The sequence below is a fragment of the Pectobacterium carotovorum genome, assembly GCF_900129615.1.
GTDB classification, from domain to species: Bacteria; Pseudomonadota; Gammaproteobacteria; order Enterobacterales; family Enterobacteriaceae; genus Pectobacterium; species Pectobacterium carotovorum.
On record NZ_FQWI01000012.1, the window covers coordinates 57,210 to 113,306 of the forward strand.

Annotated in this window: 42 protein-coding genes, 1 tRNA gene and 4 pseudogenes (1 of these 47 cut by a window edge); 40 read left to right on the forward strand and 7 right to left on the reverse strand. The window is 51.9% G+C overall.

Annotated features, from left to right (window positions below; translation table 11 throughout):
* Nucleotides 1-294, reverse strand: the 5' end (the start) of a protein-coding gene (pepD, locus tag BUB06_RS19365; protein WP_039475431.1) for a beta-Ala-His dipeptidase. It extends 1,167 nt beyond the left edge of the window; only the first 294 of its 1,461 coding nucleotides appear in the window; the start codon lies at nucleotides 292-294; its stop codon lies off the left edge, out of view.
* 331 nt (nucleotides 295-625) lie between these two features.
* Here pepD and gpt point away from each other — a divergent pair, with 331 nt between their 5' ends.
* Nucleotides 626-1,084, forward strand: a complete 459-nt coding sequence (gpt, locus tag BUB06_RS19370; RefSeq protein WP_010282559.1) for a xanthine phosphoribosyltransferase — start codon at nucleotides 626-628, stop codon at nucleotides 1,082-1,084.
* Between the two features lie 241 nt (nucleotides 1,085-1,325).
* Nucleotides 1,326-2,573: an esterase FrsA gene (gene frsA, locus BUB06_RS19375; RefSeq protein WP_039475426.1), complete on the forward strand. Its 1,248-nt coding sequence runs from the start codon at nucleotides 1,326-1,328 to the stop codon at nucleotides 2,571-2,573.
* Nucleotides 2,574-2,653: 80 nt separating this feature from the next.
* On the opposite strand, the gene BUB06_RS19380 is transcribed toward frsA, so the two are convergent.
* Nucleotides 2,654-2,989, reverse strand: coding sequence for a 5-carboxymethyl-2-hydroxymuconate Delta-isomerase (locus tag BUB06_RS19380; RefSeq protein WP_039475423.1), 336 nt, complete (start codon nucleotides 2,987-2,989; stop codon nucleotides 2,654-2,656).
* Between the two features lie 182 nt (nucleotides 2,990-3,171).
* On the opposite strand from BUB06_RS19380, the gene crl reads away from it, so the two are divergent.
* From crl to proA, 3 genes are all read left to right on the forward strand, one after another.
* The gene (gene crl / locus BUB06_RS19385; RefSeq protein ID WP_029368810.1) at nucleotides 3,172-3,546 is read left to right on the forward strand and encodes a sigma factor-binding protein Crl; all 375 of its coding nucleotides are present in this window, start codon (nucleotides 3,172-3,174) and stop codon (nucleotides 3,544-3,546) included.
* 123 nt (nucleotides 3,547-3,669) lie between these two features.
* Nucleotides 3,670-4,773, forward strand: a complete 1,104-nt coding sequence (gene proB, locus BUB06_RS19390; protein WP_005975751.1) for a glutamate 5-kinase — start codon at nucleotides 3,670-3,672, stop codon at nucleotides 4,771-4,773.
* A gap of 10 nt (nucleotides 4,774-4,783) precedes the next feature.
* Nucleotides 4,784-6,037 carry a glutamate-5-semialdehyde dehydrogenase gene (gene proA, locus BUB06_RS19395; RefSeq protein ID WP_039475419.1) on the forward strand — a complete coding sequence of 418 codons (1,254 nt, stop codon included), beginning with the start codon at nucleotides 4,784-4,786 and terminating at the stop codon, nucleotides 6,035-6,037.
* A 304-nt stretch (nucleotides 6,038-6,341) separates the two neighbouring features.
* Here the strand turns inward: proA and BUB06_RS19400 are convergent, their stop codons facing one another.
* On the reverse strand, nucleotides 6,342-6,761 hold the full coding sequence (locus BUB06_RS19400) for a hypothetical protein (RefSeq protein ID WP_010306020.1): 420 nt from the start codon (nucleotides 6,759-6,761) through the stop codon (nucleotides 6,342-6,344).
* 539 nt (nucleotides 6,762-7,300) lie between these two features.
* Between BUB06_RS19400 and BUB06_RS19405 the strand changes: the two genes are divergently transcribed.
* The 4 genes and pseudogenes from BUB06_RS19405 (at nucleotide 7,301) to BUB06_RS22315 (ending at nucleotide 11,103) form a co-directional block, all read left to right on the forward strand.
* A tRNA-Thr gene (locus BUB06_RS19405) sits at nucleotides 7,301-7,376 on the forward strand.
* A 177-nt stretch (nucleotides 7,377-7,553) separates the two neighbouring features.
* Nucleotides 7,554-8,424: pseudogene (locus BUB06_RS19410) on the forward strand (tyrosine-type recombinase/integrase); the annotation flags it as partial.
* A gap of 353 nt (nucleotides 8,425-8,777) precedes the next feature.
* On the forward strand, nucleotides 8,778-10,370 hold the full coding sequence (locus tag BUB06_RS22310) for an SIR2 family protein (RefSeq protein ID WP_072013038.1): 1,593 nt from the start codon (nucleotides 8,778-8,780) through the stop codon (nucleotides 10,368-10,370).
* A gap of 4 nt (nucleotides 10,371-10,374) precedes the next feature.
* A complete protein-coding gene (locus tag BUB06_RS22315; RefSeq protein ID WP_039475416.1) occupies nucleotides 10,375-11,103 on the forward strand; it encodes a hypothetical protein in 729 nt (242 codons plus the stop codon).
* 201 nt (nucleotides 11,104-11,304) lie between these two features.
* Here BUB06_RS22315 and BUB06_RS19425 read toward each other — a convergent pair whose 3' ends face one another.
* Nucleotides 11,305-12,210, reverse strand: a complete 906-nt coding sequence (locus BUB06_RS19425) for a LysR family transcriptional regulator (RefSeq protein ID WP_010303178.1) — start codon at nucleotides 12,208-12,210, stop codon at nucleotides 11,305-11,307.
* A gap of 236 nt (nucleotides 12,211-12,446) precedes the next feature.
* Here BUB06_RS19425 and BUB06_RS19430 point away from each other — a divergent pair, with 236 nt between their 5' ends.
* The 26 genes from BUB06_RS19430 to BUB06_RS19555 all read left to right on the forward strand — a co-directional run bounded on the left by BUB06_RS19430 (nucleotide 12,447) and on the right by BUB06_RS19555 (nucleotide 50,290).
* Nucleotides 12,447-13,643 (forward strand): MFS transporter, encoded by a 1,197-nt coding sequence (locus BUB06_RS19430; protein ID WP_039475413.1) that lies wholly within the window; start codon nucleotides 12,447-12,449, stop codon nucleotides 13,641-13,643.
* 13 nt (nucleotides 13,644-13,656) lie between these two features.
* The gene (locus BUB06_RS19435; RefSeq protein WP_010303176.1) at nucleotides 13,657-14,685 is read left to right on the forward strand and encodes an alpha/beta hydrolase; all 1,029 of its coding nucleotides are present in this window, start codon (nucleotides 13,657-13,659) and stop codon (nucleotides 14,683-14,685) included.
* A 936-nt stretch (nucleotides 14,686-15,621) separates the two neighbouring features.
* Entirely contained in the window at nucleotides 15,622-16,125 is a 504-nt protein-coding gene (gene tssB, locus BUB06_RS19440) for a type VI secretion system contractile sheath small subunit (protein WP_010282535.1), read from the forward strand.
* A gap of 22 nt (nucleotides 16,126-16,147) precedes the next feature.
* Nucleotides 16,148-17,626: a type VI secretion system contractile sheath large subunit gene (tssC, locus tag BUB06_RS19445; protein WP_010303163.1), complete on the forward strand. Its 1,479-nt coding sequence runs from the start codon at nucleotides 16,148-16,150 to the stop codon at nucleotides 17,624-17,626.
* Nucleotides 17,627-17,631: 5 nt separating this feature from the next.
* Nucleotides 17,632-18,063, forward strand: a complete 432-nt coding sequence (tssE, locus tag BUB06_RS19450; RefSeq protein ID WP_010303156.1) for a type VI secretion system baseplate subunit TssE — start codon at nucleotides 17,632-17,634, stop codon at nucleotides 18,061-18,063.
* Nucleotides 18,064-18,065: 2 nt separating this feature from the next.
* Nucleotides 18,066-19,832 (forward strand): type VI secretion system baseplate subunit TssF, encoded by a 1,767-nt coding sequence (tssF, locus tag BUB06_RS19455; protein ID WP_039475410.1) that lies wholly within the window; start codon nucleotides 18,066-18,068, stop codon nucleotides 19,830-19,832.
* Nucleotides 19,796-20,794: a type VI secretion system baseplate subunit TssG gene (gene tssG / locus BUB06_RS19460; protein ID WP_010303151.1), complete on the forward strand. Its 999-nt coding sequence runs from the start codon at nucleotides 19,796-19,798 to the stop codon at nucleotides 20,792-20,794. The genes tssF and tssG overlap by 37 nt, the downstream gene beginning before the upstream one ends.
* Nucleotides 20,795-20,796: 2 nt before the next feature.
* The gene (tagH, locus tag BUB06_RS19465) at nucleotides 20,797-22,017 is read left to right on the forward strand and encodes a type VI secretion system-associated FHA domain protein TagH (protein WP_039475408.1); all 1,221 of its coding nucleotides are present in this window, start codon (nucleotides 20,797-20,799) and stop codon (nucleotides 22,015-22,017) included.
* On the forward strand, nucleotides 22,017-22,538 hold the full coding sequence (gene tssJ / locus BUB06_RS19470; protein ID WP_039475406.1) for a type VI secretion system lipoprotein TssJ: 522 nt from the start codon (nucleotides 22,017-22,019) through the stop codon (nucleotides 22,536-22,538). Before tagH ends, tssJ begins: the two co-directional genes overlap by 1 nt.
* A 2-nt stretch (nucleotides 22,539-22,540) precedes the next feature.
* Nucleotides 22,541-23,878, forward strand: a complete 1,338-nt coding sequence (tssK, locus tag BUB06_RS19475; protein ID WP_010303141.1) for a type VI secretion system baseplate subunit TssK — start codon at nucleotides 22,541-22,543, stop codon at nucleotides 23,876-23,878.
* 15 nt (nucleotides 23,879-23,893) lie between these two features.
* Nucleotides 23,894-24,670, forward strand: coding sequence for a type IVB secretion system protein IcmH/DotU (gene icmH / locus BUB06_RS19480; protein ID WP_010303138.1), 777 nt, complete (start codon nucleotides 23,894-23,896; stop codon nucleotides 24,668-24,670).
* A 13-nt stretch (nucleotides 24,671-24,683) separates the two neighbouring features.
* Nucleotides 24,684-27,281, forward strand: a complete 2,598-nt coding sequence (gene tssH / locus BUB06_RS19485) for a type VI secretion system ATPase TssH (protein ID WP_039475404.1) — start codon at nucleotides 24,684-24,686, stop codon at nucleotides 27,279-27,281.
* 2 nt (nucleotides 27,282-27,283) lie between these two features.
* Nucleotides 27,284-28,822, forward strand: a complete 1,539-nt coding sequence (locus tag BUB06_RS19490) for a sigma-54 interaction domain-containing protein (protein WP_039475401.1) — start codon at nucleotides 27,284-27,286, stop codon at nucleotides 28,820-28,822.
* Nucleotides 28,822-29,382 (forward strand): type VI secretion system-associated protein VasI, encoded by a 561-nt coding sequence (gene vasI, locus BUB06_RS19495; RefSeq protein WP_039475398.1) that lies wholly within the window; start codon nucleotides 28,822-28,824, stop codon nucleotides 29,380-29,382. The genes BUB06_RS19490 and vasI overlap by 1 nt, the downstream gene beginning before the upstream one ends.
* Before the next feature lie 11 nt (nucleotides 29,383-29,393).
* On the forward strand, nucleotides 29,394-30,818 hold the full coding sequence (gene tssA, locus BUB06_RS19500; protein WP_039475393.1) for a type VI secretion system protein TssA: 1,425 nt from the start codon (nucleotides 29,394-29,396) through the stop codon (nucleotides 30,816-30,818).
* Nucleotides 30,819-30,842: 24 nt separating this feature from the next.
* A complete protein-coding gene (gene tssM, locus BUB06_RS19505; RefSeq protein WP_039475391.1) occupies nucleotides 30,843-34,340 on the forward strand; it encodes a type VI secretion system membrane subunit TssM in 3,498 nt (1,165 codons plus the stop codon).
* 48 nt (nucleotides 34,341-34,388) lie between these two features.
* Complete coding sequence (locus BUB06_RS19510) at nucleotides 34,389-35,825, forward strand: VasL domain-containing protein (protein ID WP_039475388.1); 1,437 nt, start codon at nucleotides 34,389-34,391, stop codon at nucleotides 35,823-35,825.
* Nucleotides 35,826-35,853: 28 nt separating this feature from the next.
* Nucleotides 35,854-37,209 (forward strand): tetratricopeptide repeat protein, encoded by a 1,356-nt coding sequence (locus BUB06_RS19515; protein ID WP_039475385.1) that lies wholly within the window; start codon nucleotides 35,854-35,856, stop codon nucleotides 37,207-37,209.
* 623 nt (nucleotides 37,210-37,832) lie between these two features.
* On the forward strand, nucleotides 37,833-38,351 hold the full coding sequence (locus BUB06_RS19520) for an Hcp family type VI secretion system effector (protein WP_039475383.1): 519 nt from the start codon (nucleotides 37,833-37,835) through the stop codon (nucleotides 38,349-38,351).
* A 196-nt stretch (nucleotides 38,352-38,547) separates the two neighbouring features.
* On the forward strand, nucleotides 38,548-40,584 hold the full coding sequence (locus tag BUB06_RS19525) for a type VI secretion system Vgr family protein (RefSeq protein ID WP_039475380.1): 2,037 nt from the start codon (nucleotides 38,548-38,550) through the stop codon (nucleotides 40,582-40,584).
* 9 nt (nucleotides 40,585-40,593) lie between these two features.
* Complete coding sequence (locus tag BUB06_RS19530) at nucleotides 40,594-41,964, forward strand: PAAR domain-containing protein (RefSeq protein WP_039475379.1); 1,371 nt, start codon at nucleotides 40,594-40,596, stop codon at nucleotides 41,962-41,964.
* Nucleotides 41,965-42,044: 80 nt separating this feature from the next.
* Nucleotides 42,045-42,743 carry an ankyrin repeat domain-containing protein gene (locus BUB06_RS19535; RefSeq protein WP_039475376.1) on the forward strand — a complete coding sequence of 233 codons (699 nt, stop codon included), beginning with the start codon at nucleotides 42,045-42,047 and terminating at the stop codon, nucleotides 42,741-42,743.
* A gap of 158 nt (nucleotides 42,744-42,901) precedes the next feature.
* Nucleotides 42,902-43,858 carry a DUF4123 domain-containing protein gene (locus tag BUB06_RS19540; protein WP_039475372.1) on the forward strand — a complete coding sequence of 319 codons (957 nt, stop codon included), beginning with the start codon at nucleotides 42,902-42,904 and terminating at the stop codon, nucleotides 43,856-43,858.
* Nucleotides 43,855-44,772, forward strand: a complete 918-nt coding sequence (locus BUB06_RS19545) for a DUF4123 domain-containing protein (protein WP_039475369.1) — start codon at nucleotides 43,855-43,857, stop codon at nucleotides 44,770-44,772. The genes BUB06_RS19540 and BUB06_RS19545 overlap by 4 nt, the downstream gene beginning before the upstream one ends.
* Before the next feature lie 20 nt (nucleotides 44,773-44,792).
* Entirely contained in the window at nucleotides 44,793-49,910 is a 5,118-nt protein-coding gene (locus BUB06_RS19550) for an RHS repeat-associated core domain-containing protein (protein ID WP_039475366.1), read from the forward strand.
* An 8-nt stretch (nucleotides 49,911-49,918) separates the two neighbouring features.
* Nucleotides 49,919-50,290 (forward strand): hypothetical protein, encoded by a 372-nt coding sequence (locus BUB06_RS19555; protein ID WP_039475363.1) that lies wholly within the window; start codon nucleotides 49,919-49,921, stop codon nucleotides 50,288-50,290.
* 60 nt (nucleotides 50,291-50,350) lie between these two features.
* Here BUB06_RS19555 and BUB06_RS19560 read toward each other — a convergent pair whose 3' ends face one another.
* Nucleotides 50,351-50,647 carry a SymE family type I addiction module toxin gene (locus BUB06_RS19560; protein WP_048329372.1) on the reverse strand — a complete coding sequence of 99 codons (297 nt, stop codon included), beginning with the start codon at nucleotides 50,645-50,647 and terminating at the stop codon, nucleotides 50,351-50,353.
* Here BUB06_RS19560 and BUB06_RS22320 point away from each other — a divergent pair.
* A pseudogene (locus BUB06_RS22320) lies at nucleotides 50,597-52,348 on the forward strand (RHS repeat domain-containing protein); the annotation flags it as partial. The gene BUB06_RS19560 and the pseudogene BUB06_RS22320 sit on opposite strands and share 51 nt — an antisense overlap.
* Before the next feature lie 2 nt (nucleotides 52,349-52,350).
* Entirely contained in the window at nucleotides 52,351-52,680 is a 330-nt protein-coding gene (locus BUB06_RS19575; protein ID WP_039475359.1) for a hypothetical protein, read from the forward strand.
* Between the two features lie 67 nt (nucleotides 52,681-52,747).
* Here BUB06_RS19575 and BUB06_RS19580 read toward each other — a convergent pair whose 3' ends face one another.
* Complete coding sequence (locus tag BUB06_RS19580; protein WP_080726806.1) at nucleotides 52,748-52,924, reverse strand: SymE family type I addiction module toxin; 177 nt, start codon at nucleotides 52,922-52,924, stop codon at nucleotides 52,748-52,750.
* 834 nt (nucleotides 52,925-53,758) lie between these two features.
* On the opposite strand from BUB06_RS19580, the gene BUB06_RS22325 reads away from it, so the two are divergent.
* On the forward strand, nucleotides 53,759-54,055 hold the full coding sequence (locus tag BUB06_RS22325) for a hypothetical protein (RefSeq protein WP_236689882.1): 297 nt from the start codon (nucleotides 53,759-53,761) through the stop codon (nucleotides 54,053-54,055).
* Between the two features lie 74 nt (nucleotides 54,056-54,129).
* On the opposite strand, the pseudogene BUB06_RS19590 reads toward BUB06_RS22325, so the two are convergent.
* Nucleotides 54,130-54,258, reverse strand: a pseudogene (locus BUB06_RS19590) (SymE family type I addiction module toxin); the annotation flags it as partial.
* Nucleotides 54,259-54,313: 55 nt separating this feature from the next.
* On the opposite strand from BUB06_RS19590, the gene BUB06_RS19595 reads away from it, so the two are divergent.
* A complete protein-coding gene (locus BUB06_RS19595; protein ID WP_039475357.1) occupies nucleotides 54,314-54,679 on the forward strand; it encodes a hypothetical protein in 366 nt (121 codons plus the stop codon).
* 778 nt (nucleotides 54,680-55,457) lie between these two features.
* A pseudogene (locus BUB06_RS19600) lies at nucleotides 55,458-56,009 on the forward strand (L-tyrosine/L-tryptophan isonitrile synthase family protein); the annotation flags it as partial.
* Nucleotides 56,010-56,097 lie beyond the last annotated feature (88 nt).

Here is a 56,097-nt window from a genome sequence, read left to right on the forward strand (position 1 = left end):
AGGTTGGATCGGATCGGTGGTGAAATCGTGTACGGTGTCGTTGTTTTTCTGCGGCACCATGTCCAGATGCGCTTGCAACACGACAGGTTTGCGATTTTCCATGCCTGCGGTTGCCGCTTTGCGCAGCAGAATATTGCCGACCTGATCGCGCTCGGTATAGATGCCTTTCTCTTTAGCCCATTCCAGAATGTGCGCTGCCAGCGCTTCTTCATGATAAGAAGGGTGCGGGATGGAACAGATCTTGGCGAAAATATCCCACAGAGGCTGGGGGGAAAGTTGAGATAATTCAGACACTATTTGAGTCTCCTTTTTAGCCACCTATCTTCGCACTCTGGCGTGCAGGCGCTACAGGTTAAAAATCAATCGCGGTTAGCCACGGAACATGGCGCGTCAACGCAGAATATCATTTTCCATCAAAGCAGGGGAATTGCCGTCGGCTCTGTCTTATTTTTCCTGCTGCAATATGAACCAACGGGCTCGGCAGGGCGCTGGTTGACAGGAAAAACTCGATTCTCGCGTTGAGAAAAACTGGTTTTTATGTTGTTGGCTATCTATAATCTCGCGCAACCTTTTTCCCCCCTCAGACTCAACTTAAGCCGTTTTTTATTCGGCTGGGATATATTTTATGAGCGAAAAGTACGTCGTAACCTGGGATATGTTGCAAATTCATGCCCGCAAACTGGCACAGCGTTTACTGCCTGCCGATCAATGGAAAGGCATCATTGCCGTTAGCCGCGGTGGTCTGGTTCCAAGCGCACTGCTGGCGCGTGAGCTGGGCATTCGTCACGTTGATACCGTTTGCATCTCCAGTTATGACCACGACAACCAACGCGAAATGAAAGTGCTGAAGCGTGCCGAGGGAGATGGCGAAGGGTTTATCGTGATTGACGATCTGGTTGACACGGGCGGTACGGCGAAAGCGATTCGTGATATGTACCCGAAAGCGCATTTTGTGACCATTTTTGCGAAACCTGCTGGTAAACCGCTGGTTGACGACTACGTGATCGATATCCCGCAGGACACCTGGATTGAACAGCCGTGGGATATGGGCGTGGTGTTTGTTCCGCCTTTGTCTGGCCGTTAATCGTCAGAGCGAATATTCGTTTCCATCAATGCCCGGTTTAGCCGGGCATTGTTGTTTTTGACGATTATTGTTGATGATTATTGCTTCTTATCTCTCGTCATTTCTAGCGCAGGCTTTGATCCGATCGTGTGTTTCTGCCGTTGATGTTTGTCTTCCCTAGCCTGAGTTCGTTACACTTTAACGGGTGACGAAGAAGTCGTCTGATGTCCGCTAACAGCGGTTTACATTAACGGAGGCTGCTGTGGCGCAAGCTAACCTGTCTGAAACGCTATTCAAACCATCCTTTAAACATCCAGAAACCTCGACGTTGGTCAGACGTACGCGGAATAGTCAGGATGTGCAGGGGCTGCATTCTACGCTGGAAGGGGAGAAGACCCGCAGTTGGTATCGGATGATTAACCGACTGATGTGGATTTGGCGTGGTGTCGACCCGTGGGAAATCGAAGATGTGCTGTCACGCATTGCTGCCAGTAAGGCCGACAGAAGCAACGAGCAACTGCTCGATACGGTGATCGGCTACCGAGGCGGCAACTGGATTTATGAATGGGCGAAGCAGGGCGCGGACTGGCAGCAGCGGGCGCTCGAGAGTGAAGAGGATGCGCAAACCGGGCAACGCTGGTTGAATGCTGCCAACCTCTACAGCATTGCTGCCTATCCGCATATTAAAGGCGATGAGCTGGCGGAACAGGCGCAAACGCTGGCAAACCGCGCCTATGAAGAGGCCGCCAAGTACCTGCCTTACGAACTCAAAGAACTGACCTTCCCGATTACGGGCGGCGGTACGCTGACCGGTTTTCTGCATATGCCAGCGCAGGCGAAAGCGCCTTTCCCAACGGTGCTTATGTGCGGCAGTCTGGAAATGTTGCAGAGCGATTATCATCGCCTGTTTCAGGACTATTTTGCGCCAGCGGGCATGGCAATGCTGACGATTGATGTTCCCTCTGTTGGATTTTCTTCCCGTTGGAAGCTGACTCAGGATTCCAGCTTCCTGCATCAGCAGGTTTTGCGAGCGCTGCCGGATGTCCCGTGGGTCGATCACACCCGCGTTGTCGCGTTTGGCTTCCGCTTTGGGGCCAATATCGCCGTTCGGCTGGCGTATCTGGAATCGCAGCGTTTGCGCGGTGTGGCCTGCCTTGGCCCGGTAGTTCACCATCTGTTAAGCGATCAGAATCGCCAACAGCAGGTGCCGGATATGTTTATGGATGTGCTGGCGAGCCGGCTGGGTATGCCGTTCTCGACGGATGCCTCGCTGAAAACCGAGCTGGGGCGCTATTCGCTGAAAACGCAGGGGCTGCTAGGACGCCGCTGCCCGACGCCGATGCTGGCAGGCTACTGGGATAACGATCCGCTCTGCCCGAAAGAAGAGGCGAGCCTGATTGTGAATTCATCCGCACAAGGGAAACTGCTGCCGGTTAATTTCTCGCCGGTGTACCAGAATTTCCACCGCGCACTACAGCAAATCAGCGGATGGTTGCAGGATAAAGTGTAGAAGAGCAGGTGTAACGCACGGTCTGTGCAGGCGAATCTTCGCTACACGGACCGCTGTTCCTGCCAGATAATCGCCGTCGATCACAGGATCTTTTTGGCGTAGCAAAGCCTATCCATGTCAATCACTTCAACTGTAACCGACAGATTCTTCAATCCAAGTGCTTCGATCTTCTGAAGTACCCGATTGGAGAGACTGCTTTTCTGCTCTCCCGTCCGCCCTGAAAGCACCTTGATTGCTACATGAATGAAACTGGCTCGTTCGCCACCGGTCGTATAGTTATCGTAAGCAAGGGATCTGACTTTGATGTCACTGCCGTCACTGGCAAACAAGCCAGATTCGAGTGCACCGCGATAGATCGCAGGGAGCAGGGCATTTACATCAATGTTTGACGAATGTTCGGCGATACAATGTGGCATAAGGTTTCACTTCTCAATTAACGGAAACGAAGAGACCAGAGTATTGAATACTCCGTGTCGGGCGGCAATGCTTTTTCAGGAAAGTCTGTGCGAACAAGAGGGAGAGACGTGAGTTGTCATGCAGGTAGTTGATAAATTGCCATTCTCTGCTAAAAAGAAGGTTCAACCAGAGGAGATCGTAAATGATATTACCGAGTGGACACCCCAAAAGCCGACTCATGAAAAATTTTACGTCGTTGGGGCCTTATATCCGTGAAGCGCAGTGCGAGGATACCGCGTTCTTCTTTGATTGCCTGGCGGTTTGCGTCAACATCAAGCCCGCGCCAGAACTACGGGAGTTTTGGGGCTGGTGGCTGAATTTGGAAGATACCGGCAAAGGCTTTACCTATGAATATCACTACGGTCTGTTTGATAAAAAGGGCAACTGGCGTGAGGAAAAAATCAAGGACAAAGCCGTGATGGAGCAGGTGGAAAATGCCAAACAGGCTTTCCATGTTCGATTGGAGAAGCAAATTAACGCGCTGGAACCCGCCTGTACCCTCGTCGCCCGACCGTGATACTTCCCTGACGATCCCCGATTTATTCGCAGGTTTTCGCGTTGTGCCTGTTGGCATAACGCGTCTGTCCTGCTACAACGTTTTCCTTATTCTTATTTTTTGACATCCAACGGCAGAAAAATTATGAGCGGCAGCCAGACTTTGGTTGTGAAACTGGGCACAAGCGTGCTAACCGGCGGTTCGCGCCGTCTTAACCGCGCCCACATTGTTGAACTGGTGCGCCAGTGCGCGCAGCAACATGCGGCAGGGCATCGGATTGTTATTGTCACCTCAGGGGCGATTGCCGCCGGGCGTGAACATTTGGGTTACCCCGAACTCCCGGCCACGATTGCGACCAAACAACTGCTGGCCGCCGTGGGCCAAAGCCGTCTGATTCAACTGTGGGAGCAGCTTTTTTCCATCTACGGTATCCACGTGGGGCAGATGCTGCTGACGCGCGCGGATATGGAAGATCGTGAGCGCTTCCTCAACGCGCGCGACACCATGCGGGCGCTACTGGATAACAACATCGTTCCGGTGATTAATGAAAATGATGCGGTTGCGACCGCTGAGATCAAGGTCGGCGACAACGACAACCTGTCTGCGCTGGCGGCGATTCTGGCCGATGCGGATAAGCTGCTGCTGCTGACCGATCAGGCTGGGCTGTTTACCGCCGATCCGCGTAATAATCCCGATGCGGAGCTGATCCGTGAAGTCACTGGCATCAACGATGCGCTGCGCAGCATTGCGGGTGATAGCGTGTCTGGCCTCGGAACGGGCGGCATGTCGACCAAATTGCAGGCTGCCGATGTGGCCTGCCGTGCGGGTATCGACGTGGTGATTGCCGCAGGCAGCAAACCGGGCGTGATTGGCGATGTGATTGCGGATATTTCTGTCGGAACGCGTTTTCATGCACTGGATGCGCCGCTGGAAAGCCGCAAACACTGGATTTTCGGTGCACCGCCGGCGGGGGAAATCACCGTTGATGACGGCGCGCTCTCTGCGATCCTCGAACGCGGCAGTTCGCTGCTCCCTAAAGGTATCCGCACCGTAGAAGGGAACTTCTCTCGTGGTGAAGTGATCCGCGTGCGTAGTCTGGCGGGCCGCGATGTGGCGCATGCGGTGACGCGCTATAACAGCGATGCGCTGCGTATGATTGCCGGACACCATTCTCAACAGATTGCCGATATTCTTGGCTACGAATACGGTCCGGTGGCTATCCATCGCGACGATATGATTATCAATTAAGGAGTTCGCGATGCTTGAACAAATGGGTAAAGCGGCAAAAGCGGCCTCTTATCAGTTGGCGGTCTTGAGCACGGCTCAGAAAGATCGTGCGCTGCTGACGATTGCGGATTTGCTGGAAGCTGAGAGCGCGACGATTCTCGCGGCTAACGCGCTGGATTTAGCCGATGCGCGCCAAAATGGCATGAGTGAGGCGTTGCAGGATCGCCTGCTCTTAACGCAGGAACGACTGAATGCGATCGCCAGCGATGTGCGTCAGGTCTGTCGCCTGACCGATCCGGTAGGGCAGGTGATTGACGGCAGCATGTTGGATAACGGGCTTAAGCTGGAGCGTCGTCGTGTGCCGCTCGGCGTGGTCGGGGTGATTTATGAAGCGCGCCCGAACGTCACCATTGATGTGGCGTCCCTGTGCCTGAAAACCGGTAACGCGGTGATTCTGCGCGGTGGCAAAGAGACGTACCGCACCAACGCGGCGACGGTAAAAGTGATTCAGCAGGCGCTATCGCAATGCGGCCTGCCTGCTGCTGCGGTGCAGGCGATTGAAAGCCCGGATCGTGAACTGGTCAATCAACTGCTTAAGCTGGATCGCTACGTGGATATGCTGATTCCGCGCGGTGGTGCAGGTCTGCATAAGCTGTGTCGTGAACAATCGACGATTCCGGTCATCACTGGGGGGATTGGCGTTTGTCACATCTATGCTGACGACAGTATTGATTTCGACAAAGCGTTGACGGTCATTGAAAGCGCCAAAGTGCAGCGCCCTAGCGCCTGTAACAGCCTGGAAACGCTGCTGGTCAATCAACGTATTGCCGCTCGTTTCTTGCCAGCGCTGAGCAAAAAAATGGCGGCGGCAGGCGTTACGCTCCACGCTAGCCCTTCAGCGATGCCTTATCTGACCGATGGCCCGGCAAGCGTCGTTGCCGTGGAAGAAGCCAACTATAACGATGAATGGCTCTCTAACGACCTGAACGTCACGCTGGTGGACGATCTGGATGCAGCGGTTTCCCATATTCGCGAACATGGTACACAGCACTCTGATGCGATTCTGACGCGCTCCTTGAGCAATGCGGAACGCTTCGTGCGTGAAGTGGATTCCTCTGCGGTGTATGTCAATGCCAGTACGCGCTTCACCGACGGCGGCCAGTTCGGTCTGGGCGCGGAAGTGGCGGTCAGCACCCAGAAACTGCATGCGCGCGGTCCAATGGGGTTGGAAGCGCTGACCACCTATAAGTGGATTGGTTATGGCGACGATCTGATTCGCGCCTAATCGCTTAATAGCTGCGTATATCAAAGCGATATGCGCAGCATTATTTTTACTCCATTTTTTACTTCAGTATTTTTTCTAAATAAGAAATATTATTCCAACTGTAATTCTTTGTTGTGTTGTATTTTTTAATTTAAAATTTTATACAGTAATAAAAAACAATAAATTCACTGCATCAGAAAAATATCCTCCAATAGCAACAGGCTATGCTTTGTGTGATATTTCACAAATACATAGCCTGTCTTGCTACCGGAGGATAAAGGGTAATTGTTACTTATCCTCTATTACAATAACGTGTTATTTCATATTAACGCTGGTGCTTCTCTGCGGCATTGTGGATTGAGTCGGCGGTTTCGCGAGCATTTTTCTCCGCACGGCTGTTAAAATTATCTGCTTTAGATTTGACGTCAGCCCAGCCTTTTTCAGCGTCTTTTCTGGCTTCGGATTCTCTGGATTTCACATCAGCTTTGACTTTATCTGCCTTTTCTCTGGCTTCTGGTTCCCTTGATTTGAGATCCGCTTTGAAGTCATTCGCTTTTTCCCGCGCCTGAGCGTCGTGCTCATGCGCCTTGGTTCGCGCCTCTGACGCTTTTTCTCTCGCTTCAGCGCGATCGTGATTGAAGGCCGATTCCGCTGAAGTTCGGGCAGAGTCCAGATCATTTGCTGCCGCCATGCCAATGTAACTGGTTCCCAGAATTAAGCCTAAAAACAGTGGTTTCATATTCATGGTCTATTTCCTCTTACAGCGCTTAATGACTGACTATGCTAACAATAACCTTGCCGTCGACAACGTATTATTGAAAGCTTCACGTTAAGACCGCCTCCTTGTCGTCCTGGTCATTCAAGTAGAGCAAAATAGAAAATAAAAAGAATAGGGAATTATCCTAAACCGTACACTTGGGTTTTGTTATGTATTGCATTTATATCAGAAAGGTAAAAAGATATTTTTATTGTAAATATCACCTTCTATAAAACAGAATATTTACCTTAAAGATAGATGGCGTTTTCCTCTCATGAGGAACACTATTTCTGGTACTTCATGCGAAGAAGATGGTGGGCTAGGGGACGTGGCGTACAGCGCGTCCGTTAAGCCGAAAAGCTATAGCGTATGGTGTTATTAGTACGGAAAATTATCAGAACTGCCTTATCAACATAAGGGTGATGATAAAATCGGCAGACGATCGCCAAACGCTTGACTTGATGTACCATTATCACTAATTTGTCACCCCGTACTTCACGTCTGGCTCTCGCCACGACGATCCCAAAGCCGATATAGCTCAGTTGGTAGAGCAGCGCATTCGTAATGCGAAGGTCGTAGGTTCGACTCCTATTATCGGCACCATTTCAACCTCCTCAAATGTCCATGCCCATCTATAAAGACTCTGTTTTATAAAGATTTTATTCCTCTTTCAGTCTGTGTTAGCCCATGACCTTCCAGTAAAATCCGGTACTGAATGTGTATAGGATTATGTATATGTTTCTGTTCGGTCTTGGATTCCTATACATATGCCACTCAACGATATGTAGGTTCGCAGCACGAAGCACGAAGCACGAAGCACGAAGCACGAAGCACGAAGAAAAGCTCTATACACTCGGTGACGGTTTAGGCCTGTCTTTACTCATTGAACCAAGCGGCAGCAAAAGCTGGCGTTTCCGCTATCGTTTTGGCGATAAGCCTAAGATGATATCTTTCGGCTCTTATCCACTGGTGAGTCTGGCTGAAGCACGTAAAAAGCGTGATAAAACTCGTAAGAAGGTATTAGACGGTATTAATCCAAGCGAGCATCGCAAAGCACAAAAACTGAACCTGATGTCTGAATCAGATAATACCTTTGAAATAATCGTGCGCGAGTAGTACACCATGAAAAGTGCGCGTTGTTCTGAGGTATTATCGCTATGCAATCGCAACGGGAAGGACGGAGATCAACCCTGCGGCTGACTTGACCAGTGTACTTACCACGCACAAAGCACAGCATTATCCTTTCCTTAAAGCTGACGAAATCCCAGCGTTTATTCAGGCGGTTGAATCCTATACCGGTAGCTTATTGGTGCAAGTCGCGGCCAAACTGCTGATGTTGACCAGAGTGAGAACGATAGAACTCCGTGCGGCGGAGTGGTCAGAATTTGATCTCGAACACGCAATTTGGAAAATCCCCGCAGAAAGAATGAAAAAGCGACGTTCTCATCTTGTCCCCTTGTCCATACAAGCGCTATCTTTGTTAAGTCAGTTACAAATCATCAGCGGCAATTATAAATACGTTTTTCCCGGTCGAAACGATCCCAACAAGCCTATGAGCGAGGGAAGCATCAATCGTATGATAAAGCATATCGGTTATGAGGGATGGCTAACGGGACATGGTTTCAGACATACCATGTCTACTCTATTTAACAATTTCGAGATATGATGAAATTTTATATTAATTAAAAATCGGAAGCATATAAGGAAGTATATTTTGGCTAATGAATATATAGAGAAAAAGTTATCTAATAAAAAAAGAACTGTAAAAGATCTTGCAGATTATATTAAAAAAAATCTGGAAGGATACCTAATTATAGTCTTTTCCTTGGAGCTGGAGCATCTGTTACATCAGGTATAAGCACAGCTGTTGAATTAGTTAATGAATGGAGAAGGGAAATATTTGAGAGGTTATCAAATGAGACTCTTTCTACAGATGAGAGTATTAAAAAATGGCTTTCTGAGAATGAAAGAGATTGGTATGATCCAACAAATGAATATTCTTCTTTGTTTGAAAAAAAGTTGGATCTCCCCTCCCAAAGAAGGCGTTTTGTTGAAGAACAAGTAGATAGGAAATTACCATCGATTGGTTATGCATATTTAGTAGAGCTATTTGATTGCCATTGTTTTGATACAGTCTTTACAACTAATTTTGATGATTTGATTAATGAGGCTTTTTATCAATTTTCGGGGGAGAGGCCACTATTATGTGCACATGATTCATCTGTGAAGGGCATATCTATTACGTCCTCAAGGCCAAAGATAATAAAATTACATGGGGATTATTTGTTTGATAATATAAAGAGTTCATTAAATGAAACTGAATCATTAGAATCAAATACAAAAGAGAAATTAATTGAGTTTACAAAAGAGTATGGATTGATTTTTGTTGGCTACGCTGGTAATGATAAATCAATTATGGATGTGATAAATTCTCTTTTGAAACAAGATGATTACTTAAAAAATGGTGTGTATTGGTGTCAGCGTAAATCCGATGAGATTTCACCCGACTTGTTTAATTTTTTGTCAAAAAATAAAGTATACTGGGTGGAGATTGATGGTTTTGATGAATTGATGGCTGAGTTGTTTTATGAGATAACTAAAAATGAATCATTGTCACTAGGAACTGTTCAAAAATCGACAAAGAGAGATAGGATAATAAATGGATTTATTGATGATAAATATAATTTGTCTAAAAGTGAAATGATTTCTTTGGAGTTGAAGAAATTAAAAAAATATTCTTTAACCCAAGATATATCATCACTAATAAATGAACTTTCGGATAATGAAAGTCGTGAGAAATCTGATGATGACAAAATCCCTGAGGTGGAATTTAAAAATTTGCTTCATATTGATAATTTAATAAAAAATAAAAACTATGAACAAGCAGAGAAAGATATTGAAGGCTTTTTGGAAGGAGATAAAAATTTAAGTATAAAAACAAAATATATTCATAGGCTAATCAATATTTACAATGATTCAGGCGATATAGATAAAGCTGTTCTGCAAAGTGAAAAATTATTAAAAATAGATCCGTATAATATAAATTACTCTCTTGTTAAATCTGGGTTAATTAAAGGTAATTATGAGAAGGTTGTTTTTTTAAAATCTCTATTAAAAGACTTTAATTATAGCGTCTCTTTAAAAAATGAATTAAGTCTAATCGCGTTAGCTTACTTAGGTGAAAAAAAATCTGATAAAAATTTTGTTGATTTTAAGGATGTGGAATGTTGGCTTGATGAGAGTCTATCTATTGACCCTAGTTTAGATAACCCTGCTTGGAATATAAAACAAAGTTTTTATGTTAGCAAATATGAAGGATATTTAGAAACCAAAGAAAGGGATGATAAAATAGAAGAATTACATGAAAGAATGTCAAAGGTTCATCCTGAACATCTTCGGTTTTTAGATCTGCAGTCTCGTTATTTTATGATAAAAGGAAAAATTGAGGATATTGAGGAGCATATAGATAAACTTAATGATATATATAAAAGGAAATCTAAGAAAAACAGGAGTTATTTGTTAAGAGAGATGTCTTATCTCCACTATTCTCTTTTTGGTAATGAGGACAGAGATAAAAGTATTTTTTTTGTTGGATAATTTTATGTCTAATTATTATGATAATAATAATTTGGAAGTAATATCTCCGCTTCTTATATGTAAAGCTGGTTATGCTCTTTCATATGATAAAAATGTAGATGATGCATTTAAATACGCCTTAGAGGCTTCCGAGGCAAAGTGGGGGACTGATGATGCTGAGAAAATTTACGATATATTATCTATTAATGATAAAAATCTTGATTTTTTAGAGGGGTTTGTAAGAAATCTTTCCAATGATTATCCAGAACCAAAGAGAATGAGACTGCTTAGTGATATTTTCCTTCTGAAGGGGAATTTTACGGAATCTCTTGATTATCTAAATAAATCACTATCTGAGGGATTAGATTATGGTACATATATGGTTTTTAAAACCTTTATAGGTCTTTGTCAGGAAAATTATGATAGTGTGATTACAGATGTTGATAATAATATGAGCTATTTGAAGTCTATTAGCGATAAGAATGCTCTTGTCGTAAATAGAGAGTTTGCCAAGAAAAAACTAGGAAAAAAATTAAAGGAAACTGATTTAAGGAGTATTATTGCATACGAACACGCTAAAGATAATGCATCTATGTGTGCGTATTTTATTCTCGGTGATGACTTTAATGCTAATAAGATACTTAAGAGGAAAATAGAAAGTGATTATAAAAATTTTTATACATACTCACGTTGGCCTATCATTCCTAGAACAGCGTTGGAATTATATGTTAGAGAGATTGATAAGGTAGCTTAAGGGTTAATTATACTCTCTTACTATAATATATTTTTGAACAATAATTCTGTTTGCTTTATGTAGGGCTTTCCATGTAGTTACATGGAAAGCTAAGACCGAACTAACACTAATAATGCAAGGGCGATTCGGGGGGGTTATGGTATTTAAAAGTATCCTCTGAAGTTGTATTGCAGCACGAATCTGGATATTACAAGCCAACCTCTACCCCCCATACCCCGAACCACTTTCCCGTAATGCATCCACCACCAGCGAGAATGCCGGGGAGGGCTGTTTTCTGCTGGGATAGTAAAGGTAGTAGCCTGAAAATGGGGCGCACCACGGTTCCAGCACTCTAATCAGGCGTCCTTCCTCAATATGAGGTGAGAATTCTTCTTCCGGCAAGAAGGCAATGCCGAAGCCTGCCAGCGCGGCTTCAACAATATGCTCGGAAGTGTTAAAGGTGAGCTGGCCGTCAACGCGCACGTTTAGGTCACCGCCATCCTGATCGAAATCCCAGACATACAGCCCGCCGGACGTGACCATGCGTTGGTTAATGCACTGATGCTGAGTGAGCTCGTGCGGCGTGTTCGGAATGGGGTGTTTGGCGAAGTAATCGGGTGATGCTACAGCCGCCATCCGCAACGGCTGACCAATCGGTACCGCAATCATGTCTTTATCTATGGCCTCGCCAAGGCGAACGCCGGCATCGAATCGGTCGGCCACGATATTACGAAAACCGTGGTTCGCATCGAATTCCAGTTTGATATCGGGATACTCGCGCAGTAGCGGGAGCAACTTGGGCAACAGCGTAGTGCGTAAAACGTTGGGCCCGCAGGTGATTCGCACTGTGCCAGCGGGTTTGTCGCGGAATTCTGTCAGGTTATCCAGCTCGGCTTCTATCTCATCAAAACGGTTACCAATCGCCTGTAGCAGCCTTTCCCCAGCGGCGGTGGGAGAAACGCTCCGCGTGGTTCGGGTGAGCAGGCGAATCTGCATGCGGTTTTCCAGACCAGTGATGGCCTGGCTGAGGGCAGGTTGTGTCACGCCAAGTTGAGCGGCTGCACGGGTAAAGCTGCCTTCGCGTGCGACGGTAACAAATGAGAGTAGATCATTGAAATTGCGCTTCATTACATCCACCCAGTCTTGATTTATAAATTCTACTTATAAGCCTATTAAGCTTTCATTAGCTAGTCAGAATACGCTACGCGTGTAGAATTTTCATCAACCAATCGCGCTGGCGAATAATGCATTCTCCACCCGCGCGGCTCCATTCATTCTCACTATTTTCGTTTTTATTCCCATGAATAAAGACACGCCCTCGGCTTGCCTAAATTCAGCCAGCCGACGGAAAGAGGTAAAGCGTTATGACCACATTCGTCAATGAGACATCGGCTAAACAGCCCGCCGCATACTGGAACGGGGTTCTGGCAATGACGCTGTGCGCGTTTGCTCTGGTGGCATCGGAGTTTATGCCTGTCAGTCTGCTCACGCCCGTTTCACAGGATTTAGGCGTTAGTGAAGGTCTGGCAGGGCAGGGAATTGCGATTTCAGGGGCGCTGGCCGTGCTGACCAGCCTGTCGATCGCGCGCGTTGCCAGCAATCTTAATCGCAAGGCTCTGCTACTGGGATTGACGCTGTTAATGGCGATCTCCGGCGCGATCATCGCGCTGGCACCCAACTACATGATCTACATGGCTGGTCGTGCGCTGATTGGGATCGCCATTGGGGGATTTTGGTCAATGTCGGCGGCGAGCGCGATTCGTCTGGTTCCTGCGCATCAGGTGCCGCGCGCGCTGGCTATTTTTAACGGCGGCAATGCGCTGGCGACGGTGGTGGCAGCACCACTGGGTAGCTATCTCGGCGCGACAATTGGGTGGCGCGGCGCGTTCTTTTGTCTGGTGCCCGTGGCGCTAATCGCCTTTATCTGGCAATGGATCAGTTTGCCTCCAATGCCAGCCGACCGTGATACCCGCCGTGTTGGCAGCGTTTTTCGTCTGTTCCGCAATCCACTCATCACTGTTGGCATGGCAGCCTGCGGCCTCTTTTTTATGGGCCAGTTCGCGCTCTTTACCTACTTACGTCCGTTCCTTGAAACGGTCACTCATGCCAGCGTTTCTACGCTGTCGCTCGCGCTGCTCACCATTGGTGTCGCGGGGTTTATCGGTACGCTGCTGATTGGTTTTTTCCTACGTCATGGTTTTTACCAGACGCTCATCGCTATTCCGCTGTTGATGACGATGATTGCCGTAGCGCTGATGGCATTCGGTCATCGTACCGAGATGGTGATACTGCTGCTTGGCATCTGGGGTTTGGTTGCTACTGCGGCACCGGTCGGTTGGTGGACATGGGTTGCCAGAACGCTGCCTAACGACGCCGAAGCGGGCGGCGGTCTGATGGTTGCCGTGGTGCAATTGTCCATTGCGCTGGGCTCCACCCTCGGTGGGCTTGCGTTTGACCACAGCGGTTACCAAAGCACTTTCACTATTAGCGGCATGTTGTTGGTGATGGCCGCCACCTTGACTTTATTGACGTCACGTAAAGATATCCACCCAACCCACTGAGGATGATTCTCCAATGAGAAAGTTAACCATGCTATTAGGGCTGTTAATCAGCTCGTTTGCGGCAATAGGCGCTGATATGTCTAACGGTGCCGATAATTTCTATAAGAGCGATAAGGTTACCCAGCAAAAGGTGACTTTTAAAAACCAATATCAGATGAATGTCACTGGTAATTTGTTTATACCGAAAGGCATAAATCAGAACGCCAAAAACCCAGCGATTGTCGTCGGTCATCCTATGGGGGCGGTGAAAGAACAGAGCTCAAATCTGTACGCGCAGAAGCTGGCAGAGCAAGGCTTTGTGACGCTGGCGATCGATCTCTCTTTTTGGGGTGAAAGTGAAGGCAAACCGGGTCATCTGATTGCGCCGGAAATCTATTCCGACGACTTTAGCGCTGCCGTGGATTATCTGAGTACGCAGCGGTACGTTGATGCTGAGAAAATTGGCGTATTGGGCATCTGTGGCAGCGGCAGCTTCGTTATCAGCGCGGCTAAAATTGATCCACGCATGAAGGCGATTGCCACGGTTAGCATGTATGACATGGGATCTGCTGCCCGAAATGGCCTGAATCACACTTTCACCCTTGAACAACGTAAAGCGTTGATTAAATCCGCAGCGGAACAACGTCTTGTCGAGTTTAAGGGCGGTGAGATTGCCTATATTCCAGGCACTGTCAACAAGCTTGATGAATCAACGCCTGCAATCCAGCGTGAATTCTTCGATTTTTACCGTACAGAGCGTGGTGGTTATACGCCACAGGGCGAGAAAGAAGCGCTGACGACCAAACCGATGCTGAGCAGCATCGGTAAGTTCATGAACTTCTATCCGTTCAACGATATCGAAACGATTTCACCTCGCCCGATGCTGTTTATCACCGGTGACCAGGCGCATTCGAAGGAATTTAGCGAAGATGCGTACAAACGTGCCGGGCAGCCTAAAGAGCTGTACATCGTTCCAAACGCCGGCCACGTGGATCTCTACGATCGTACCGATCTGATTCCATTTGCTAAGCTGACATCGTTCTTCAAAGATAACCTGAAGTAATGAAAAGAAGGGCGTCCTGTCAGGGCGCCCTTATTCCACGATATTGCGGATAATCCGCTTCACGATATCTTTTGATGGCTTAATGCCTTTTCCCTCATTTTTCCCTTTCCATCGCACCCCGAGAGTCATGTTCAGTTTGGAATCGTCTTTTACGGGATAGCTGCTATTTTTTAGTCTGAAAATGACGTTAAAAAGATCATTTCACTGCATCTTTCGCTGGTTTTTGTTATGAAATAACGTAAAAACACCAATGTAAGTCATTGGTGCTAATGTTGTGTTTTTTGATAGTATAAAAAACCAATAATTTTCATTAAAAAATCAATGATTGCTAAACTATCTAATATTTATTTCTTAACAGGGAAATAGTTTATTAAGGTAATGGAGAGGTTTATTCTGTCAAAAGTAAAAAATAGAGGGTAAATAGTTCTACTAAATTAAAATTAATGGACTATTTGCAATTATTAATTTTTATTAGCGCATTAAGTATTTCGTTTCTAACGAAATTAAAAGGCATAAAATATATGCCTTTTCCGTTAATTGAAAATTAGAGGTATATTCTTTTTTCTTTTGTTTATTTTTACTTAAGATTAATTCAATTCATTGTTTTTGTTGTGCTTTGTGTTTTGGTGATTCCATTTACTTGCTCTGCTATATAAGCATTGACCGTGCGTTTGTGTTGTGTGTATGATCCAAACTCAAAATATAAATGTATTTAACTCCTTCTTGGCGTAATTCTTTTTACGCCGATGTAAACCGTAACATTACGGTTTTATTATGCTTTTTAATTCGGTTTTAATTTATTTCATCTCGCTGGTCGAAAAACAAATGCGTTATTTGTTTGCCGAATCGCTGCCGTTCTTATGGATTACGGCGGGCTTTTGGTAGGAATCGACTTTACTTCTCCGGGCCCGAGTGCCCTTACGTTGGTATAGACACATGGCAAAAGGAACTGATGGTGCATCTGTCGCACCAAAGGAACGTATTAATATCAAATATGTTCCGGCCACTGGTGGTCAGCAGGCGGAAATAGAATTGCCGTTGACGCTGATGATCGTGGGAAATATGAAAGGGCGCACAGAGGAAACGCCGATCGAAGAACGTCAGACCGTATCGATCGATAAGAACAACTTTACCTCGGTGATGAAAGAAGCAAATCTGGAATTGAATTTCAGTGTGCCAAACCGCCTTGAAGAAGAAAGTCAGGACGACCTGCCAGTGAAACTGAGCATCGGCGGTCTGAATGATTTCTCCCCTGACCGCATTGCCCAGCAGGTGCCTGAATTACGTAAATTGCTTGATTTACGTGAAGCTCTGGTCGCGCTGAAAGGCCCCCTCGGCAATATTCCCTCATTCCGTAATCGTTTGCAGGATCTGTTGTCCAGCGAAGAAGCCAGAGAGCAGCTTTTGAAAGAGCTCGATCTGGTAAAACCCGCCGAATAATTGACGAAATAGGGAAATAAATATGTCAATAATTGAAGAACAGGTTCAGGCAGGCGCTGCCAGCGCTTCTGGATCGCTGCTTGATGACATCATGGCTCAAGCGCGTATCAGCCCGGTTGATGAAGGCTACAGCGTGGCCAAACAGGGTATTGCCGCGCTGGTCGCTAACATTCTTGATAGCGGTAATGCAGCAGAGCCCGTGAACAAAGCGCTGGTCGATAGCATGATCGTCGAACTGGACAAAAAGCTCAGCAAGCAGATTGACGTGATTCTGCATGCTAAAGAACTGCAGGAACTGGAATCTTCCTGGCGTTCGATGAAACTGCTGGTTGATCGCACCGATTTCCGTGAAAACATCAAACTGTTGGTGTTGCATGCGACGAAAGAAGAGCTGTTGGAAGATTTCGAATTCGCTCCTGAAATCTCACAGTCTGGCTTCTACAAGCACGTCTATTCCAGCGGTTACGGCCAGTTTGGCGGCCAGCCTATCGGTGGCGTGATTGGTGACTATGCGCTGACGCAAAGCTCACCAGACATCAAACTGATGCAGTATGTCAGCGCCGTTGGCGCGATGGCGCATGCGCCGTTCATCTCTTCCGTTGCTCCGACCTTCTTTGGCGTCGATCGCTTCACCGATCTGCCTTCCATCAAAGATCTGAAATCCGTTTTCGAAGGCCCGGCCTATACGAAATGGCGTTCGCTGCGTGAGTCCGAAGATGGTCGCTATCTGGGGCTGACGGCACCGCGCTTCCTGGCTCGCCTGCCTTATGACCCAGTAGAAAACCCGATTAAGGGCTTCAACTACAAGGAAGATATCAGCACCGATCACGAACACTATCTGTGGGGCAATACCGCCTACCTGATGGGAACGGCGTTGACGGACAGCTTTGCGAAATACCGCTGGTGTCCGAACATCATTGGTCCGCAGAGCGGCGGTGCGATTACCGACCTGCCCGTGCATGTTTATGAAGCCATGGGCCAGCTTCAGGCCAAGATCCCGACTGAAGTCCTGATCACCGATCGTCGCGAATATGAAATGGCCGAAGAAGGCTTTATCACGCTGACGATGCGTAAAGACAGCGACAACGCGGCCTTCTTCTCGGCTAACTCGGTGCAGAAGCCGAAGGTGTTCCCGAACACTAAAGAAGGCAAAGAAGCGGAAACCAACTACAAGCTGGGTACGCAACTGCCGTACATGTTCATCATCAACCGTCTGGCGCACTACATCAAAGTGCTGCAGCGTGAACAGATTGGCTCATGGAAAGAGCGTCAGGATCTTGAGCGTGAGTTGAATACCTGGATTAAACAGTACATTGCCGATCAGGAAAACCCGCCGGCAGATGTTCGTAGCCGTCGTCCTCTGCGTGCCGCACAAATCAAAGTGCTGGATGTAGAAGGAGAACCAGGTTGGTATCAGGTCACCATGTCTGTGCGCCCGCACTTCAAGTACATGGGGGCGAACTTTGAGCTGTCGCTGGTAGGGCGTTTGGATAAGGAATAAGACTGATGCCGTCTCTTTCTGCCTGGGAAAGGGGAAACGCGGCAAGTCTGTTTGATCGTATCCGTGGGGAGGAGCGTCGCTCCTCCCCTGAAACGGAAGTTGAAGCACTGATCGAGTCCGTTAAGCGTCAACTGGACAACGTGCTCAACACCCGGCCCGGAAATTGCCGCAGCGCACCTGAGCTTGGCGTGATTGATTTTAATGACGCGACGCAGGGTGGTGCGGACATTCGGGGGAAAATCCGGGAGGCGATCCGACAGTGTATCTGTCGCTTTGAACCTCGAATTGTTCATGTGGATGTCAACACATCGGACTATTTATCGAATCCGATGGAGATGTCGTTTCAGGTTACCGCCCGGGTCAGATTGGAAGATCTGGAGCAGGTTGCCTCTTTCAATATCCACATGGATAGCCACCGCCATTACAGAATGATCTGATTATGTCACTGGAACATTTTTTCAGGGATGAGCTGACCTACTTGCGCCTGCAAGGGCGTGAATTCGCCAAGGCGCACCCTGAGCTTACCCGATTTTTGTCAGAACAAACCACGGATCCAGACGTCGAGCGTCTGCTGGAAGGGTTCGCCTTTTTGACAGGGAGCCTGCGGGCGAAGATCGAGGATGAATTTCCGGAACTGACACACGGTCTGCTGGGCATGCTGTGGCCTAATTACCTGCGCCCTGTACCGAGCATGACGATTATGCAGTTTTCGGTACTCCCCGGCGCGATTGCCCAACCTGCGTTTGTTGAACGCGGCTGTGAGCTTGATAGCCTGCCGATTGATGATGTGGTTTGCCATTTTCAGACCTGTCACGATGCCTGGATTTATCCGGCGGATATCCGTGAAATCAAGGTACAGAGCGGCAACGATCTTTCCACCATTACGCTGGACGTTGGGCTGCATGGCCCGCTATCGCTAAGCGACCTGCAACTCGACAAACTGCGCTTTTATCTGGGCGGTGATACTTATACGGCCTACGAGCTCTATTTCTGGATCGCCAGTCAGCTGTCGCACATTGAGCTGGAAATCGATGGTCAGCGCTTCCGTCAGGAAGCCAGCGTGCTGAAGACTGTCGGCTTCGAGCGAGAAGATGCGCTATTGCCGTATCCCGGTAATGTCTATTCGGGCTACCGCATCTTGCAGGAATACTTCTGTTTTCCCGAAAGTTTTCTCTTTTTCCAGCTCGCGGGGGCGGTATGGCCGGATCTCCCGATGACGGTAACGGAATTCCGTCTGCATTTTTGCTTTGACCGCCCACTGCCAGCGGAGCTGAAGATCCGCCCTGATTCGTTCATGCTCAACTGCGTGCCGGCAATCAATCTCTTCCAGCATGATAGCGAACCGATCAATCTCAGCGGACGCCAGACGGATTACCCGCTGAAAGCCAGTTACCGTAACGCGGATAGCTTTGAAATCTTCTCTGTGGACAAGGTTGAAGGTTGGGTTGAAGGGAATTCAGGCCGTGCTCGGGGGATTCCACGTACCTATCAGCCTTTTGAGAGCTTTCAGCACCAAATCGAACGCGCCAAAGGACGGCTCGCGCTCTATTACCGTATTCGGGTAAGAGAAGCGGTGAACGGCAACGGGTTTGATCACATGCTCTCTTTTGTCCGTGGCGATGAGCAGGAAGTGATTGATTTGGATGAATCCATCTCGGTGACCCTGACCTGTACTAACCGATCGCGTGCGGCGAAACTGCCCGTTGGGTCGATCTGCGTACCCACTGGCAATTCACCGTCTTTCGCGACGTTTCGCAATCTGGTGCGGCCGACGCGACCGCTGCGGCCTGCCATGGATGGCAGCTTGCATTGGACGCTGATCTCCAACCTGTCTCTGAACTATGTGTCGCTGCTGCGCCGCGATGCGCTGGTGCAAATCCTGCGTACCTACGATTTTCCGGCGCTGCACGACAAGCAGGCGGAACAAGCCTCGCGTAAGCGTCTGGCAGGGATCGAATCTATCGAAACCACACCGATCGACCGTCTGGTTCAGGGGATGCCGGTTCGCGGTTTGAAATCCATCCTGTCAGTACGGCAATCCGCGTTTTCCAGTGAAGGAGAACTCTATCTGTTTAGCACGGTGCTGGCGCACTTCTTCTCGTTATACGCCAGCGTCAACGCCTTCCACCTGTTGGAAGTCGTCAACATCGATAACAAGGAGCGCTACCGATGGCCGGTACAGATAGGTCAACACTCAATGATGTGACGTTCCGTCAGGATGTCTCACGCTTTAATTTTTTCCAATTGGTGGAATTACTTAACCAACTGGAAGGCGTGGATCTGGAACAAGAGCTGGATTTCCGCCCTGAACAGGAACGCCTGCGCTTTCGCTCTACGGCCTCCATCGGTTTTCACCCCAGCGATATCTTGCAGGTGGGGCGTGATGAAGATGGCCGTCAGGAGCTGGAAGTCGCGTTTCTTGGCCTGCATGGCAGTCAGTCACCGATGCCAGGCTATTACCTCGAAGAGCTGGCCTGGGAATACGCACAGGGCGAGCAGAAGCTGGGCGTATTTCTCGACTTCTTTCACCACCGCTTACTCACGCTGTTGCACCGTGCCTGGCGTAAATACCGCTATCACGTCCGCTTTCAGAATGAGGGGGAGGATGGATTCTCCCGCCTGATGTTTGCGCTCGTGGGGTTAGGGAATGACGCCGTACGCGACAGCCTGCCGGTTAACCGCGCCAAGATGCTCTCCTACGCCGGTGTACTCGCCAGCCCCAGCCGCTCACCAGAAGTGGTCGCGGGCTTGGTTATTCACTGTTTTGACCTGGATGACGTGGCCGTTCTGGCCTGGCAGCACCGTCGTGTGCCCATTCACGAAGGGCAGCAGAACCGTCTGGGCAAAGCAAACATGATGCTGGGCGGTGATTTTGTTATCGGCGATAAAGTGAACGATTGCGCCGGCAAGTTTTTGCTCAAGGTCGGCAATCTCAGCTTTAGCCGCTTTCTCAGCTTTTTGCCCAACGGCGAGCATTTTCAGCCGCTGGTGCGCTTTGTCTCTTTCATTCTTCGCGATCAGTTGGCCTGGGATCTGCGTCTTGGCTTTGCGGAAGGTGAAGCCAAGGGTTTAAGCCTGGGCAGTGAGCAAAGCAGCCGGTTGGGATGGAGCAGCTTTCTCGGGCAGCCGCCCGCGGATCCCTATGTGACGATTTGTGTGCAGGAGTAAATGTGAACGTAACCCATCCACTCACGTTGGTTGTGCTCAACAGTGAGCAGCTCGATATCAATTCTCAGGTGCAGCACCAGTTCGATCATCGTGGTGGCACGCTGGGCGCGTCGGAAAAAGACCAATGGCAACTGCGGGATCGGCTTGGCTCCGTGGTGCCGGAGCACGCCCGTATCGACATGACCGACGGCTATTTCAGCCTGTGCGATCTGAGCGGTCAGTCTTTTATTAACGGATCGCTGTCGCCGATTGGGCGCGATCGCAAAGTCATTTTGTCGCACGGCGATGAACTGGTTATCGGGCCTTTCCGGTTGGGCGTTTATATCGGCGACCCCACCACGGAACAGGATATCGATCAGGTATTAGGGCAGGGTACGGTCGATGTGCTGGGCGGCTGGCTAAGTGAAGATAAAAAAAGGCGCTCAACGGATCTGGCCGATCCCGCGGTTGTGTTGAATGACCCGCTGTGGGCGCTACAGAAAGAACAGAGCCAGCCACTCTTGCCATCAGACAGTGAGACGGCCGGAGCCTCGCTCACGACCTCTCTTTCTTCTTTTTCTTCTGCTGAGGACACCATGGATCAGAAATTTGTGGAATTACCGACCATCAACACACCGTACGCGGGAGATGGGCTGGAGGGCTACAGCGATGGCACTTCTCTGGCTCCGCTGATGCGCGGGCTGGGGCTGTCGCTTCAGCCGGGCGATGATGCGCGATTGCGCGAAATGCTGGAAGAGATGGGGAAAAGCCTGCGCGCGATGGTTGAAGGCCTGCTGGCATTGCAGACGGAACAGGCGGCAATGGCGGACACGCATTTACGCCCGATTGAAGATAACCCGCTGCGTCTGGGGCTGGGCTATGCGGATACGCTGTCGGTGCTGTTTGCCGAAGGGAAAAGCCCGGTGCACCTGTCTGCGCCCGCCGCTGTGGAAGAAGTGTTGAACAATGTGCGGGTGCATCACATCGCGAATCAGCAAGCGATTGCCGTGGCGTTGGAAAATATTCTTCAGGCCTTTTCGCCTGCCGCGTTGCTTAACCGCTTTGAGCACTATCGCCGCAGCGGCGAACCGCTGGCAGCGGATGACGGCTGGGCGTGGCAGATGTATCAGCACTACTACCGTGAATTAACGTCGCCGCGCCAGCAGGGATTCCAGAAACTGTTCCATCAGGTGTATGCGCAGGCGTATGACCGCTCCGTGCGTCAACAGCAGGAGCAAAAATAATGCTGCGGGCTCTGTGCTTATGTTCCCTGATGTTCCTGCTGTCGGGGTGTACCACGCTGGGCAAAATGGCGCAGGTGGCGGCGAATCCCGATATTCAGGTGGGCAGCAACAATCATCAGCCTTCTACCGTGGGTTTCAGCCTGCTGGCGGAACCGGATGTTAACCCGAACGACAGCGGTGAAGCTGCCCCTATCGAATTCCAACTGGTGCTGTTGGCGGAAGATTCACGTCTGTTAGCCACCGATTATGACCAGATCACGACGGATATCGAAAAGGCGTTAGCCAAGAATTACCTCAGCCATCAGGACTACACGCTGTTGCCAGGGCAATTCAAATATCTGTCGCCCGAAGCGCTGGATGAAAAGGTGCATTACCTCGGCGTGGTGGCGCGCTATGCGGATTCGGAAAGCGCCGAGTGGCGCAAAGTCATCAAGCTAAAGAACACCGGGCAGACGTATCAGATCCTCGTGCACCTGCGCAGGGATGAAGTCGAAATCAAAAAAGACCAAGAAGAAGAATAATTATGTCGAGTCGCAATCGCATTATCTGGCGGGAAGGTCTGTTCATTAAACCGCAGCATTTTCAACAACAGCAACGACACACCGATTACGCACTGCACGCGCGTCTCAGCGCCCTCAGTGACTATTTCTATGGCTTGCAATCACTGGCGATTAATGAGGAATACCTCAATTTTGGCCGCATCGCGCTGGTTAACGCCAGCGGTGTGATGCCTGACGGCACCGTGTTCAATATTCCGGGTGATGACGCTCTGCCGCTGCCGTTGGAGATTACCGACGTCGCGCTGGCAAACCAGAAAGTGTATCTGGCGCTGCCGCTGGCGGTAAATGGCGTCAGTGAAGTCGGTCAACCGGGACAGGGGATCGCCAGCCGCCTGCAATCGCACCGGCATGACGTGCGCGATCTGCACAGCGACGGCGGCGACATCGTTTCTCTGGAAGTCGGCAAGGTCAGCCTGCGCCTGATGCTCGATCGTGACGATCGCAGCGCCTATGCCTCGCTGGCGATTGCCAACATTCTGGATAAGCGCCCTGACGGCGGCTTGATTCTGGATCCCAACTTTATGCCGTGCAGCATCAGCGTCACCGCGATCCCCACTTTAAAACGCTTTCTGGGTGAGTCTGCCGGTTTAGTGGCTGAACGCGCACGCAGTCTGGCGCAGCGTATTGCCGCCCCAGGGCAGCAGGGCGTAGCAGACGTGGCTGAATTCATGATGTTGCAATTGCTTAACCGTGCTCAGCCTAAATTGTCGCATCTGGCGCGCCTTGGCACGTTGCACCCTGAACGCCTGCACGAAACGCTGGTTGAACTGTGCGGTGAGCTGATGACGTTTACCGATGAGTCGCGCCTGCCGCCGGAATTCCCCGCCTATCGCCACGAACACCAGCAAGCCAGCTTTGAGCCGCTGATGATGGCGCTGCGTCAGGCGCTGAGCACCGTGCTGTCGCCGCGTGCCGTCTCCATCCAACTGAAGAAACAGCCATACGGCGTGATGGTGGCAATGGTTGGCGATGCAGAATTGATGGCCAGCGCCGAGTTTGTACTGGCGGTGCGTGCGCGTATGCCGCAGGAGCACTTACGTAAACAGCTGCTGCAACAAACGAAGATCGCCTCCAGCGAGAAGATCCGCGAACTGATTAGCCTGCAACTGCCGGGCATCCCGCTGCTGCCGCTGCCGGTTGCGCCGCGCCAGCTGCCTTATCACGCGGGTTACAGCTATTTCCAACTGGATAGACAAAGCCCTGCCTGGCAGATGCTGGTGTCTGGCAACACGCTGGCGTTCCACATTGCTGGCGAATTCCCGGAACTGGATATGCAGCTTTGGGCCATCCGCGGCCAGTAATAAGGAGAGGAAGAGATGAGCATCGAGGTTATTAAAAACGATCAACTGGGCGATCTGCTTTTTGACCACGCCCGACAGCTGGATATGGACTCCGACTACTGGTTCCGCCTGCGTGGACAAAGCATTAATCCGATGGTGGATGCGGTCACGCCGCTGCTGGGCATGGTGGAGCGGGTACGTCAGCTCTCGGCCTATGAGGGCGTAGAAGATCTCTATCAGCGTGTAGTGTCTGAAATTCAGGCTATCGAACAGGAATTGCATTCTCATGGCTACGAAAACGGCGTGATTTTGTCGTTCCGCTACATCCTCTGCACCTTCATTGATGAAGCCGTGATGGGGCGGGAGTGGGGCGGCCAAAGCATGTGGTCGGCACATTCCCTGCTGACCCGTTTTCACAATGAGACCTGGGGGGGCGAAAAGGTGTTTGTCCTGCTGGAGAAGCTGCTGGACGACCCCACCCGCTATCGCGACATTCTGGAGTTTATCTACCTCTGCCTCTGTCTGGGTTTTGAAGGGCGTTATCGGGTGATGACACAGGGGCGTGAAGAACTGAACCGCGTCGTGAGCAAGCTGCATGACACCCTGCGCCCTGAGCCTGCGAATTCGCCGACGGTGTTCCACCTGAATCTGGGGCAGCAGGCTTCGCGCTACCAACTGCGCAGACAGGTGTCATTGCGCACGCTGTTTGTCGGCGTGTGCGTGGTTCTGGTGGCCGCCTTCGGCCTGTACCGCTATCAGCTAACTCATCAAACCCAGGACGTACTGCGTCAGCTGGGAGAATTATTACAATAACAGGAGCTACACCGTGATTCGAATTGAACTGCCGACACTGGTTGAACGACTCAACCCCGTGTGCCGTCATATGCTGGAAGAAGCGGCGGCACTCTGTATTCAACATCAGGGCGCGGAAATCCGTATTGAGCATCTGTTGCTGAAAATGCTGGAAACGCCGCTGTGTGATGTGCGCCAGATCCTCAAGCGTGCGGGCGTGGATGCGGATGAGCTGTCTTCGCTGCTGTTGCCTTCCTCCATGGATAAAGAATTTGACGCGGGCTATCCCTCATTCTCCCCTCTGCTGGTGGAGTGGTTACAGGATAGCTGGCTGCTGGCCTCGGCTGAATTTCAACACGTACGCCTGCGCAGCGGCATTTTGCTGTTGGTTCTGCTGCTGACACCCAATCGCTATGTGGCAGGCGCGGTATCCCGCCCGTTGGCGCAGATTAACCGTGAGCTTTTACGCCAGCAGTTTGATGAGTGGGTGAAGGATTCGGTGGAAACGGAGGTCGCGGTGCAATCCGCCACGGCCGAACAGGCTGCTGCGGCGAATACGCAACTCTCTCGCTATACCCAAAACGTGACGGAATCCGCCCGACAGGGGCAACTGGATCCGGTGCTGTGCCGCGACCATGAAATCGATCTGATGATCGACATTCTGTCCCGCCGTCGTAAAAACAACCCGATTGTGGTCGGGGAAGCGGGCGTCGGTAAAAGTGCGCTGATCGAAGGGCTGGCGCTGCGTATCGTGGCCGGTGCCGTGCCGGAAAGATTACGGGATGTGGAACTGCTCACGCTCGATCTGGGTGCGATGCAGGCCGGTGCCTCGGTGAAAGGCGAATTTGAGAAACGCTTCAAAGGCGTGATGCAGGAAGTGAAAGATTCGCCGCGCCCTATCATTCTGTTTATCGATGAAGCGCATACGCTCATCGGGGCGGGCAATCAGGCTGGTGGGTTGGACGTTTCCAACCTGCTCAAGCCTGCACTGGCGCGCGGTGAGCTGCGCACCATCGCGGCCACGACCTGGAGCGAGTACAAAAAATACGTCGAGAAGGACGCCGCGCTTTCCCGCCGTTTCCAGCTTGTCAAAGTCGGCGAGCCAAACGCGGAAGAAGCCACGGTTATCCTGCGTGGGCTGCGCGGCATCTATGAAAAAGCACATGGCGTTCTGATTGATGAAGATGCGCTTCAGGCGGCCGCGCAGCTGTCGGCGCGTTACATCTCCGGTCGTCAACTGCCCGATAAGGCGATTGACGTGCTGGATACCGCCAGTGCGCGTGTCGCCATTAACCTGACGACGCCACCGCGTGCGGTCAGCCAGCTACAGACGCGCCTGCATCAGCAGGAGATGGAAATCACCCAGCTTGAGCGTCAGGCGCGTATTGGTCTGGGCAATACCGAAGAACGCTTAGCCGAACTGCGTGACGCCCGCGAAGCTGGTGCGGTGCAACTGGCACAGCTGGAAGCCGATTGGCAGCAGCAGAAAACACAGGTTCAGCGCGTGATTGAACTGCGCACGGCGCTGCTGGATGAAGAGCAGTCTGTCGATTTTGATGCGGTGTCGGCGGCGGCGGAACTGGCTACCTGTGAACAGGCGCTGGAAGCGCTGCAACAGTCCTCCGTGCTGGTCTCTCCTCACGTTGATAAAACGCAGATTGCAGCCGTTATTGCCGAGTGGACGGGCGTGCCGCTGAACCGTATCTCACAGAGTGAAATGGATGTCGTCACGCGCCTGCCTGAATTCCTGGGGGATTTAATTAAAGGGCAGCAGTTGGCAATTGCTCAACTGCATAAGCACCTGCTGACCGCGCGTGCGGATCTTCGTCGTCCGGGGCGTCCGCTGGGGGCTTTCCTGCTGGTAGGGCCGAGCGGCGTGGGTAAAACGGAAACCGTGCTCCAGATTGCCGACCTGATGTTTGGTGGACGCAATTATCTGACCACCATCAATATGTCCGAGTATCAGGAAAAACATACGGTTTCACGCCTGATCGGTTCGCCGCCGGGCTACGTCGGGTTTGGTGAAGGCGGCGTGTTGACCGAAGCCATCCGCCAGAAACCGTATTCCGTGGTGCTGCTGGATGAGGTGGAGAAAGCGCACCCGGATGTCCTGAACCTGTTCTATCAGGCGTTTGATAAAGGTGAACTTGCCGATGGTGAAGGCCGGGTGATCGACTGCCGCAACGTGGTGTTCTTCCTGACGTCCAACCTCGGGTTCCAGACGATTGTGAACTACGCAGAGCAGTCGGATGTGTTGCTGGATGCACTCTATCCTGAGCTGGCGGCCTTCTTCAAACCCGCACTCTTGGCGCGTATGGAAGTCATCCCTTACCTGCCGCTGGCGCATGACACCATGGTTGAGATTGTGCAGGGCAAATTGTCGCGTCTGGTGTCTCTGCTGCAACAGCGTTTTGGCGCGGAAGTCATCATTGAGGACGAAGTGCCGGAAGAGATTCTGCGGTTGGCGAATCGCAGCGAAAACGGCGCGCGTATGCTCGAATCGGTGATTGATGGTGCCTTGCTGCCACCGGTCTCGCTACAGCTGCTGCAACGCATGTCTGCGGGTGAGCCTGTCAGCCGTATTCATTTCCGCGTCGAAGCCGGCCAGTTCCAGACTGAGGTTGAGGGCTGAGTATGCAACATGCCCTCGAACTGGCGCTTGCACTCACCCGACAGCATGATGAGGCCGGTCTGTGCGACTGGCTGCTGGAGACGATGCAAACCGCCTGGCAGCCTCAAGGGATGCTGCTGGGTATGGTGGATGTCAGTGGCAGGCTGCTGACCTGTCAGGGGCGAGTGCATGAAACGCCGGTAGCGCTGAGTCTGGGCGTGGATGACTTTAGCCACCCGCTGGCTTATGCGCTGCACAAGAATCAGGCGCGCACCTGGGATTCTCTCTATGGCGGTGCCCGCATTGAGCACCGTGAATTTCGGCAGATGCTGGTCTCTGTCGGGACGAACTGCGGGCTGCACGCGCTGCCGCTGCTGTCGGATAGCGGCAAACCGCTGGCAGTGTTGGCGCTGTTGGATACGCCGACGCGCCTGCAAATGCTGCATCAACGAGGCGAATGTGAACGGCTGGCGCAGGTGTTTTGCCGTCAGTTGATGCTGCTGCGTGAGCTGGCGCATACCCGGCGGGAGCAGGTCGCGCTGAGAGATTCACTCCGCCAGATTAAGGATGAAGGGCAGAGCCGTCGCGAGCAGGAAAAGCGGGTGGAGGCCACGCTGATTGGCCGATCTGTCGTCATTAAAGAGCTGCATCAGCAAATTTATCAGGCGGCAAAACACCGGCTTTCGGTGCTGATTCAGGGCGAAACCGGTTCAGGGAAAGATGTGGTGGCGCGTCTGCTGCATCAGTGTTCCGAACGTGCTGACAAACCTTTTATCGCCATCAACTGCGCGGCGATCCCGGAAAACCTGATTGAAAGCGAGCTGTTTGGCTACCAGAAAGGCGCGTTCTCTGGCGCACAAAGCAACAAGATTGGTCTGGTAGAGCAGGCTAACGGCGGAACCCTGTTTTTGGATGAAGTCGGCGATATGCCGCAGTCCATGCAGGCCAAGCTGTTAAGGGTGCTGGAGACGCACAGCTTCCGTCCCCTCGGGGCGGAGAAAGAGGTGCATTCCGATTTCCGTCTGATTGCCGCGACCCACCAGCCGCTGGAACAGCAGGTGTCTGACGGCGTGTTTCGGCAGGATCTCTATCATCGCCTTTGCCAGTGCCTGTTGCAGGTCGCTCCGCTGCGCGAGCGGCCAGACGATATTCGTCTGCTGTGTGAGCACTTCATCGGCCAATTTGCTGACAAACAGCAAAAACACGTGGGGCCGTTGAACCGGGCCTTCCTGCGCCAGCTGGTGGCGTATGACTTTCCCGGCAATGTGCGGGAACTGCGCAATCTGCTGGAAGTTGCCTGCGCGCATACGCCGGACGGTGAGGCGCCGTCTCTGGCATCGCTGCCGCCGGAACTGCGCGAGCGGCTGACGAGCAGCACGCCGGAAGAACAGGATTGCTATCAGCACATCCACGATTTGCGTATTGCCACACAGCGGTATGAAGCCGCTGTCATTGAAGCACGCCTGCGCCAGTTTCAGGGCAACCGCCTGCTGGTGGCCGATAGCCTTAATATCCCTAAACGCACTCTCGACCACAAATGCCAGAAGCTGGAGGTAAATTGATGTTTCTGACGATGGCACCCTTACTGTTGGCAACCGCTGCGACCCCCGATCCCGCCTGGCAGTCGTTATGGGAACAGTGTCGCAATGAGACCGCTGCAGAGCTTCGACTGGCCTGTTATGACGCGCTGGGTCGGGAAGCGGAACGCAGCGGCACGCTGTCCCCACAGAGTGATAACGCCGCGACGGGCGGAACGTTTCAACTGGGACGTGAAGCAGACAGCGGCGATATGACACTCACCCGCGTGCTGGCCGATGGCAATACGCTGGTGATTAGCTGCGCCAGCAATATTACACACTTGCGCTTAACGCTCAGCGAACCCTGGGCAGGTGAGTCCGTCACATCGCAACTGGATGGCGTGACGGTGTCCGACAGCTGGTTTGTCCGCAACCGTGGGCTGCTGCTGGAATCGGGACGCGGCCTGCCGGCGATTGATGCGTTAAAGCGTTGGATTGGGCATCGTGAACTGGTGCTTAACGGCGCGGACGGTCATGCGCTACGTATCGAACTCGCCGGGCTGGGCGAAGCGCTCGCGCCACTGCGTCAGCAGTGTCACTGGTAAAGGAGGCGTTCATGCATGCACATCCCTGGTGTAAACGCCTGCAAACCTCGTTGCCGGATGAGAAATTGCGCGCGGCGGTATTGGCTGACGATCCGCTCTGGGAAAAGGTCGAAACAGAGCTGGTCAAGCTGGGATCGCTGGCGCATAACCAGGTCGATCTTAACGTGGTGGCAGGGTATTGCCTGACCTTGCTGGAAAGCAAAACCAAAGATATGCGGGTACTGGTGCAGCTATTGCGCTGCTTACAGCATCCGGCCAAAGCGACGCCGTTTTCTACTGCCCTGATGCTGCTGGACAGCTGGCTGGAGAGTTACTGGGTGCCTGCCTGGCCTGCCAGTCCGGTTCAGAAACAGAAGTTAATGATCCAGATTGTTCGGCGTTTTGAGAGTGCGCTGCCCCGCATTGCAGAAAGTGCCTCCAGCGCAGAGCTGGAGCAATTACAGCAGTTAACGGAACAGGTGGCGACCCGCTGGGGCGAACTGGCGAGCGACAAAGCGGTGCTGATGGATGAGCTGGTGCAGGGCGTTAAGCGTGCCAGACAGCGACAGCAGGCGCAGGAACAGGCGAATCAGACGGCAAAACCGACCCCAGCAGCCAGCAGTAGTGGAGGCGCGGGCGGGAGTGAAACCAGCTCCAGCGCGGCTTCGACACCCGTCAGTGCGGTGGAGATTAATTCATCCGACGAGCGTGGCTGGCGGCAAACCCAACTGAACGTCGCGGCGCTGCTGGTTGAGCGTCATCCCGCTTCACCGATGGGTTACCGTCTGCGACGCCACGCTATCTGGTCCGGCATTGCCACACCGCCAATGTCGTCCAAGGGGAATAAAACCCAGCTGGCACCCGTCTCGTCAGACCGCGTGGATGAATACCAAAGTGCGCTGGCGCAGGCCGATTTGGCGCTGTGGGAACGCATAGAACAAAGTCTGGTTTTGGCACCTTACTGGTTTGATGGCCACATGTTGTCCGCCTCAGTGGCCTCACGGTTAGGGCATGCTTCTGTCGCGACGGCGATTGCCGAAGAGCTTTCTACGTTTCTTCAGCGTGTGCCGGAGCTGCGTGAACTGGCGTTCAGCGATGGAACGCCCTTTTTGACCGGGAAATGTAGCCAGTGGTTGCAGTCCAGCCAGCCGGTTCGCGGCGGCGGCGGGGCACGGCAGGACGATCTGGCGACGGAGGCGGCGGCCTGTCGAGATGAGAAAGGTATTGGGGCGGCGATGCAGCTATTGGATGAACGCATGCGTCGCCTGAAAGAGCCGCGCGACCGCTTTTATGCCGAGTTGGTTCTGGCGGATTTACTCGCCGAAGAAGGGATGAAATCACTGGCAGCACAGCACTATCAGCACATGTGGCAGGAAAGCCAACAATTGGGCCTGATGCAATGGGAACCGGGACTGGTTAGCCGCGTGGAGCGGTTGGCGGCATCCCGCAAAAAATAAGACATTCGGAGTGAATGGTCACTTATGTTTAAAACAATCATAACCTTTCTACGCAAGCAGTTGCCTAAACTGAAACCCTCCTGGCTGCTTTTAGGCGTGCTACTGTGGGTCGTCGTGTTGGTTCTGGCCTGGTGGCTGGGGCCGCGTTTGACGGTGGGCGAGTCGCGCCCATTACAGGGAATCTGGGGCCGCGTGGTGTTCACGCTGGTCTGGCTGTGGCTGGCGTTCTCCTACAGCGCCTGGTTGGTCTGGCGTCGCGTGCAGCAGATGCGGGCGGAGCGTCATGAACAGCAGGTGATTGAGCAGGATCCCTTGCAGGTGTATGTCGACAGCCAGCAGACGTTTCTCGATCGCTGGCTGGACGCGTTTCAGACTCAACTGGGTAAACGCGCGCTGTATGCGATGCCCTGGTATCTGACGATTGGTCTGGCGGGCAGCGGGAAAAGTAGCCTGATCCATCGCGCCAATCCGGCAAACAAAATGAATCCAAAGCTGGATGCGGAGCTGCGAGATGTGGCGGCAGGCCAGCAGGTGAGCAGTTGGGTCGGCGAATCCGCGGTGATTTGGGACCCGAGCGGACAGCTACTTGCCCAGCCTGAACTGGAGGGTGATTCGCTCGGGCAGCGTCATGCTCGTCTGTGGCAGCACTTGCTACAGTGGCTCAGTGAAAACCGCCGCCGCCAGCCGCTCAACGGTCTGGTGCTTACGCTGGATATTTCCTGGCTGGCACAGGCTGGCGTCGCCGATCGCAAAGCCTACGCACAGGTCATGCGTGCGCGTTTGCAGGAAATTTCCGTCAACATCAATACGCGCTTACCGGTGTATATCGCGCTGACCCGGTTGGATATGCTGAGCGGCTTCGACAAGGTTTATCGCCAGTTGAACCGTGACGCGCGTCAGGCGGTATTAGGCGTGACGTTTACTCCGCAGGCAAGCAACAGCAAAGGCTGGTTAGAAGAGCTGGAACGCTTCTGGGACGAGTGGGTCACGCACCTGAATGACAACCTGCCGGACATGCTGCTGACGCAATCGGACAGAAGCGTGCGTAATTCGCTGTTCTCGTTCGTTCGCCAACTGGCCGGTGTGAAAGATTACGTGATGGAAGTGCTGACGGAAACGTTAGCGACGGGCGAGGATCGCGCGTTCCTGATTCGCGGCGTCTACGTCAGCTCTGTCTATCAACAAGGGGTGCCGTTCGATGCCTTTGCGCAGTCGGCTTCCCGACGCTATCAACTGCCCGAGCCGATAAACCCTGCGCTGCGCGGTGAATCGAATACGTTCTTCGTGCAGCGCCTCTTCCCTGACGTCATTTTCCCTGAGGCCAGTCTGGCAGGGGAAAACCGGCTGCATAGCCTGTATCGCCGTCGTCGGCTGAGTATCGGTGTGGGCTGCATGCTGCTCGCCAGTCTGGCGCTGGTTGGCAGTTGGCACCATTTCTATCGGGTCAATGAAGAAGCCGGTCGTAACGTCCTGACGAAAGCGCAGGCGTTCATTGGCACCAATGAGCTGGAAGGCCAGCCGGGCTATGGCTATCAGCAGTTGCCGCGTCTGAATTTGATTCGCGATGCGACCTTATCCTTTGGTAATTACCACGAACGTACGCCGCTGCTGGCCGACCTTGGCCTGTATCAGGGCGGTAAGATTGGGCCTTATGTTGAAGGCACCTATCTGCAAATGCTGAATCAGCGCTTTCTCCCTGCGGTGATGCAGGGGCTGCTGGAAGATCTGAATCAGGCACCGGCCAATAGCGAGCAAAAGCTGACGATTCTGCGCGTGATGCGGATGCTGGATGATGCGTCAGGACGCAATAAGGCGCTGGTCGAGCAGTTTATGGCGCAGCGTTGGCAGAAGGCATTTCCCGGACAGGGCAACGTGCAGGAACAGCTGATGCAGCATCTGGATTACGCCCTTGAGCGTACCGACTGGCATCAGGCGCGTGAGCAAAAAGATGCGGTAGCGATCAGCACCTTCGCGCCATTTAACCAGCCGATCTCGCTGGCTCAACAGGAACTGAGCAAGCTGCCGATGTATCAGCGTGTTTATCAGAGTCTGGTGATGAAGGCGACGCAGGTACTGCCGCCGGATTTAGCCATTCGTGATGAAGTTGGGCCGACGTTTGATCCGGTGTTTTCCCTGCGCAATGACAAAGCGGGAAGCGTGCCTCGGCTGCTGACGTATCCCGGTTTTAGCGATTATTACCTCAAGCAGGACAAAGCGCTGTTAGAGCTGACGGCGCTGGACGCATGGGTGCTGGGGCAGCGTGAGCGTGCGCAGTTCAGTGAAGCTGACCGTCGGGAAATTCTGCGTCAGGTGAATGACCGCTACATTACGGATTACATCAACCAGTGGCAGAAAGTGCTGGCGAACATTGATGTGCAAACGCTCGATACGCCGGAGCAGGCGCTCGATATCCTCACGGATATTACCGGCAACGATCAGCCCTTCCAGCGCGTGCTGACCACGGTGAGTGATAACACCCGTATCCGCAAGCTGGCCGATGATGATAACGATACGGCGCAGAGCATTAACACGCGTACCGGCCGTCCGTTTATGACCATCAATGCGGCGCTGAGCGGGCGTGGTGAGCAGGGGCCGCTGGTGCAAGAGGTCAATCAGAAGCTGACCGATCTCTATCACTATCTCGATCAGATCGTCAACGCGACCGATCCAGGGCAGGCTGCGCTGAAAGCGGTGCAGGCACGGCAGGGGAATAAATTTGCCGATCCGGTGTTCGCCTTACAGCAATACGCCCGCAGCCTTCCCGCGCCGCTGGATCGCTGGGTAGGGCAATTAGCCGGAGAGAGCGCCAGTCTGGTGACCGGGTTGGCGATGTCGTCGTTGAATCAGGAGTGGCTGGATAAGGTCGTGACGCCATTCAATGAGAAGCTGGCGGATCGTTACCCCTTCGACCCGTCATCGAACAAGGATGTGCCGCTATCGGAAATGGAAATGTTCTTCATGACCGGTGGGACGCTGGACAGCTTCTATCAAACCAACCTCAAAGCGATGATGGAAAGCGGCATGCTGGAAGAAGGCATGGCGTCGCCTTTGCAGGCGGAACTGGTGAAGCAGCTCGAACGTGCTAACCGCATTCGCCAGACCCTGTTTAATGCGCAGGGCAGCCTGGAAGTGCATTTCGTTCTGGAACCGCTGGAACTGACGGCGAATAAACGCCGCAGCGTACTGAATCTGGACGGACAGTTGCTGGAATACAGCCACGGTCGTCGCCAGAAAACGCCGCTGGTGTGGCCAAACAGTATGCGTGACGGTGCCGAGAGCAAGCTGACGCTGGTGCCGGACGATCGTGAACGTTCACCGCGCAGCCTGAGCTTTAGCGGGCCGTGGGCGATGTTCCGGTTAATCAATAGCGATCAACTGACTCAGGTGAATGAGAACACCTTTGACGTGCGCTTCTCGCTGGAGAACGGGGCGATGACGTATCGCGTGTACACCGATGCCAGCCATAACCCGTTTGCCGGTGGTCTGTTCAGCCAGTTCACGCTGCCTGACTCGCTTTATTAATTAACTCTCGGGAGCCTGCTTAGGCTCCCTATTGCTGGATGATGTGATATGCAAGATGCACAACAGGCCCTGAAAGTGGGCCGCGATCCACGGATGCTGCCGGAGTTTGACGCACTTCGGGCGGAAATTAACAAGTTGAGTCACGCGTCTCGCCCTGATGTGGATTGGATGCTGGTGCATGATATGGCCACCACCATCTTTGAAAAGCAGGGCGTAGATCTCCAGACCGCGATCTACTTTACGCTGGCCCGTTCACGGCTGGCGGGATTGACTGGCTTCACGGAAAGCTGTGAGTTTCTGGCGAATTTGATCGTGACGCAGTGGGATAACTTCTGGCCGCCGGTCCATCAGGAACGGGCGCGTATCGAGATGCTGGACTGGTTTATTGCTCGCATCAGCGAAGTGGTGCGGCAATACGCCATCAGTCATGAACACAAGCGGCTGGTTTATCGTTGCGAACGCGCGCTGCAATTGATGAGTGAAAAGCTGCACAACTCGGGGTTGAGCCGCATTCCTCGCGTCGAGAATCTGCTGCACTTCGTCGAAGGCTATACCCATTTGTTTGATGAAACCGAGATTGTCATTGTGTCGGACGATCAGGAACTGAAAAAGCAGGATATGCAGATTCCGCCCATGGTGTTCTTTCATTCAGACATGGAACCCGGCGCGACGGTGCAAAGCAGTGGTTCATCAGGCTCGGGTCAGGCTGCTCTGCCTGCGGGCAGCATTCTCATCGGACGGGAGAAAGGGCAAATGAAACCGACGGTATTGAAAATTGAGGCGCATAAAAAGCAGAAGCCAGCGTGGTTCTGGTTTGTCTCCGGGCTGCTGACCTGCGCGCTGCCTGTCGCGGCCATTACAGGCTGGCAGTATTGGCAGGAACAGAAGGCCGATGCGCTGGCGTTACTGCAACAGCCAGCCTACGCGTTGCCCGCTGCCCCCGATCATAATGACATTCGCCGGGTGCGTATTGCGCTGGGCGAGCAGAAATTGCAGGGCATGGAAGGCGAGCTGATCAACCGCTATCAGGCACAGCTGGAACAGGTGAAAAATGCCTCGCCGTTCTATCTGTATCAATACGGCAACGGGTTGAAAAACGTGATGCAGCAGCTCTATCCCGATTCGCTGGCGGTGAAGGAAATGGAACGCCAATGGCAGATTGCGCTTGAACGTCAGCAGGGCGATGAACCGAAAACGCGCGGGTACGAACAGGCCCGTGCCAGAGTCAACGATACGTTGCAGCAACTGCTGGAACTGGAACGGCAGCGCCGGACGGTGACGATTTCCTACCTGAAATCAAAGCTCTACGATATGCAAAAAGATCTGATGTCGGACGTTCCCTTCGGGATACGGTTGCGGGAACTTGAGGCGCGTAAAACCAAGAGCCAGTCTCTAACGCCAGCGGAGCTACGCGCGATGGAAGACGAACTGCGCGCCTTCAACGTTCGCTTGTACCGTTTACAGCAGGGTAATTCTGCCAGCTGATTATCGTGAAGGGAAAAACGCTGAGCACATGATGAAATACAAAAAATTAGTGATAGTCCTGTCGGCCTGTTGGCTGGCGTCATGTCAGGCACCCGTCACATCGCTGTCTGAATCGGAACTCGTGGCGTCAGCGAACCGGGGAAACGGTGAGGCGCAATATCAACTGGCAAAGACGCTAGCCGCGCGCTCGCAGTACACCGAGGCGATGCAGTGGATGCAGAAGGCATCTGGCCTGTCTGAACTTCCGGGCAATCAGGAACTGCGCGCGGCCGCTGCACTTCAGGTTGGCGACTGGTATCAGGCTGGGCTGGGCGCGCCCAAGAACAGCCCGTCTGCTCGTCAGTGGTGGACAACGTCCTCACGTCTGGGAAATGGCGAAGCGGGGCATCGGCTTGGTATGGACTGTCAGGTTCAGCATCAGGGAAAGCTGGTGGCGGCCTGCCTGAGTGCTTTTGAATCCGCTGCGGCAAATGGTTATCCCCCCGCGCAGTTGATTGTCGCCCAGTGGCACGCAACGCATGCGGGCGGAGAAAAAGATGCCGTAGCGTGGTTGCTGAAGGCCTCCGAACTGGGTAATCGGGATGCGCAATACCAGTTGGCACAGCGCTATGAGCAGGGTAAAGGCGTGGTGATCCGTCGCGATCTGGCCGAACGCTGGTATTTCCGCGCGGCGACGCTGGGTCAGGCACAGGCGCAGCTGTGGATGGCGCGACACGAAGACGGCGAGAATGCGTTGAACTGGTATCAAAAATCCGCGTCATCAGGTGATGCCGAAGCACAGCTTTGGCTGGGCAAGGCATACCGTGAAGGTAAGCGCTTACCTTGGGATGAGCAAAAGGCGCGTTATTGGCTGGAGCGTGCCGCGTCTGGCGGATCGGGCGAGGCTGATTATTTGCTCAGTCAGAGCCAGACAACGCATGAAAAGCGCGAACAGTATCTGGTTCAGGCTTCCTCTGCGGGCTATATCCGGGCGCAACGCGAACTGGGGGAGCGGTTATTTAAAGCGAGCGAATTCGCGCGTGCGCGTGAAGAATATGCCAAAGCGGCATCAGCAGGAGACACCGAATCCCGTCTGGCCTATGGCGAGATGCTGCGGTTGGGGCAAGGTGGCAAAGAGGATTATGTTGAGGCGATGAAGCAGTACCGTCTGGCGGCGAATGAGGGTAACCGTATGGCTCAATATCGTATGGGCATGATGCGTCAGGATGGGCTGGGTGCCTCCCGCAATCGTATTCATGCTTACGCCTGGTACGCGATGGCGGCGACGGAGGGAATGAGCGAAGCCATTCATGCGCGTAACGATCTGGAAGCGACGATGCAACCGGATGAAATCAAAGCTGGGCAGCGGTTGGCGATGCACTGGTCATCGGGGAAAACAGAGTAATCCGTGGTGGTGGCTCGTCGATGATAATGAACCGATAGTCAATCATGGGTGAGAAATAGCTAAAGCAGAATCGGCAGATTGCTGTGTTCAGGTTGAATCATCGTGAAATAAGTCGGGTTGTCGTGGAATAAAGAGTGGCAATAAACAGGCGGGTGTTGCGTGATAGCGACACCCGCTTTTTTGTTTTTATGACTCTTTTCATTACTGGATGTCCTGACTTTGCCATTCCTGTTTTTCATAAAAAACGTAAGTGACCGCTTACTATTATTGTTATGAGAATGAGCGATTTATCGCCAAATATAGTTTTGTGCTATTAATAAGCACGATTTCTATCGGTTATATATTTCATTAATTCATTGCTAACTCAAATTTTCAGAATAACTGCGCATTCTGCGCAACTTCTTGCTCACTTTCTGGTGTAAATCACTTTTTGCGCAATGTTTGCAAACGATTCGCGAGGTCTGCGCAATTTCTTGCTCAAATTTTGTTTAGGTGGAATTTGAGTTAGGTGAATTCTTTTATAAAACATATAGATAAACTTTGGCATGTGAATTGCTATACAGACGGTGAAGTTACTCATTCTGTTCAATAACTCATTCCGTTCAACAATAAGGAGCAAGACTATGCCAACTCCATGCTATATCAGCATCGAAGGTAAAACTCAGGGCAACATCACCGCGGGTGCTTTCACTTCTGATTCTGTCGGCAACATCTATGTGGAAGGCCACGAAGACGAAATGCTGGTACAGGAATTCAAACACATCGTCACCGTACCGACCGACCCGCAGTCTGGTCAGCCATCCGGTCAGCGTGTACACAAGCCGTTCAAATTCACCGTCGCGCTGAACAAAGCGGTTCCGCTGATGTACAACGCCCTGGCGTCTGGCGAAATGCTGCCGACTGTGACCCTGAAGTGGTACCGCACTTCTGTTGAAGGTAAGCAAGAGCACTTCTTCTCTACCATCCTGACTGATGCCACCATCGTGGACGTCGACTGCAAAATGCCACACTGCCAAGACCCATCAAAACTGGACTACACCCAGTTGATCGAAGTGTCGCTGGCCTATCGCAAAATCGATTGGGAACACACCGTCGCAGGAACTTCCGGTTCCGATGACTGGCGTGCACCGGTCGAAGCGTAATTCCCATCTAACCCGGGCTTGTCCCGGGTTTTCTGCTTTTTTCTCAACGTGATGCTTTATCAACATGAACTGTGGCGTGAGCAGACTCAGACCACAGCTCAGGTTTTTATTTTAATCAGGATAGCGACGTGCCGCTCCGGGAAACCCCGAGGCGTGCGGTAGCCATGGCAACGGCGAAGGAAGAAGGAGAGGACGGGTGGCAAACAGTACAGGATTACAGTTCACCGTAAAGGTCGGTGCCCTGGAAGCAGGCACTTTCGCGGTGGTGGATTTCAGGCTGGATGAAGGGCTGAACCGGCCTTTCAGCCTGTCGCTGAGTCTGGCGAGCGCGTTGCCGGATGTCGATTTTGGCGCGGTGCTGGACCAGCCGTGCGAGCTGATGATTTGGTATGAAGGCGAACTGAAACGTCGGGTCAGCGGGATTGTCAGTGGCTTCACGCAGGGCGACACTGGATTTCGGCGCACGCGCTATCAGGTGGAAGTCCGTCCGGCTCTGTGGCGGCTGGGATTACGCACCAACGCCCGTATCTTTCAGGCACAAAAACCGGAGGTGATTATCGGCGCACTGCTGGAAGAAGCCGGTATCACTGACTACGCCTTTGCGTTGCGTAACGAGCACGCGGTGCGGGAATACTGCGTGCAGTATCGGGAAAGCGATTTAGCCTTTATCACCCGGCTGGCCGCTGAGGAAGGGATGTATTTCTTCCACGAATACGAAGAGGGCAAACACCGGGTAGTGTTTGCCGACGATGCGGGCGCACTGACCAAAGGCCCCGAGCTGTTCTTCAATCTGGCGACACAGGGGCTGAGTGAAGGCGAATACGTCCGGCGTTTCCACTACGCGGAGCGGGTAAGCACATCGGACGTGGAGCTGAAGGACTACAGCTTCAAGACGCCGGCTTACGGACTGTCGCACAAGAAGATGAGCGGCGAACTAGAACACCAGCGCGAAAGCTATCAGCACTACGACTATCCGGGTCGCTATAAGCAAGACCCGAGCGGCAAGGCGTTCAGCGGTTACCGGCTGGATGCGCTGCGCTCTGGTGCGGTAACGAGCGAAGGGGAATCCAACTGTGCGGGGCTGATGCCGGGCAATACGTTTACCCTGACAGAGCACCCGAATGCGACGCTGAACGCGGTGTGGCAGACGGTGAGCGTAACGCATGTCGGGCAGCAGCCGCAGGCGTTGGAAGAGGAAAGCGGCGGTGAACCGACCACCATGAGCAACAGTTTTGCCGTGGTGAAAGGTACGACGACATGGCGCGCTGCCATGCCCTACAAACCGATGGTAGACGGCCCGCAAATCGCGACGGTGGTCGGCCCGACGGGGGAAGAAATCTACTGCGACCAGTATGGTCGGGTAAAACTGCAATTCCCGTGGGATCGCTACGGCGCGAGCAATGACCAGAGTTCGTGCTGGGTGCGCGTCAGTCAGGGCTGGGCGGGCGGCCAGTACGGCATGATTGCCATCCCGCGCATTGGCCATGAAGTGATCGTCAGCTTCCTTGAAGGCGATCCGGACCAGCCGATTGTTACCGGGCGTACTTTTCACGCGACCAACCCGACGCCGTATGTGTTACCGGCACATAAAACGCGCACGACGCTGCGTACCGATACCCATAAAGGCAGTGGCTTTAACGAACTGCGTTTTGAGGATGAGGCGACGCGTGAACAAATTTATTACCACGCCCAGAAAGATATGGATGGTGTTATCAATAACATCCACCGGCAGAGCGTTGGGCGCGATCAGCACCTTAGCGTGGATCAGGATCAGTTCCAGCGGGTCACCCGCCACCGCCACCGAACGATAGGCAAGGATGATTTTGAAAACATCGGTCAGGATCATCATCAGGAAATTGGCCGGAGTTTCATTCAGAAAATTGGTGCTTCGTTCAAACGCTTCATCGGCGGGGGAGAGATTACCCGTATCGAGGGGAGCCGTCAGACCACGATGTCCGGCTCTGAAGAGACGCTGATCGGCGCACATCAGCGCGTTCTGGTGAATACGGACAGCTATCTGAAAGCCGCTGATATCGTGCTGGAAGCAGGGCAGGCTCTGACCATCAAAGCGCCTGGCGGCTTTATCAAGATTGATAGCGCGGGCGTCACGATTTCCGGGACAATTGTGAAAATCAACGATGGCGGTGCGGCTGGCGTAGGGACTGCGCCAGTATCCATTACGCCAGAAGACCCGACTAAGCCTACGCTGCCGGATGCGCCAGACAGACGTTAAGGAGGAACTATGCCAGGTGCTGCACGTTTAGGTGACAGCTGTGCGGGTCACGGCTGCTTCCCTGCCACCCCGATTATTGAAGGCAGCGGTGATGTCATCATCAATGGTAAACCGGCCGCCCGTAAAAGCGATGCGGTTTTACTCCACGCCTGCCCCTGCCCGAATGTGCCCCACGGCGTGCACAATCGTGCGATATCTGCGGGCTCTGGTACGGTTATCATCAATGGAAAGCTGGCGGCGCGTATCGGTGATGCGATCGGCTGCGGCGGCTCGGTTGCTGCGGGGAGTGGGAACGTCATCATTGGCGATTCACCCTATCAATCCCCGGTGAAACCCTGCGCTGAGCAATCGGCAAAAAGCCGTGCGCCTCTGCTGGCATTGACGCCGATGTTATTGCCGACGTTAATGGAATGGGCTTCGATCGCCGAGTTGCCCATTCTTGATGACCTGCTCTCCGTTGCTCAGCGTAAAGATCGCTATCTGGCGCGCGCCAAGTTGGCTACCGAAGCGGCATCGCTGCCGGGGTTAGCCGATGCGGCAAAACGGTTAGCGTTTAACAACGACAGTATCCTACGCGCCGAAGCGGCTCAGTACGTTTATTCGGTCGATGAATTCCGACGAGGCGTGCTGGATAAACTGCCTAAGGCACCGGTTGGACTGGATATTCTGGATACCGGCGCGATCCCTGGGCTAAAAAATGCCAACATGACGGACATGAAAACAGGGTTTGGTTCTGCTTTGTTCAAATCTGCGATTAATGGCGAAACGATGTTGACCTATCGGGGCACCAATAACGCGGTGACGGGCGTGAAAGACTGGTTGACGAATGCCGGGCAGGCAATGGGGTTTGAGACAGATCAATACAAGCAAGCGATGTATTTAGCGAAGCAAGTAAAGGAAGTCATCAATCCACCGCCAGTCATTATCGGGCATTCATTAGGTGGTGGTTTGGCGTCGGCTGGCGTTGGTGTCACGGGATTACCCGGCTATACCTTTAATGCTGCGGGTTTGCATAGCAATACTGTGTCACGTGCAGGTGGTGCAGACCTGGCGAAAACAGCCTCTCTGATAACGACGCAGGCGGTGGATGGCGAGGTATTAACCATGGCACAAACCTATGGCAAAGCTTTGATTCCTGGCTTGCTATCCGGGGCTGGCGCATTGATTGGCGGAGCCGCCGGTGCGGCGCTTGGGGGCGTCATCGGTGTTGCAAAATTACTGGAAGGGGGCCTGCCGAAAGCAAGTGGTGATATGATGGCACTTCCCGCAATCGGCGGCTCGCCGATTGCTCGCCACGGTATGGATCAGGTGATTGCGGGTATTGAAAGCCAGAAAAAGGAAGATATCGGGAAGATAACCAATACATTCAGGGGAATATAATGCAATGGTTGGCACGTATAAAATGGGTAGGCGTCGTTATTCTGGGATTATTAACCGCTTGTCAGGCAGGAGGACACAGTATGCGTGCGAGTGAGCTTTTTGAGCCGCCAGTGGTGGCGGTACTGGAAAGTATTCAAAAAGGTGATGAATCAGCAGCCCGTCATCAGCTGTCGCAGGGCGTTAACCTGAATATTCATGGAAAAGAAGGCGTCACGCCGCTGCTGTGGCTGATTTATGAGACCAAGGATAAAAACGCGGTCACGCTGGCGCTTAAACTGGGTGTCGATCCGAATTATAAAGACGGCTTTGGTGATAGTGCGGTCAATTCCGTGGCGGGGGCGAAAGATCCTGACTGGCTTCGCATTATTCTGGATGCGGGGGGCGACCCGAATGCGATTGGGCGTCGTGGCCAGCCAGCAATATTTGGTGCTATTGGTGAGGAGCGCTGGGCCGATATCAAATTACTCGTAGAGCGGGGCGCTGACGTCAATTTAACGGATGAGCAAAAAACCAATAGCGCTCACTATGCGGCCTATCTCAACCAGTATGAAATTGCATATTGGCTGATTGAGCAGGGAGCGAATATTAATACTTATTCAGCAACGGGAGCCAGCCTGGCCTGGAGCGTCGAAGACAGCTTATCCATTATGTCTCCTAAATCCCCCCACTATCCTTGGGCATTAAAGGTAAAACAGCTGTTACTGGATCGCGGTGTTAAATTCCCACCGCTGTCACCTGCTGAAGTTCGGGATCGTTGGGAAAAAGGACTGCCAGTATAATTTTATTTTGATTCTCCGTTTTATTATCTATTTTTCGTTATAAAAATAAACGGCATGTCTCGACCCAATAGTCTGCGTGATTATTGGGTCGTTGCTGCTGCGATGAATACACACTCATCGTATTACATTTTATTTCATTTATTTACAGGCAAATAACGATGATGGCAAACGGTTATACCCTGTTTGAAATCAGCCAGTTTAATGCGCCGCTGTTCGCTATTATCTCGCCGTTGAGTTATCCCAAATTACCTGAATATTGGCAGGCTTTTCAACCTGTGGCGTCAGATATATGGCAGCAGCTGCATTTTGGCAAGGATGCCGAAAACTGGCAGATGTGGGCGCCTATTGTGGTTAAAATAGAAGAAGGCAAACCAGGAGAAACACTGCTGCACTGGCTGAATGAGACACAGCCGGAGCAGCATGGTGGCGTGATCCTCATGCATGGTGAACTGACATTGCAGCAGATGGCTGATTTTTGGCAGCAGCGCATTTCCTGTCTCTGGCCTGATGGTACTCGAGCGCTATTTCGTAGCTATGCACCAGAGGTTTTATCGACCTGGTGGTCCACTCTGGATCTTGCTGCACAAACGGATTTTCTCGGCCCGCTAAATAACCTGTACTTGCCCATAGTGAATAGCGAACGTGGGGAATATCAGCTATTCGCACAACAGGATGTTAATAAAGAAAACAAGAACGATATTAATAGTGCATACCAGATTAATTTAACACGTTACCAATATTATCTTCTCGCTAATGACAATCGTTTACACCGATTAGCGAATGAGCTCTTTCTTTTTGTCAGCGCGCAATGTGTTTTTCCACTGGACATCGAAATAGTAAAATCACGCTTTATTAGCGGTATTGAATTAGCCGGGAACTATTATCCAAAAGCCAGCGAAGTGGAGTGTGAAGCCTGGTCCGCTCATCGCTGGGTACTCGGTAGTGAATTCTATTTGCACCCGATCTTTATTCATCTAACTGAACGTTATTCGATTGCCGACAGTATTCGGATTTTTAAATCTGAGCCTGAACGTATTGAAAGTGTGCAGCTTAATTACCATCGCCCCGGTTGGATGCGGGGTGAGTTACCTGACATAACGGAGGTCACGCTGTGAGTGTATCGCAACCTTTCCTTGAATTGACGCCGGAAGATGACGCCGTCTGGCAAGCGCGTATCGCTCAGGGCGGCTGTTTTGTTATCGCCGAAGCGTCGATGAACGATGATGTGCCGTGGCTGGCCGAACGCTGGGGGGGCAGCCTGGATCAGACGCGTTTGTATTGGGGCGAAGCGGGGCGCGTTCATGCCTCGGTATCGCCCTATTGCATCCCACTTCACGCCGCTAACTGGTCGCAGGTGAAAGAACACATCATCACTCAGCCGGGTTGGGGAATGGGTCTACAGCTGGAATGGTTTATGCAGGCATATTCGCCGCTCGATCAACTGCTTGAGGTCACGAAGCATCTGCGGCAGTGGAGCCTGGTGACCTCACCTTCCGGGGAGAATGCCATCCTGCGCGTGGGTGACTGGCAGGTGGTGAATCAGCTGTTATCCGCCAGTTCCGCACAAGAAGCCTGTGCGCTCTATGGCCCAATAGCCAGCTTCTGCGATATTTCCCCTGACGGCGCGGTACGTGCCTTAAATCTCACCGCCCGCGAACCACACTCTATTCCAGACATCCTGCCGCGCCAACTGAGTGACGAACAATGGCAAGCCATCATGGTGCCTTACGGACATCACAATCTGGCGCGCTATAGGGAACATCTGCGTGCTTACCATGCTGACTGGCAAAACGCGCCTGATGATGAACTACAGGCGTTTACCCATCAGCAGACGGAACAGGCGAAAAACAACGGCTTTAACAACGACCGCGATATCGTGCGCTGGCTGGCATTGGCGACAGAACTCTCGCCGGAATTCATTCATCAGCCCTGGGCAAAAAATATTCTGATACAGCCTGAATACATTGGCACGCAAAGCCGTATGGATCGCCTGTATCAGGCAGCAATTGACCACCTGGACGAAGCATAAAATAAAAAGGACGTCATTTCATGAGTCAGAACAAACAGGCAACGTTGCTTTCCAGCGAGGAAGCCGCGAGTCGGGGTTTTAGCACGGATAAAAAAATATCAGGAGGCTGTGCCAAGTGTGGTTATGAAGTCCTGATTTATTACCATTATGACTCTGGGGAGCCGGTTCCCAACGCGCCATTTGTCCTCATCGACAGCAATAAAACAGAAATCCACGGTCAGACGGATGCCAACGGCCTCTGTTTTATTTATGACATGGGGGGAGGTACGTTTGAGCTGCTACTGGAAGAAGGTGAAGATAAGTTTACACCGCAGGAAACCATTCAGAATAACCCCGTATTGCAGGCTACTCCGGGTTATGCCGCACTAGCAGGTGAGTATTTCACGCTGTTCCTTCTCCTGCGTAAACAAGGGCTAGTGACCTATGACGCCGATGACAGCAGTGATCGACACGTTGATGTTGATGGCGCGGGAATATTAACGTCTATCCCAGATGACTATAAAAAGGCTTACAAGCGTTTCTGGGAACTGGATAAACAGATTAACCGCGGTAATCGCCAACTGAAGCAAGCCATCAACAAAATCCACCATAGCCTCGCGGCAGAAACGGCGGATGCGGGTGGTGATGATAACGCCGCGCTCATGATGTTCTGCGAGATTATTCTGGGTTGTATTCCTGTCGTGGGGCAAGCGCTGGACGTGTACTCCATTGGCGAGTGGTGCTGGCAAACCCATGAAGATCCTAAACTGATGGACGACCCACTGCATGTGGCCGGTGGTGTCCTGTGTGTGATTGGGGTCATTCCCGGGCTGGGTGACGCCATTAAGGTGAGCGGGCGGGCGATTATTAAAGCGCTGAGAAATGCCTCCTCACCTGCGGCTGTGCAGTTTGCCATCAAAACGATCCGCAGCCTGTCCAACGGTAATCTGGTGAAAGGCGTCACCGAACTGCGTGGTTTGCTGAAAGAATACGGAAAGAAAGGCAAAGCGATGCTGTTGACCATGCAGCAGGCTTTGGTGAAGGCAATGAAGGCCTCGGAGAAAGATGGCTGGATTGTTGCGCTGATGAAAGATCGGTTCAGCAAGATGCTCGACTATCTGGATCAGTTAGTTAAACGTTACGATGAGGCCATTGCGACCCTTGAGAAAGAATTCGATAAGTTTATTCCTCTGATTGTGACGCGGGTTTCCGGTAGTCCGCGGCCTAAAGGTTCCTTTGCGAAAAAGGCCGATGCCCCACAAAGCCATACGACGGCGGAAAGCAGGGCGGCCAGTCCATCCTCTGGTTCAAAGTCTGAGCCTACTGATGCGCCAACCGCAACGAAACAAAGCGATGCCAAGCCGGGTGGTGACAAAGGAAAAGGTCAGCCGCCTAAAAAACAATCTCCAGAAAAAAATACGCCACACAAATCAGAACCGTCAAAACCGACTGATGCCATTGAAGAAAAGCCCAAACCGAAAGCGCCCGTAAAGAAAAAAAGCGAATCCCCTCCGGAAGAGGCGAACAGCATTAATGCGGGCAGCAATACGGAAAAGCCATCGGGTAAAAAGGGGGCTAAGAAGGATGCACAGGCAAAGGATGACAATGCCAAGGCAAAAACAGATGACATTAAGAAAAATGGTGACCCGGTCGATATGGCAACCGGTGCCGTGGTGGAACAGCGCACCGATATTCAGCTAACGGGGACGCTGCCGCTGTCACTGCAACGCTACTACCGCTCGACGGGAGAGCGGTACGCCGGTTTGCTGGGGAGGCTGTGGCGTACCAACTGGGATATCAGCCTGACGCTCAACAACGGGGTAGCAACGCTAACGGATGGTGAGTTCAATCAGGCGTTCTTCGTCCTGCCCAATGAGGGAGAAGTCAGCCGTTCACCGTCCAACCTGCAATGGCGGCTGACCCGCCAACAGGGTGAACTCGTTCTTCATCATGTTGATGGCTTACGCTATCGGTTTGAGCATGCACTCGGTCTCCAGCTTTGTCTGACGTCGATTGAAGATACAGCCGGCAATCGGGTGACGTTCGAGTGGATGCTGAGCGACCTGTGCTGGGTTGTATTGTCCGACGGGCGCTTGATTCACGTCACAACGGAGCGCCGCAGGATCACGGCACTTACGCTATGTACCCCGCAGCGTCAGCCATTAAAAACGCTGGCCAGCTATACCTATGACGAACACGGGCATTTACTGAGCATACGGGCGGATGAGGGGCGCAATTTTGACTATCGCTACTCACCGGAAGGCTGGCTGCTGCGCTGGTCGGATTTAGGCTCGACCTGGGTTGAGCACGATTACGATAAAAAAGGCCGCGCCATCCGCGACAGAACCTCGGAAGGCTACTGGCCGGGTCACTTTGAATACGACGATGACACCCTGACCAGCCATTACCACAGCGGGTTTGGTGGGGTATTCAGCTACGTGCGCGACGAGCGCAACAATATTCTGCTCCAGCGCACGCCGGACGGCGGTGAGACTCGATACGAGTGGGTGGATAACCAACTGGTGGCCGAGACCGACCCGTTGGGCGGCCGCACGGCGTATCAGCGCAATGACTGGGGGCAGGTGACCGAGGTTACGCTGCCAGACGGTGCGACGCATCAATATGAATATGATGATAACGGACAACTGCTGGCCTATATCGATCCGCTGGGCAGCGAATGGCATTACCAGCGTAATGCTGCCGGGCAGGTTGTCGAGGTGAACGACCCGGAAGGGCGCGAGTGGCTGTACCGTTACGGTGAAACAGGGCAGTTGTCGACGGTGATAGGCCCGGATGGCGTGTTGCAGCGTTATCACTATAACCGCCGTGGCCTGCTGAGCAGCCTTGAGCGGGATAATGCGCCAGCGGTGATGTTCCGCTATGACGACCTTGACCGCCTGACGGAGCGGCATATCGGACATGAAGCGGGCGTGCAGGTGCGACGCTGGGAGTATGACGGCGTGCGCGAGTCACCGTCGAAAGTGGTGTACGAAGACGGCAGCGAGACGCGGTTTGGTTACGATGTGGAGGGTAACCTGACGGCGGTGACGGATGCGCTGGGGCAGCGCTACCAGTTCCGCTACGGGGCGTTCGATAACCTGCTGGAGGCGACGGACCCGCTGGGGGCGACGGTGCGCTACCACTATAACGCGGAAGCGGAGTTCGCCGGAGTAACGAACAGTCAGGGACGGGACTGGACGTACGGCTTTGACCCCAGCGGTCGGCTGAGCGAGGAGCGGCATTACGATGGCCGGGTGTACCGCTATCAGTACGATGTGGCAGACCGTCTGGTGCAGCGTACCGCGCCGGATGGCAGCGCACTGCATTACGAGCATGATGCGGCAGGGCGGATAACGCGCATTACCGCACAGAAAGCGGACGGGGAAACCGACGGCATTACCGAACTGGCGTATGACGTAGCCGGCCGGCTGACCAAAGCCGCCAGCCCGGATGCGGTGGTGGAATACGCCTATAACCTGGCGGGGCAGGTGACGTCGGAAACGGTGAACGGCGAGGCGGTACAGAGCGGTTATGATGCGGGCGGTCAGCGTGCTGTCGTGGAGGGGATACTGGCACCGCTGCAACTGGCGTGGCAGTCGGGTCGGCTGTCGTCGTTGGGGATTGGCTCACACCAGCCGCTGCAGTTCAGCCACACGTCAGCGGGAGAAGAGCAGCGACGTAGTAACGGCAGCGGGTTTGCATTGCGCCACGAGTGGAGCCCGACGGGACTGTTGCAGCGTCAGGCGCTGGAAGGAGCGGACGGCCGGGTGAATGACGTGCTGGAGCGGCGCTACCAGTACGATGTGCTGGACCGTCTGACGGGTATCAGCGACAGCCACTGGGGCGAGCAGGCGTTCCGGCTGAACGGGGCCGGTCAGGTGACGGCAGAGCGCCGCGATGAGGGACGGCGGCGTCAGGCGCGGCTGTTTGGCTACGACAGCGAACAGAACCTGTGCGAGGTGTCGCAGATAGCGCCGGGTCTGGGTGAGACGCTGAAGGTGCAGGACGCGGTGGTGCAGGCGTCGGCACGGTATGATGCGGCAGGCCGGGTGGTGGAGCGGGGCCATACGCAGTACCGGTATGACGACTGCGGGCGTCTGGCGATGAAGCGGGAAACGCGGCCGGGGTTCAGGCCGAAGGAAACGTACTTTGACTGGGACGTGCAGGACCGTCTGGTACGGGTGAGTTTGCCGGACGGGGCGCGGTGGCGGTATCGTTACGATGCGTTTGGGCGCAGAATTAACAAGGTGCGTGAAGGACAACTCCCGTCAGCACAGGCGGTCGCGCGGGTGGCGTACCGCTGGGACGGTGACCAGCTGATTGGTCAGCAGCAATACTATGCAGATGGCAGTGCGGCGCGGGAAGTGCAGTGGGTGTACGAGCCGGGGAGTTTCCGGCCGCTGGCACAGGTGGAGGCGCAGGGCGACAGCACGCAACTGCACTACATCGTGACCGACCTGACGGGGACGGCGAGAGAGCTGTGCAGCGAAGAGGGGGAAATCCGCTGGCGCGGGGAGCAGGGACTGTGGGGGGCCCACCGCGAAGAGCGACGGCCTATCCCGCTGCGGCGCTACCTGGGTGATGCAGCAAACGAGGAAGTGTACTGCGAGCTGCGCTATCAGGGACAGCTGTACGATGCGGAAACGGGGCTTTACTACAATCGCCATCGTTACTATGATGCGGAGAGCGGACAGTACCTGTCGCCGGACCCGATAGGACTGGGCGGGGGGGTAAGGCCTCAAGCCTACGTTCACAATCCATTAGAATGGGTTGATCCGCTTGGGTTGACGGAAAAAGAGGGCGGGGAGGACTATGAGTATTCTTTTGGCTCCCTTCGGCATTCTTTAAGAAGGCATTCTCCCCATGTTGGTCCTCCTCGGCAGGAACCTTATGCCTCAATGAAGCCAAAAAGACAGAAAGGGTCTTTGTTCCCATCAGAATGGGGAAATAGGGATATTGCAAGCGCAGCTAAAGAAGTTGCGAATAATCCTTTGAATAAAATAGCCTCTAATAGAGAAGGTTTTTTTGGAAACGTATTTGAAGGTACGGCAACGAGAAATGGTGTGACTCAAAAAATACGGGTTATTACTGATCATGCTGATCCTCATATCGGTGGAACAGGATCGGGAATTATTACTTCCAGTATTCCAATAAAATAGGAGTCAGCATGAAATATATTACATGTCAGAATTGTTATTCTAGTTACGAATCAGAAGAAACACGTTGCCCAGACTGTAATGCGTCACAGGGAAAAAAAGATGATGGGGTAATTTTTTTCACAGATGATGTTCGGAGTGAGATATCTCGGCTTGGTGGTATTGTTTATGACATCATTCCACTTTCATTTGAAAGATACATAGTTCCATGTGAATGGGGGGTGATATTTTTTGATAATAAAAATCAGTTCTCATGGGATTATCTTTGCGGAATAATAAGCTCTGTAAAGGTGAATGAATATGTTGAGGTCTTTCATGGTAATGATAAAGATTATCTTTCTATTGATAAAGGTAAGTTAATTAAAAGAGAGACATTAAAATAAATAAAGCCGGAAGCGATCTCAAGATCCTTCCAGCTATTTTATTTTTAGCAGCTTGTGTTATTACGCCAGCATAGCCCCCTGTTCAGCCCGAATGATTATCTTACCGGGCAGCACGTCAATCCTTAACGGCTGGCCGAGTAACCCGCTTTGGGTGAACCAGTCGCCTGCCAGTGTCAGTTCTCCGTTATCATTTACCCAGTCAGCGCCTTCCGTCTCGTGGCCGTCGAGTTCAGCCATCAGCGCGGCGATATCGGTATCTTCATCCAGCCATGTCAGTATCAGGCCGTTGCGATAGAGACTGATGCGGAACAGGCGTATGACGTGGCTGGCCGGCTGACTAAAGCCGCCAGCCCGGATGCCGTGGTCGAAGGGATACTGGCACCGCTGCAGTTGGCATGGCAGTCGGGGCGGCTGTCGTCGCTGGGGATTGGTTCTCATCAGCCGCTGCAGTTCAGCCATACGGCGGCGGGGGAAGATCAGCGGCGCACTAACGGCAGCGGATTTGCACTACGCCATGAATGGAGCCCGACGGGGCTGCTGCAGCGTCAGGCGCTGGAAGGGGCTGACGGCCGGGTCAATGACGTGCTGGAGCGCCGTTACCAGTACGATGTGCTGGACCGTCTGACGGGTATCTGCGACAGCCACTGGGGTGAGCAGGCGTTCCGGCTGAACGGGGCTGGCCAGGTGACGGCAGAGCGTCGTGATGAAGGACGGCGGCGTCAGGCACGGCTGTTTGGTTACGACAGCGAACAGAACCTGTGCGAGGTGTCGCAGATATCACCGGGTCTGGGTGAGACTCTGAAGGTGCAGGATGCGGCGGTGCGGGCGTCGGCGCGGTACGATGCTGCGGGCCGGGTGGTGGAGCGTGGCCATACGCAATACCGGTATGACGACTGCGGGCGTCTGGCGATGAAGCGGGAAACGCGACCGGGGTTCAGGCCGAAGGAAACGTACTTTGACTGGGACGTGCAGGATCATCTGGTACGGGTGAGTTTGCCGGACGGGGCGCGGTGGCGCTATCGTTACTATGCGTTTGGTCGACGGGTGAGCAAGGTGCGCGAGGGACAACTCCCTTCGGCGTAGGCGGTCGCGCGGGTGGCGTACCGCTGGGACGGTGACCAGCTGATTGGTCAGCAGCAATACTATGCAGATGGCAGTGCCGCACGGGAAGTGCAGTGGGTGTACGAGCCGGGAAGCTTCCGGCCGCTGGCACAGGTGGAAGCGCAGGGTGACAGCACGCAACTGCACTATATCGTGACCGACCTGACGGGGACGGCGAGAGAGCTGTGCAGCGAGGAAGGGGAAATCCGCTGGCGTGGTGAACAGGGGCTGTGGGGCACCCACCGCGAAGAGCGACGGCCTATCCCGCTGCGGCGCTATCTGGGCGATGCGGCAAATGAGGAAGTGTACTGCGAACTGCGCTATCAGGGTCAGTTGTACGATGCGGAAACGGGACTTTACTACAACCGGCATCGTTATTATGATGCGGAGAGCGGGCAGTACCTGTCACCGGACCCGATAGGGCTGGCGGGAGGGATAAGGCCGCAGGGTTATGTAACGAATCCACTGGAGTGGGTGGATCCGCTGGGGCTTGCTGAATCTGGATGTAAAACTGATCCGAAAAAAATGTCTAGGGCAGAACGGCAGGCAAGGATTAATGAACTTGCTGAGGCTAATGCTCATCGTCGATTGAAAGAGATGCAAGACGCAACACCTGGCGCGCATTTTTTAGATAAACATGGTGCGCAAACAAGCATAAGTGATCAGGTTGCTAGAGCTTCTACTGGTAGAAACCCTGCTACGGGGGCTATTGAGAAAATACCAACTGCGGCAACTCGTTTTTCTAGTCATAGAGATCAATTAAATGCAATTCAAAGAGCTCAAACAATTTATCGGCAAGCAGGAAAAACTGCTGCGGAACAACCAATTGATTATGGAAGATGGATTGGTGATGGTGTAAGACGTGGAGATTTAAAATACTCCGTTTCTCATGGTGCTAAAGTATGGTTTAATCGATCTGGAGAGGTTATTACTGCCTTTCCTGTTTGGGGTTCTTAAGTATGAAAAGAAATGTTTTTATATTGGAGAGTTTACTTAAGGTTTTTGATGCGAATTATGTTATTGATTCTGATGTCTCTTTGTTGTCGGGTCTAAATGTCAATAATAAACATGATTTAAGAAAAGCTTGTGATCTCTTACTTAAAGATGAGTATCTTTCTTTTTCTGATAAAGAAAGAAGCGACTTTATAGCGACGATAGATTATTTTTTAGAAGATAAATTTTTTGAATTTGAAGACCTACTGGGTAATCTATCTTTGGTCTTTGATGATGATGTTTTAAATAATAGAGAATTTATATCCAATATAAGAGATATTATTAGCTCCTATTAAGAATAAAAGCTGGAAGAGATCACATGATCCTTCCGGCTTTTTATTTTATTAGTGGTCAGGTCAGTCGCTACAAATTAATCTCAGTCTCAATAATAATCCTGCCGCGCTCCACCGTAACGGTAACAGGTATTCCGGTAATAAAGCCCAATTCTTTGAGCCTGCGGCCTTTAAGGTTGATGGCGTAACATAAGTCGCTAATGCTAAACACATGAAAATCAGTATGATTGTATCGTGCAGGCAACATAACGGAATGCCAAGGTATAGCGGTAGCATGTAAAATTTATTACAAGCTGTCACTACGATCACTTCCGATAGTACGGAGCTGTATGATGAGCTAATTATTCTGATTGATCCGATAAGGTTAGTGGGAAGATAAGGCCGCAGGGATATGTACACAATCCGCTGGAGTGGATTGATCCATTCGGGCTGGATAAGAAAGGTGCGGCATCTCAGGTACAGAAGAATAAAACCGTAGGCGATTCTGTAAGGGATGAAATTGCAGCCGAAAGAGGAACGGACCTCATAGAGCAGAATTTCCGGGTTCCGGGTGGGCTACGTCGGATGGATGTAGTTGATGGTACTACTGGGATTGAATCTAAAGTTGGGCGTACTGGCTTAACGTCGAGGGTAAGACAAGAAGCTGCTAGAGATATAAAAATATTAAGAAGTGGTCGGCTTGATAGAATTGAGTGGGTATTTACAAGAAGTCCTACGACAGGGAAAATTGTGCCAACGAAAGCTCTGGGAAATGTGCTAAATAAAAATGGAATACCAATTGTTTATCGATAGGTAACGTAATGAATACTAAGTTAATAAAAGACTTTTTTATTTCAAATGGTTTCTCTAAAGAGAGTGGCGCTGATTTTTTTAGGAAGAGTAATGGTTTTTTGAATTGTATTAATCTTCAGGAAAAAACCACAGGAGACATTTTTTTATAAATTTAGGTGTTCATCCAGCCTTTGAACAGATAAATAGCCAATCGCTTCCTAAAAGAGAGATTGATTGTTATATACGTAATCGATTATCTACTGACGAAATGCTAAGTATCGAATTGTTAGACTCGCCAAGTGGTGTCTCCTTGGTTATTAATGAACTAGAAGAAAAAGCGTGGGTGTTTTTTAATTTCTTTAGTTCTATCGATGATGTTTTTGCTCATCTGAGCATCGATAAAATTAAAGATGGGGATATCCCCGCTGAATTTAATAGTGTTACATCTGTTAGATTAGTATCAATGTGCATGAATTATAATCTTTTAAGGGATAATATAGGTGTGGCTCGTGATTTTGCAAATTATGGGCTGTCTATCGCGGGAATGGCTGTAGGGGTAAAGAAAAAATTTAGGCAGGTTTTAAAAGATACTGAAAATAATATCTAAGTGTTATTAATCAATGAAAAGGCTAGAAGCGATCGTCGATCCTTCCGGCTTTTATTTTATTTTCAGGTTAACCGTTAAAAATTAATCTCAATCTCAATAATAATCCTACTGCGCTCCACCGTAACGGGCATCCCGGTAATAAATCCCGACTCTTCGAGCCAGCGGCCTTTAAGATTGATGGCGGAGGGCGGGTTGGGCTTACCAGAATAAAAATATGCTTTTTATCACGTTGTTGTTATTTATAAAAAGGAGTTTGTCATGAAAAAATATATTAATTTTTTAGTGGTTCCGTTCGTGTTGAGTATGTCATTGACCGCAATGGGGGAAGAGCCGCAATGGCTTGACGGTGTGTTTGTTAATCAGGATAAAAGTTCCCTGAACAAAAGCCTTACGTTTTGCCCGGCAGGGCAGGCGCTTTATGATTTTGTTAACGCAGCATATGTCGTGGAAGGCAAAGGTGATAGTCGCATTATTACACTATATTCCAATGGAGCTTTCAATATTAAGGTGTCTGATAACGGTAATGAGTTATTGCCGAACGACGAGTTCACCAAAGAGTGGTTGACGAAAAGCAGTTTAAAACGTGACCCAAACCAAAAGTATGAATGTAAACCTCGTATCTGATTATTTTAAATATAAGTTTTATTAAATACATAAAAGGCCGGAAGCGATCACACGATCCTTCCGGTTTTTTATTTTTATAGGTTAGTCAGTCGCTATAAATTAATCTCGGTCTCAATAATAATCCTGCCGCACTCCACCATTTCGGGTACGGGCATTCAGGTAATACTGTTCAAACCTATTTGCAACAGGTTGTACATTATTCCTGAATGGAACTCGACGGCGCTGTTGCAGCGTAAGGAATGGACGTCGGGTGAATGACGTGCTGGAACGTCTAATTTAGTCATGTAAAATATCTAGCTGTGATTAAGTGAATTGAAAGGTAAATAATATGAAAAAAATAGTGATTGATGGTGATAAGCAAAATTCTCCCCCGCCCACACCACTCAACCCATAACAAAACCATTATGCCAACACTCTTCTCGCTTTACCCACGTCGTCCTCCCATCAGGTAATACTTCAATCGCTAGCGACAGATTCGTTTTCCTGTCCTGTACGCTCCACTGTCCGTCAGAATCCGTTCTCCACTTATCTTATCTGTATTGCTGCTATCGCTGGCAATGTCTGCATCGTGGCTTATCCCCGATTTTAATACTTAATTATTTTATTATATTTATTTATGATCGAATTTAATTATTAGCAGCGTAAATAAAAATACTGAATATGTTATTCAGTATTTTTTTGTATTCTCATAAGAATTTTATTCTATTGTTTCTACGTCACTGCTATGCAGTTTATTTCCTTTTTAAAATTAATGTAAAGTAATGAGGTTTTTTTGTATATGATGAATAATGAATTAGTTTCATCGCTAATATTAAGTGAGTTAATTCAATATCGGCGTAGATTTACCCAGTCGACGAAATCAATTAGTGAAGAAGAGTCTCAGGTGACTCAGGTTCAATTACCCAGGATTCGAGCGTTTGTTGAAGAGGGGCGTCAAATTGAACTTATTCTTCCTGCGTTTCCAGTTAAATCTCCGAATCCTTATAAAGTGCTGGGTAGAGTACCGGATATGGCGGAACGTTTGTCCCTGATCTTTCTGAATTCACTATGTCAGCGTATTCAGCTTTATTATCCTGCAGGTGCGCACATCCGTATTTGTTCGGATGGACATGTATTTGGTGACCTGATTGGGACTAGCGACGAAACGATTAACACCTATCAGGATGAGATTGAAAACTTACTGCATGAGTTGGGGGCCGTTCATCTCAGCGTTTTTAATCTTAAGGATGTAGAGAATATGGCGCCACTTACTGCTGACTATGATCATCTTCGTCGGCGGCTGGTTGAGGACTACGCCGAGTCAGAAGAGGAGATCAAGGCGCAGCTTGTATCTTTCTCACGTAGTGATTAGCTATCACTACATGAAACAGAGTGAGCTTCAAAGGCGCGCTAAGGCTATCAACCTTGCGATTGAGTTT

Coding starts and splice junctions, on each gene's coding strand:
- BUB06_RS19510 (WP_039475388.1), top strand. CDS start 34,389: ATGCAAGATGCACAACAGGCCCTGAAAGTGGGCCGCGATCCACGGATG.
- BUB06_RS19515 (WP_039475385.1), top strand. CDS start 35,854: ATGATGAAATACAAAAAATTAGTGATAGTCCTGTCGGCCTGTTGGCTG.
- BUB06_RS19550 (WP_039475366.1), top strand. CDS start 44,793: ATGAGTCAGAACAAACAGGCAACGTTGCTTTCCAGCGAGGAAGCCGCG.
- tssB (WP_010282535.1), top strand. CDS start 15,622: ATGGCAAAAGGAACTGATGGTGCATCTGTCGCACCAAAGGAACGTATT.
- BUB06_RS19580 (WP_080726806.1), bottom strand. CDS start 52,924: ATGTTGCCTGCACGATACAATCATACTGATTTTCATGTGTTTAGCATT.
- vasI (WP_039475398.1), top strand. CDS start 28,822: ATGTTTCTGACGATGGCACCCTTACTGTTGGCAACCGCTGCGACCCCC.
- tssA (WP_039475393.1), top strand. CDS start 29,394: ATGCATGCACATCCCTGGTGTAAACGCCTGCAAACCTCGTTGCCGGAT.
- tssF (WP_039475410.1), top strand. CDS start 18,066: ATGTCACTGGAACATTTTTTCAGGGATGAGCTGACCTACTTGCGCCTG.
- tssE (WP_010303156.1), top strand. CDS start 17,632: ATGCCGTCTCTTTCTGCCTGGGAAAGGGGAAACGCGGCAAGTCTGTTT.
- BUB06_RS19555 (WP_039475363.1), top strand. CDS start 49,919: ATGAAATATATTACATGTCAGAATTGTTATTCTAGTTACGAATCAGAA.
- BUB06_RS19400 (WP_010306020.1), bottom strand. CDS start 6,761: ATGAATATGAAACCACTGTTTTTAGGCTTAATTCTGGGAACCAGTTAC.
- BUB06_RS19490 (WP_039475401.1), top strand. CDS start 27,284: ATGCAACATGCCCTCGAACTGGCGCTTGCACTCACCCGACAGCATGAT.
- BUB06_RS19530 (WP_039475379.1), top strand. CDS start 40,594: ATGCCAGGTGCTGCACGTTTAGGTGACAGCTGTGCGGGTCACGGCTGC.
- tssM (WP_039475391.1), top strand. CDS start 30,843: ATGTTTAAAACAATCATAACCTTTCTACGCAAGCAGTTGCCTAAACTG.
- BUB06_RS19430 (WP_039475413.1), top strand. CDS start 12,447: ATGACCACATTCGTCAATGAGACATCGGCTAAACAGCCCGCCGCATAC.
- gpt (WP_010282559.1), top strand. CDS start 626: ATGAGCGAAAAGTACGTCGTAACCTGGGATATGTTGCAAATTCATGCC.
- proB (WP_005975751.1), top strand. CDS start 3,670: ATGAGCGGCAGCCAGACTTTGGTTGTGAAACTGGGCACAAGCGTGCTA.
- tssG (WP_010303151.1), top strand. CDS start 19,796: ATGGCCGGTACAGATAGGTCAACACTCAATGATGTGACGTTCCGTCAG.
- BUB06_RS19595 (WP_039475357.1), top strand. CDS start 54,314: ATGAAAAAATATATTAATTTTTTAGTGGTTCCGTTCGTGTTGAGTATG.
- BUB06_RS19540 (WP_039475372.1), top strand. CDS start 42,902: ATGATGGCAAACGGTTATACCCTGTTTGAAATCAGCCAGTTTAATGCG.
- BUB06_RS19575 (WP_039475359.1), top strand. CDS start 52,351: ATGAAAAGAAATGTTTTTATATTGGAGAGTTTACTTAAGGTTTTTGAT.
- tssJ (WP_039475406.1), top strand. CDS start 22,017: ATGCTGCGGGCTCTGTGCTTATGTTCCCTGATGTTCCTGCTGTCGGGG.
- BUB06_RS22315 (WP_039475416.1), top strand. CDS start 10,375: ATGTCTAATTATTATGATAATAATAATTTGGAAGTAATATCTCCGCTT.
- tssC (WP_010303163.1), top strand. CDS start 16,148: ATGTCAATAATTGAAGAACAGGTTCAGGCAGGCGCTGCCAGCGCTTCT.
- BUB06_RS19435 (WP_010303176.1), top strand. CDS start 13,657: ATGAGAAAGTTAACCATGCTATTAGGGCTGTTAATCAGCTCGTTTGCG.
- proA (WP_039475419.1), top strand. CDS start 4,784: ATGCTTGAACAAATGGGTAAAGCGGCAAAAGCGGCCTCTTATCAGTTG.
- icmH (WP_010303138.1), top strand. CDS start 23,894: ATGAGCATCGAGGTTATTAAAAACGATCAACTGGGCGATCTGCTTTTT.
- crl (WP_029368810.1), top strand. CDS start 3,172: ATGATATTACCGAGTGGACACCCCAAAAGCCGACTCATGAAAAATTTT.
- BUB06_RS19425 (WP_010303178.1), bottom strand. CDS start 12,210: ATGAAGCGCAATTTCAATGATCTACTCTCATTTGTTACCGTCGCACGC.
- BUB06_RS19380 (WP_039475423.1), bottom strand. CDS start 2,989: ATGCCACATTGTATCGCCGAACATTCGTCAAACATTGATGTAAATGCC.
- BUB06_RS19535 (WP_039475376.1), top strand. CDS start 42,045: ATGCGTGCGAGTGAGCTTTTTGAGCCGCCAGTGGTGGCGGTACTGGAA.
- tssK (WP_010303141.1), top strand. CDS start 22,541: ATGTCGAGTCGCAATCGCATTATCTGGCGGGAAGGTCTGTTCATTAAA.
- BUB06_RS19520 (WP_039475383.1), top strand. CDS start 37,833: ATGCCAACTCCATGCTATATCAGCATCGAAGGTAAAACTCAGGGCAAC.